This window comes from Bacteroides gallinarum DSM 18171 = JCM 13658, from assembly GCF_000374365.1.
Lineage (GTDB): Bacteria > Bacteroidota > Bacteroidia > Bacteroidales > Bacteroidaceae > Bacteroides > Bacteroides gallinarum.
In genome coordinates this window covers 1-50450 of the sequence record NZ_KB894145.1, presented here as the reverse complement: position 1 = coordinate 50450, position 50450 = coordinate 1, and the positions used below count along the sequence as shown (strand labels likewise).

Genomic DNA, 50450 nt, shown 5'->3' with positions numbered 1-50450 from the left:
AAGATTGTGTGAGAAATTACAGGAATAGGACTATAAAAATGGCATATGAAGTGAGTATGCTCTATCATCTTCATATGCCATCTTGATTTTTAGGGACATTTACTGAATATCCCGAAGTTGACTTCCTTTTTTCGGTATGACCGGAGTTCTATGCCTATCGGTTATTGAATGGAGTTAAAGTTCTTTTAATAATTCTATCTCGTCATATTTTTCATACCGTTTCAACAGAGATATGAATTTTTCGTCATTTTTAAATTTGGAATAGATTTCAGGAACTTGCTTTATGGTAGTCGCTAAATCCAATCCCTTGTCAAGGGCGATATCTATATTTAGATAGAATTGTGAGAGGTCATTCTGCTGTGCCTTGATTTCTGCTAAAGTAGAATAAAATACACCTCGGTCTTTGTTGAATTCGATAGCCTTGTATATGTTATTTAATGCTTCTTCGCAATTGCCTTTCATGCGTTCGTTCACGGCAAGCAAGTTATAGACATTTCCGATGTCATAACTGTCGTTTTTCAGCCTTTCGATAGCCCGGTCAATTTCTTCTGTCGGGGCGTCTCCCCTTAAAATGAGTGCCAGGCAATATTGATAAAAATATTCGGAAGATGCTTCCCTAAATGGGTATATGGTGCTATACATCTCTGTATATCTTTGCATTAGGAATAGAATTTCACTTTTCCTTAGGAAATAATACAGAGGTGGACGCTTTTCCAGTTTGATTGCCTTGTTTATCCGTGCGAGGGCATCATTCGTGTTTTCGACAGACTGTAAATTGATTGCATATAAGTATTGTATAGAACTGTCATTGGGATATTTTTTTTCAGCTTCTTCCAGCAATTCGAAAACAATTGCTTTTCCGGTAGCCTGACTTATTTTTTCAAGTAATTGTTTCTTTGTCTTTTCAGCATTAATTTGCTGTAATTTTTCTTGATTGAAATCATTGGCTGTTATGCGTTCGAAGAGTTCCAGATATTCATTGGCTATCGTATCTGCCGTACCTTTTGCTTCTTCTTTGTGCCCTAACTTAAAACATTCATGATATTCCATTTCTCTATTGGAGTGAATAACAACAGGTGTCGTATTCAGTGTTTTTCCTGAAGAATAGGACAAGTCTGAAAATTGTGACCGAAATCTTTCTCTGATATTCTCTTCCAATAATTTTTCTTCCGGTGTGGTAGGGTAAGGTATTCTGGTAAGAGAAAGAATGATGTCTTTGTCCGGATTCAGAAAACTGTTGTCTTTGTTCAGAATACTGCGTACGATTCGCCGGCATCCTTCTATGTTTTCTTTATTATTGGCGGAGAGTATCACAATCTGGTCTGCAAGTAAAGACAATGTCAGATTTGATATATCCGTAATGCCGGTACGGGTGTCTATCAATAAATAGTCGGGTTTAAGTTCTTTTTCTATTTTTTGCTTCATGTCTAAGAAAAAGGATACACCTAATGCGTTCTCTCCATAGAAAAGTTCAAACCAATTTATAGAAGAAAGTTTTCTCCAGTAATTGGCCGAATTGGGATTACCGGCAGGAATCAGGGATAATAAATGCCCCGTACCTTGTAACGGTTTGTTGTATTCTGCTATATTCTTTGGAATTTTATGGTTTGTATGGAATTCATATAGATAATCTACGATTCCTTTGTCTATCAGCTTTTCATCGTGAAATCCTGCGAACTTGCAATGCAGTCCTGGGGCTTCCAAGTCAAAATCGAGCATAACGACTTTTTCTTTAAAGGCTGCCAGTTTCATCGCTATGTTGGATAACGCCAAGGTTCTGCCTACGCCACCTTTATATGAATAAAAAGCAATTGTTTTCATTATACGCTCTCCTCTATATTTAACAACGTTCCTCTTTCTTTTATTTTATTGTTGATTTCCAATAATTCTGGGCTGAAATATTCTTTTACCTGTTTGTGAAAATCTTTTTTCAACACGATTTGCACCTCCAGGACTTCCAACAATTGCAATATCCTTTCGAAACTGGCACTTAGATAATCATTCTGTTCATATCTTTGTATCTGCTGTTCCTGGATATACATTTCTTTGGCAAGCTCCTTTTGGCTGATACCCGATGCTATCCTGAAACTGATAATTGCTTTGTTCATGTCATCCTTCAGCGAGTCGAAAGTTAGAGAGGTCAGTTGGTCGGAAGTCAGCCTCTTATATTCGTTCATTATGTGCTGTAACTTCTTCGCTCCTTTCTTAAAGGTGCTTAACTGTAACTTCAATTGTATCTCCTCAGGATTTTGCTTTAATACCTGTTCCGTATCCTTTATATCCTCTAACAAATTTTGAAGCTGTTTGTGGACTGCTGTATACTGCTTTTTATTTCTTATTATCATAACTTCACAATTTTAGTTTGATAATTCCTTTTCTTTCATCACTATCCTTTATGGTCTGAAAATACTCCAGGATTGTTTGTCCATGATTGAAAGGCGATTTATCGAAAGCCGGATAAATTTCTCCACCAAAATCTTCTTTTTGAGTTTCGGAATCGCTGTTTAGTAACGACTGTTCTACGACTCTCAGTACATCGTTTCTGTTTGCGGCTGTGGTATCCCAGCATGCATCGTAATCTGCAGGTGCTATTTTATTGCTGACGAAGCTACCGTCTATGTATAATATATCGCATTGAAGACATCTGCAATATGAAATGAGGTTTTTCATGGCAGCAAGTAGCTTTTGACGCTTTTTGCTGAAACCGAGTTTGTTTTCCATTTCCTCAAAGGTCGTTTCATATATACCTTCTTTCAGGAAACCGTTCGTTTCGAATTCAGGAATCATAAATTAATGTGTTACCATACAAATATACAACAATTTTGTTGTGTAACAAGCGAAATGCTTATTTTTTATCTCACATCCGCCCCCCACATCATCTTATTCCGCAACGTGTCGAAAAAGACATGGTTGAAACGTTTCACTACTTTAATGGAATAATCCGCACGCGAAATGTGGAGCCGCGTAGTCTCTTTGCAGGATTCGCTGCGCCCGTCGACAGCTACGAGGAAGTTGTGGCTGCGGCTCTCTACATCGAGGGTGATTTCCCAGTCGTCGCAGATAACGATAGGCCGCACATTCAGACTGTGGGGAGCAACGGGGGTAATCGCAATCGTTTTGCTGTGAGGCACGATGACCGGACCGCCGACACTCAGCGAATAGGCGGTAGAACCCGTAGGAGTAGCTACGACCAGGCCGTCGGCCTGGTAAGTGGTGAGGTGCTCCCCGTTGATTGCCGTATGGATACTAATCATGGACGAGCTGTCGCGTTTCAATACGGCAATTTCGTTGAGTGCGTACGGGTATTCCATTAGTTTTCCGTCGTTGCACCTCAACTGCAATACGCTGCGTTCCTCCACTTTATAGTGGTTGTTGTAAATCTCATCGATTGTTTCCTCCATTTCTTCGGGCGATATGTCTGCCAGAAAGCCGAGACGGCCTGTGTTGATACCCAGAATCGGAATGTTTTTTTTACCGACGCGGCTGGCGGCTTTCAGGAATGTGCCGTCGCCGCCGATGCTGATAACCATGTCTGCACGGAAGTCGTCGCCGTCGAACAATTCGGCGGAAGGGATGTTAAGATGTAAGTCGGAAGTGAGGAAATTATAGAATTCGCGGCAGACGCAGAGCTGCGCTTTGTGCCCGGCCAACAGGCGGAAAAGGTTTTCGGCATGCGATGATTTCTTGGCTTGATAAGTATTTCCGAATATGGCGAATTTCATAATTGTTTTCTGTTTTTGTAAGATGCAAAAATAGTTTTTTCTCAGAATGCTGCCAACATATTGCTATTATTTGTACTTTTGCCCCAAACTATAATCCGAATTATGACTAAATTAAGTGTAAATATCAATAAAGTGGCAACGCTGCGCAACGCACGTGGAGGAGATATTCCCAATGTTGTAAAAGTAGCGTTGGATTGTGAGAACTTTGGAGCCGACGGCATAACGGTGCACCCGCGTCCCGACGAGCGGCATATCCGCAGGAGCGACGTCTATGATTTGCGTCCGTTATTGCATACGGAGTTCAATATAGAAGGATATCCCTCGCCCGAATTCATAGATTTGGTGCTGAAAGTAAAGCCGCATCAGGTGACGCTGGTTCCGGACAGCCCTACGCAACTGACATCCAACTCCGGCTGGGATACGAAATCCAACCTGGATTTCCTGACCGAAGTGCTGGACGCATTCAACAATGCAGGTATCCGTACCTCTGTATTCGTATCTACCGATGCGGAGATGATAGAGTACGCGGCCAAAGCCGGTACAGACCGTGTGGAGCTTTATACCGAACCCTACGCAACGGCATTCCCTAAAGGGAAAGAGGCGGCGGTAGCTCCCTTCGTAGAGGCTGCCAAGATAGTACGCAGCCTGGGACTGGGGCTGAATGCCGGCCATGACCTGAGTTTGGAGAATTTGAACTATTTTTATAAAAACATACCCTGGCTGGATGAAGTTTCTATCGGTCATGCGTTGATTAGCGACGCTTTGTACCTGGGGCTGGAACGTACCATTCAGGAATATAAAAACTGTCTCCGCTGATGAATCTTATGTTGTTATTAGCCCAGGTGGCTCCGGCGTTGGCCGATTCTATTGCCGGTGCGAATCCGGTACTTACTCCTGTTGCCGCTCCCGATGAAATGAACCTGTGGAGCATGGCTATCAAGGGCGGTTGGATTATGATAGTGCTCGGAGTGCTTTCCGTAGTCTGCTTCTATATCCTGTTCGAGCGCAATTACGTTATCCGTAAGGCGGGCAGGGAAGACCCGATGTTCATGGATAAGATTAAGGATTATATAATGGGTGGAGAGATAAAGGCCGCCATTGCCTATTGCCGCAGTGTCGATACCCCCTCGGCGCGTATGATAGAAAAAGGCATCAGCCGCCTGGGACGTCCGGTAAACGATGTACAGGCCGCCATAGAAAATGTCGGCAATATCGAAGTGGCGAAACTGGAAAAAGGCCTGACTATCATGGCTACCATTTCCGGCGGTGCGCCGATGATTGGTTTCCTGGGTACGGTGACCGGTATGGTGCGTGCTTTCTTCGAAATGGCGAATGCAGGCAACAACATCGACATAACCCTGCTCTCCGGCGGTATATACGAAGCCATGATTACTACGGTAGGCGGCCTGATTGTGGGTATCATCGCCATGTTCGCCTATAATTACCTGGTGACGCTGGTAGACGGTGTAGTCAACAAAATGGAAGCCAAGACAATGGCATTCATGGACTTGCTGAACGAGCCTGCCAAATAAATCATAATGTATAAACCATAAACCGTAAAGCGTGTTACAACGTAGAGCAAAAATATCGCCCAATTTCAGTATGGCATCCATGACGGATGTCATATTCCTGCTGTTGATTTTCTTTATGATTACCTCTACGGTAGTATCGCCGAATGCAATCAAGGTATTGCTTCCGCAGGGAAAACAGCAGACGTCCGCCAAGCCGCTGACAAGGGTTATCATCGACAAGGATTTGAACTATTACGCCGCATTCGGCAACGATAGGGAACAACCGCTCGCTTTGGACGAGCTGACGCCTTTCCTGCAGTCGTGTGCGGCGAAGGAGCCCGAAATGTACGTGGCATTGTATGCCGATGAATCCGTACCTTACCGGGAAATCGTAAAAGTACTGAATATCGCTAATGAGAACCACTTCAAAATGGTGCTGGCTACACGCCCGCCCGAAGACAGGTAAGTGGTTCCGGTCGTAAATAGCTAAATCGTAAATCGGAACGGTGAATCGGAAGAAGAAAGGAAAATATATAGGATTGGCAGGTGCGTTGTCGGTGCACATCGTTATCATCGCCCTTTTGATACTGGTGGGATTTACATTGCCCGAGCAGTCCGAGGAGGGTGGTGTACCCGTGATGATAGGCGAAGTACCCGATGCCTCGGGAGCTGCTACTCCCTCTTTGGTGGAAGTGGATGTGCTGCCGGAGGAGGCTGCCCCGGAAATGCCGGAAGAAGTTGAGCAGGATATACTGACACAGGATGAGGAGGAAACCGTTGCCATAAAACCCAAGGCGGAAAAAAAAAAGACGGAAATAAAGAAGCCGGAGAAAACCGAGGCGGAAAAAGCCGAGGAAGCCCGGAAACTGGCTGCCGAGAAAGCCGAGCGCGAGCGGAAAGCCGCCGAGGAAGCTGCCCGTAAACGTGTGGCGGGTGCTTTCGGCAAAGGTGCGCAAATGGGCAGTAAAGGCTCTACGGAAGGAACCGGCGTACAAGGAAGCCCTGCCGGAAATTCTTCGGCGGGAGAAGCTGCCGGAACGGGCGGATATGGAACTTTTAATCTTGGCGGGCGTTCTATCGGTGAAGGCGGGCTGCCGCGTCCCGTATATGATGTGCAGGATGAAGGGAAAGTGGTGGTTACCATTACCGTAAATCCGGCAGGACAAGTGATAGCGACCAGCATTAACCGCCAGACGAATACGGTGAACCCCGCTCTGCGGAAAGCCGCCGAAGATGCGGCGAAGAAAGCGCGGTTCAATACGGTGAGCGGCCTGAATAACCAGACGGGAACGATAACGTATTATTTTAATCTAAAATAAGAGGAGAAACTATTATGGGGACAGTTTATGTATTTTTTGCAGACGGATTTGAAGAAATAGAAGCTTTCACTTCTGTCGATGTAATGAGACGTGCAGGATTGAATGTAGAAATGGTTACGGTAACTCCTGACGAGATTGTAACAGGCGCCCATGATGTGCCGGTACTTTGCGATAAGAATATCGTGAACTGCGATTTCTTCGATGCAGACTTGATATTGCTTCCGGGAGGCATGCCGGGTGCGGCTACCCTGGAGAAATGCGACGACCTGCGCAAACTGGTTTTGCGTTTTGCCGAGGAAAACAAACCGATTGCCGCCATTTGCGCCGCTCCTATGGTGCTTGGCAAGCTGGGATTGCTGGAAGGCAGGAAAGCCACTTGCTACCCCGGTTTCGAACAATACCTGAAGGGAGCCGATTGCACTGGAGCAATGGTTGAGAGAGACGGCAATATTATCACGGGAAAAGGTCCCGGCGCCGCAATGGAATTCGCTTTGGCTGTAGTAGAACTGCTGCAAGGCAAGGATAAAGTCGTCGAATTAAAAGAAGCCATGTGTATTTCTTGATTTATAACCTACGGTTTATGGGCAAGTACATGCAACACCGTACAACTACCGTAAATCCATATTATAAATCACCAATCATAAATCCCGATGTTACAGTACGCTCTGATTGTTGCCGGCGGTAAAGGCTTACGTATGGGGTGCGAACTTCCCAAGCAGTTTCTTCCGATAGGGGGGAAACCGGTATTGATGCGCACGATAGAGGCCTTTTATGCTTACAATCCGGAGATACGAATCATACTGGTGCTTCCGTGCAGCCAGCAGCCTTATTGGGCGGAACTGTGCCGGGAGCATCATTTCTCAATCCCGCATCGTATTGCCGACGGTGGGGAAACACGCTTCCATTCGGTGAAGAACGGGCTGGCCTTCGTCACGGCGCCGGGCTTGGTGGGAGTACACGACGGTGTCCGCCCTTTCGTGTCCCGGGAAGTGATAGCCCGTTGTTATGAGCTGGCGGCGGAGAAGCAGGCGGTAATCCCGGTGGTGGACGTGGTGGAGACAGTGCGCCATTTGACCGGAGAAGGGAGCGAGACAGTCTGCCGCGACGAATACAAGCTGGTACAGACACCGCAGGTATTCGATGCAGGCTTGCTGAAACAGGCTTATGAACAACCTTACACCCCGCATTTCACCGACGATGCCTCGGTGGTGGAGGCATTGGGCAACCCCGTTTTCCTGACAGCCGGCAACCGGGAAAATATTAAGATAACCACCCCCTTCGATTTAAAAATAGCTACTGCCCTTTTGGATTCATGTTCGATTTAACAACGCGTGACATAAAATACTTGTCGGGCGTCGGGCCGCAACGAGCTTCGGTGCTTAATAAGGAATTGGGCATCTTTTCCTTCCACGATTTATTATACTATTTCCCTTATAAATATGTAGACCGTAGCCGCATCTATTACATCCGTGAAATCGACGGTACGATGCCGTATATCCAGTTGAAAGGAGAAATATTAGGTTTTGAAACGGCGGGCGAGGGACGCCAGCGGAGATTGATTGCCCATTTTTCGGACGGTACGGGTATCGTCGACCTGATTTGGTTTCAAGGCATTAAATACCTGACAGGACGGTATAAGGTGCACCAGGAATATATCGTATTCGGCAAGCCCTCCGTTTTCAACGGGCGGATAAATATCGCTCATCCGGATATCGACCCGGCTTCCGAGCTGAAGCTCTCGGCTATGGGGTTGCAGCCCTATTACAATACTACGGAGAAGATGAAGCGGAGTTCGCTCAACTCGCATGCCGTCGAAAAGATGATGAAGAACATCGTCCGACAGCTAACCGAACCCCTGCCCGAAACTCTTTCGCCCGCTTTGCTGGCGGAGCACCACCTGATGCCGCTTACGGAAGCCCTTGCCAATATCCATTTCCCGTCCAGCCCGGATGCGCTGCGGAAGGCGGAATACCGTCTGAAATTCGAAGAGCTGTTCTATGTACAGTTGAACATACTTCGTTATGCCAAAGACAGGCAGCGCAAATACCGCGGTTATGTCTTTGAGAAGGTGGGCGGGATATTCAATAGCTTTTATTCCCGTAACCTCCCTTTCGAACTGACCGGCGCCCAGAAGCGTGTATTGAAGGAGATACGCCGGGATGTAGGCTCGGGCAGGCAGATGAACCGGCTGTTGCAGGGAGATGTGGGCAGCGGAAAGACATTGGTTGCGCTGATGAGCATGCTGATTGCGCTCGATAACGGGTATCAGGCATGTATGATGGCGCCTACCGAGATACTGGCAAACCAGCATTACGAAACGATTCGCGAGCTGTTGTACGGAATGGATGTCAAAGTGGAGCTGCTAACCGGCTCGGTGAAGGGAAAACGGCGGGAAGCCATTCTTACCGGTCTGCTGACGGGGGATGTGCAGATACTTATCGGTACGCATGCCGTTATCGAGGATACGGTAAGCTTTGCTTCACTGGGCTTGGTCGTAATCGACGAGCAGCACCGTTTCGGCGTAGCCCAGCGCGCCCGCCTATGGAGTAAAAGCGTGCAACCGCCCCATATATTGGTAATGACAGCAACCCCCATACCGCGTACCCTGGCAATGACGCTTTACGGCGATTTGGATGCGTCGGTCATCGACGAACTTCCGCCGGGACGAAAACCGGTTGCCACTATTCATCAGTTCGATAACCGCCGCGAAAGCCTGTACCGCTCTGTCCGCAAGCAAATCGAGGAGGGGCGGCAGGTGTATATCGTCTATCCCTTAATCAAGGAAAGCGAAAAAATAGACCTCAAGAACCTGGAAGAAGGCTACCTGCACATCTGCGAGGAATTCCCCGATTGCAAGGTCTGCAAAGTACACGGCAAGATGAAGCCTGCCGAAAAAGATGCGCAGATGCAACTGTTCGTTTCCGGCGAGGCACAGATAATGGTTGCCACTACGGTAATCGAGGTAGGAGTAAATGTGCCTAACGCCTCGGTGATGATAATAGAGAATGCTGAGCGCTTCGGGCTTTCCCAGCTACACCAGTTGCGCGGGCGTGTAGGACGCGGCGCAGACCAGTCCTATTGCATCCTGGTTACCGGTTATAAATTGGCGGAAGATACCCGGAAGCGCCTGGAGATTATGGTACGTACCAACGACGGTTTTGAAATAGCCGAGGCCGATTTGAAACTGCGCGGGCCTGGAGACTTGGAAGGAACGCAGCAGAGCGGCATCGCTTTCGACCTGAAGATAGCGGATATAGCCCGCGACGGGCAGCTCTTGCAGTATGTCCGCGAAGTTGCCCAGGCCGTTGTAGACAAAGACCCCGATGCCTCCCTTCCCGAAAATGAGATACTGTGGCGGCAACTGAAGGCATTGCGGAAAACGAACGTCAATTGGGCGGCTATTAGTTGAAAAACGGTTAAACATACGTTTTATTTACACAAATATGTTGTTAAACATATTTGTGGTGTATTTTATTTATTATTAGGTATTTATCTGTTATTATCCGTCTCTTTTATCCTTCCCTCTTCAAAAAAATAGTTAATGAGGCAGGCATCTTTTCGGAGAGAAATGTTACCTTTGGGAGAATTTTTGGAAATAATCAGGATATTCGCGTAAAACAGGTGTAACCCGTTCTCGGAATGTGCTCTGCGGATATCGAAATGAATGACGAAACGGAATGAATTTTAATTGGATTAGAACGGCTTTATTAGCGGCAACGGCAATGGTCTGCCTGAACTCTTTCTCTCAGGATTTGATTGCCCGTCAAGCTCCTATCGACAGAAAACTCAAGAGTGTGGATTCATTGGCTTTACAGAAACAAATCCGTGCGGAACAGGCATTGTATCCGGGGCTGGATTTGTATCCGAGCTGGAACAATGAGTTCGTACAGGCCTATGGCAATGCTATCGTGCCGGAAAGCTATACTTTCGACCTGAAAGGCTTCTGCATGCCTACCGAACATACCCGCATCACCGATGTATTCGGCTACCGCCCCCGTAGAAGAAGGGCGCATTACGGCCTGGATATCAAGGTATATGTAGGCGATACGATTCGTGCGGCTTTTGACGGTAAAGTACGTATCGTAAAGAACCAGGGTCGCCGCGGATATGGAAAGTACGTCGTTATCCGCCATGATAACGGTTTGGAAACGGTTTACGGACACTTGTCCAAGCAGTTGGTTAAGATAAACCAACTGGTAAGAGCCGGAGAGCCGATTGCATTGGGCGGTAACACCGGACGTTCCACCGGTTCGCACCTGCACTTCGAAACCCGTTTCCTGGGAATTCCCATTAATCCCGCATTGATGTTCGACTTTGAAAAGCAGGATATCGTCGCCGATTCCTATACCTTCCATAAAACGAAGAAATCTTCCGGTACGCGTAGCCTGGCGTCGGGCGAAGGCTTGTTCTACAAAGTCAAGAAAGGCGATACGCTATCCAAAATCGCAGCCCGTCAGGGTACGAGCATAGATAAACTTTGCAAGCTGAACCGTATTACGCGGAGAACGATTCTCCGTCCGGGACAGGTATTGCGTTGCTCATAAAACGGAAATACTCTCTAAACGTAAACAATCTCTATACGGGAGGGCACTTTAATATAATTTAGAGTGCCCTCTTTTCTTTTTTCTTTAATTATTCCTAACTTTGCGGTCTATTTGTAAGGATATGAAAGATACCAAGCAACAATTTGAGCACGTCATTGCTATTTGTCGTGATTTGTTTTCCAAGAAACTCCATGATTACGGCCCGGCATGGCGCATTCTTCGCCCGGCTTCCGTAACCGACCAACTATTTATTAAAGCCAACCGCATCCGGAGCATCGAAACCAAAGGAGTAACCCTGGTGGACGAAGGAGTCCGTTCGGAATTCATGGCTATCGTCAATTACGGCATTATCGGCCTGATACAGTTGGAGCTGGGGTATGCCGAGTCTGCCGATATAACGAATGAGGAAGCAATGGTACTGTACGATAAATATGCAAAAGAGTCGTTGGAATTGATGCTTGCCAAGAACCACGATTACGATGAGGCATGGCGTAGCATGCGCATCAGTTCGTACACCGACCTGATATTGATGAAGATTTACCGTACGAAACAGATTGAAAGCCTCTCCGGCCAGACATTGGTTTCGGAAGGCGTCGATGCCAATTATATGGACATGATTAATTATTCCGTGTTCGGTTTGATTAAGATAGAGTTTGGAGACTGAAAGAAAACATATCATCAAGCTTGTCTGGGTAAATGCCTGCCGTTTTCTGCTGGCTGCGCTGTTCATTTTCTCCGGATTTGTAAAGGCAGTCGACCCGCTCGGCTCTTTTTATAAGATTCAGGACTATCTGACGGCGTTCGGCATGATTTCATGGTTTCCCTCCTACCTGCCGCTATTTTTTGCAGTAATCTTATCGGCAGCAGAGTTCTGCGTGGGTGTATTCCTCTTTTTCGGCGTGCGCCGGAAGATTGCAACCACACTGGCACTCCTCCTCATGGCTGTAATGACTCCGCTGACGCTTTACCTTGCCCTGGCGAATCCCGTGTCCGACTGCGGATGCTTCGGCGATGCCTGGGTATTGACGAACTGGCAGACATTCGGCAAGAACATCGTACTGCTGGTGGCGGCGATAACCGTATTCAAGGATAGGAAACTCATCATCCGCTTTATTACCTTGAAAATGGAGTGGATGGTATCGTTATACACGATTTTGTTTGTTTTTGCACTCTCCGTCTATTGCCTGGAATATTTGCCGGTATTGGACTTTCGTCCTTATAAAATCGGGGTGAATATAAAGGAGGGCATGGAAATGCCCGAAGGTGCGAAACCGAGTGTATTCGAAAGCCGTTTCGTACTGGAGAAAGACGGTAAACTTCAGGAATTTACGCTGGATAATTACCCGGACAGTACGTGGACATTCGTCGAGGCACGCACCGTATTGAAGGAAAAAGGTTACGAACCGCCCATTCACGACTTCTCCATGATAAGCGTGGGTACGGGCGAGGACATCACCGACAGCGTATTGGCAAGTAAGGGATACACTTTCCTGCTGGTGGCGCATCGGATAGAGGAAGCCGACGACAGCAATATCGACCTTATCAATGAAATCTATGATTATAGCGTGGAGCATGGCTACGGCTTTTATGCCCTGACTTCCTCGCCGGATAAGGAAATCGAGGCATGGCGCGAGATAACCGGTGCGGAATATCCGTTCTGCCAAATGGACGATATCACCCTAAAGACGATTATCCGTTCCAACCCCGGCCTGCTACTGATAAAAGACGGTACAATCCTGAATAAATGGAGCGATAACCAGCTTCCCGACGAATATGTGCTGACCGACAGCCTGGATAAGCTGGAACTGGGACAGCAAAAACAAGAGAATAATTTGCATACTATCGGATACGTATTATTGTGGTTTATCGTACCTTTGACGCTGGTTCTCGGTATCGACATTCTGGTAGTCAAACGAAGGGAAAGGAAAAGCAGGCTTTCCAATCCCTGAACAATCGGATAGTAAACAATGAATCAATCGAATAGTAAATCATAAAATAGTGAATGATAAGCTAATCGGATAGTAAATCGTAAAAGAGTAAACAGTAAGTCAATCGAAATAGTAAATCATTAAATAGTGAACGATAAGCTAATCGAATAATAAATCGTAAAATAGTGAACAATAAATCAATCGAATCGCAAATCAATCGAATACTAAATACATTAACCCTTTAATAATTAAAACAAAATGAGAAAAAACATTGTTGCAGGAAACTGGAAAATGAACACAACCCTCCAGGAGGGTATTGCTCTTGCAAAAGAAGTGAATGAAGCATTGGCTGGTGTAAAGACCAATTGCGAGGTAATCATCTGTACCCCGTTTACCCACCTCGCCTCTGTCGTTCCCGTGGTAAGCCCTAACATCGGTGTCGGTGCGGAAAACTGTGCAGACAAGGCATCGGGTGCATACACCGGTGAGGTGTCGGCTGCTATGGTTGCTTCGACCGGCGCTAAGTATGTAATCCTCGGACACTCCGAACGTCGCGCTTATTACGGCGAAACGGTGGAAATCCTGGAAGAAAAAGTGAAATTGGCTTTAGCCAACGGACTCACCCCGATTTTCTGCATCGGCGAAGTGCTGGAAGAACGCGAGGCCAACAAGCAGAACGAAGTCGTTGCCGCTCAGCTCGCATCGGTATTCTCCCTGTCTGCCGACGACTTCTCAAAGATTATCCTGGCTTACGAGCCGGTTTGGGCTATCGGTACAGGCAAGACTGCTACCCCGGCACAGGCACAGGAAATCCACGCATTCATCCGTTCTGCCGTCGAGAAGAAGTACGGCAAGGGAATCGCTGAAAGCTGCTCTATCCTCTACGGCGGTAGCTGCAAACCTTCCAATGCGAAGGAATTGTTTGCCAACCCCGATGTAGACGGCGGTTTGATTGGCGGAGCCGCTTTGAATGCATCCGATTTCAAGGGTATCATCGACGCTTTTAATTGATAACAGAGAGTTGGAAGTTGCCGTAACGCATAGCGTAACCGACTTCCAACTCTTTATGTCCGTATTCGGCTTTAGGAACTCCGGGCTTTTACTGCAAGAGTTTCGAGCCAGTTTTTAACCGTATAAAAACACCCTTTTATGAAGAAACTCGGTTTACTTTTAATCGCATGTTTTGCTTTTGCCGCCGCATCCGTTGCGCAAAATAACATTATAAAGAGCCTGGAACGCAATGTACCGGGGCAGGGCAAGGTATCGATACACCAGGATGCCCGTATCGGGGCGCTAATCGGTTCGGAATACATTCCTGCCGGTCCGGAAGAACAAAAAGTGATTAAAAGTTCGGGCTATCGCGTACAGGTCTATGCCGGCAACAATACCCGCCAAGCCAAGAACGAAGCCTATTCGGTGGCTTCCGATATAAAAGAGCGTTTCCCCGAACTTCCCGTTTACACCTCTTTCAACCCGCCCCGTTGGTTGTGTCGTGCAGGCGATTTCCGCAGTATCGAAGAAGCGGACGCCATGATGCGCCAGTTGCGTGCTACGGGCGTTTTCAAGGAAGTGTCGATTGTGAAAGACCAGATAAACATCCCTTTGTAATTACGAATTACTAATTGCCGAACCAGTCCGACCGGGTTGGACTGAAAGCATAAACCTGAAATCCTCTCATGTTAGGAAAAGAAGAAATCGTATCTCCTTCATTGAATGAATTGAAAGAACATTATCATCGTATATTGACTTTACTGGGCGAAGACCCCGGGCGCGAAGGCCTGCAAAAAACACCGGAACGGGTGGCGAAAGCCATGCTGACACTGACTAAAGGATACTCCATGGACCCGCACGAAGTGCTCCGCTCCGCCAAGTTCAAGGAAGACTACAATCAAATGGTAATCGTGAAAGACATCGATTTCTTCTCCCTCTGCGAGCACCATATGCTACCCTTCTACGGAAAGGCGCATGTAGCCTATATCCCCAACGGCTACATTACCGGCCTGAGCAAAATCGCCCGTGTGGTGGATATCTTCTCCCACCGCTTGCAGGTGCAGGAACGCATGACCTTGCAGATAAAAGAGTGCATCCAGGAAACGTTGAATCCCCTGGGCGTAATGGTAGTTGTAGAGGCAAAGCACATGTGCATGCAGATGCGCGGCGTAGAGAAGCAGAATTCGATAACCACCACCTCCGATTTCACAGGCGGTTTCAACCAAGCCAAGACGCGCGAGGAGTTTATGAACCTGATTCGCCATAACTCGTAAATACCGCCGCCGGCAGCCGGGGACGGACACTCCCCTTATTTGAACATCAGTCTTTTGTCCTCCTCGGCAAATAACACGGCAGTATTTACCAGCGCCAAATGGGAATAGGCCTGCGGGAAGTTGCCCAATTGTTCCTTCGTTTCGAAGTCGATATCCTCGCTGAACAGCCCCAGGTGGTTCGAATAGTGGAGAACCTCATCGAACAGGCAGCGCGCCTCGTCTTTGTCGCCGATAACGTACAGTGCACGAATCAGCCAGAAGGTACAAATCGTAAAGGCCGAAGAAGGGCATCCGAAGTCGTCGCGGGTATTATAGCGGTACATCAGCCCCTTGTGCAGCAAAGCCTTCTTTACAGCTTTCACCGTCTTATGATAGTGAATGTCGTTTGCGTCGATAAATCCGTAAGGCTCCATGAGCAGCAGGGAAGAGTCCAAGTCCAGGTTGTCGTACGCCTGGGAGAAACTCTGTATCTCCTCTTTCCAGCCATTCTTCATCACATCCTTCTTGATATCTTCCGCTTCTTCCTCCCAACGCCTGCCGTACTCGTATTTGTTCAGGAGGCGGGCTATGCGCGCTCCCCTGTCCAGGGCTACCCAGCACATCACTTTGGACGAAACGAAATGCTGTCCTTCCCCTCTTATCTCCCAGATTCCCTTGTCGGGCTTCCTCCAGTCCTCCATGACGGTCATCATGATACTTTTCACCATTTCCCACATATCCTCTATCTCATCCAGAGTACCCGGCATCAACCGGTAGTATTGGTAAATCAAGTCCATGAGGTAACCGAACGAATCGTTCTGTAACTGATGATAAGCATCGTTGCCGATACGTACCGGCTGTGAATTCTTATAACCCGACAGATGACTGAGAATAACCTCCGTCAGCTTCCTTTCTCCGCGGATACCGTACATAATCTGGTAAGTATCGTGCTGGGCAACGAAAGTGGACTGTATGAACTTCATGAATTTGCGGGCGGCATCGGCATGACCTATCTTGAAAAGAGTCTCGATAGACATCGACGCATCCCGCAGCCAGCAGAAGCGGTAATCCCAGTTCCGTACCTCGCCCACCGCTTCGGGCAGGCTGGTGGTGAGGGCTGCCAATACAGCCCCGTTGTAAAAGGACATCATCTTCAGGGTGAGCAGGCTGCGCTCTATGATATCGTTGTAAACCGTGAACTTTTTGGTACGGTCTGTCCAGTTCAGCCAGTACACCAGCGTGCGGCAATACTCCAGCTTCTCGCGTTCGATGTCGATAGGGATTACCTTCTCGTTGTACGACAGAAGGAAGAACTCGTCCTTCTCCAATACGAACTCCCGGTGCTCTACGATATCCTGCAACGGCAGGGAAGAGTAGAGATACTGCCTGTCCTTGTTGTTGGAAGAAGAATACGTTTCGATGTACCGGGAAGTAACGTTGAAGAATGCCTTGCCACGCGCATAGTCGGGAGCCGGATGATAATCGACCCTGATGCGCGGGCGGCCTTTAATCCAGCGGATATACCGGTAGACCTCTGCCGGGCGGTAATACTCTTTATTGTCGTATAGCTCGTAGCAAGGCATGAAGTCCACCACGGCAAACTCGTCCCGCTCCGATACGAAAGTCGTGGAAAGAATGTTGGTATGGGGCACATACGACTGGACGGTATGGTAATCTTCCGACACTTCGAAGCCGAAAGAGCCCCCTTTCTCACGGTCCAGAAGGGCAGCGAAAATGGAAGGCGAGTCGAAGTTAGGGAAACATAACCATTCGATGCTCGCTTTCTCGGAAACCAGCGCTGCCGTGCAGCAATTGCCGATAACACCGTAATTCAGATTATTCATGGCGGTTCGCTCTTATAATATTATTGGTTTATTATCCGTTTAAAGAAATCTACGGCCGACGACAACTGGCCTTTCAGGCTGTTTTTCAGGCTTGCCTTGCCGCTGTTGCCATTGGCAAGCTGTTGCAGGAAAGGCAGCGTGTCCGTCTGTGCGGGCAGGTTGTAGCGCGCACTCTCGGATGCCGTGCCTATTTTCACCGTAACGGCGGTGGGAGGAACCGCCTTGAACATGTCGTCGTCCGTGGTATCGTCTCCCATTGCCAGGATAAAGTCGTACCGGGTGGTAAGCAGTAGCCTGTTCACTTCCGAGCCCTTGGTGTATTCGGGAGACTTTATCTCTATCACCTTGTTGCCCTGCATGATTTGCAGGCGTTGTTTCAGGCAAATGGATATCAGTGCGTTGACTAATTGCTGTGCACGCAATGCCCCTAACCATGCGTCGGCTTCGCGGTAATGCCACACCAGCGCCGTTTCTTTGATTTCGAGGTGGGAGCGGGGAGTCCTGTTTACAAAAAGCCTCAGTATGGACAGCAGTCCCGGGCTCCATTCCTGCGTATGTATATTCTTGTGCCATACGCCATTCTCCTTATAGAATGCGCCGTGCTCGGCAGCGAAAGATACGGGCAGGGCGCCCAGCCATTTTTCCAGGGTGAAGTGGTCGCGACCGCTGTTGATTACCACATGGTTCAGAGGGTCTGCGGCAAGCCTCTGCAACGTGTCCAGCAGTTGCGGAGTGGGCGAGGCGTCCTCCGGCTTTTTCCGGAAGGCGGCGAGCGTTCCGTCGTAATCCAGTAAAATCAGGCGCTTCCTGGCATGGAGATACCGGCGCTTGATTTCCTCCATATGCTGCGGGCTTATCTTCTTAAGGCGCATTGCCTTGTTCTTGAGCGCCGCCTCCTGCCATTCGTTCACGAAATCGGCAGCCCATTTATTGACGGTCTGTACGGATACGATAGCCTGCATGCGGTGCATCCGTTCCTTCTGCTCCTCCACCGGCATCTCCAATGCCCGGCATATGGCGTTCTCTATCTGCTCCGTGTCGTTGGGGTTAACCAGCAAGGCATCCGTCAGCTCTACGGCAGCGCCGGCCATTTCGCTCAGCACCAGCACGCCGGGGTTGTCTTGCTTGACGGCGATGTACTCTTTGGCAACCAGGTTCATGCCGTCGCGCAAAGGTGTCACCAGCGCTATGTCGGCAATGAAATACATGGCGGCCAATTCTTCGAACGGGAAACCGTGGTAAAGGTAACATACCGGCGTCCAGTCCATGGTAGAGTACCGTCCGTTGATAGAACCTATCTCTTCGTCGATTCGTGTTTTCAGTTCGGCATAGCTGCCTACGTGGTCGCGCGAGGGAACTATGACCATGGTAAGCGTCACCTTGCCGTGATATTCGGGATGATGCTCCAGGAAAGAAGCGAACCCGTAGAGGCGGTGCAGTATGCCCTTGCTGTAATCCAGGCGGTCTACCGACAGGATAAGCTTATGCTTGCCGTACAGGGAGCGGGTACGCTCTATGGCGTCCCATACATTCTTCTGTCGCGGGGCATTGTGGTAAAGCTCGTAGTTTACCCCCATCGGCAGCGCATCGACGCGCACGATGCGGTTGCCCATACGTACTTCGTCCAGGCTGAAATCCACATGAAGCACACGCTCCGCCGCACTGATGAAATGGCGCATATAGTCGTGCGTATGGAACGCAACGAAATCGGCTCCCAACAACCCTTTCAGTATCTCGGCACGCTCGGGCAGAATGCGGAACAACTCGTACGACGGAAACGGGATGTGGTGGAAATAGCCGATATGCAGCCCGGGGAACTCGCGGCGGAGCATCTCGGGAAGCAACATCAACTGGTAGTCCTGCACCCAAACCCAGTCGTCCGGCCCTACCAGCCGGCAGATTTCCCGGCAGAACAAAGCGTTTACTTCCTGGTAAGCCTGCCAGAAGCTTTTCTTGTATTGCGTATATGCAAAAAAATAGTGGCATAGAGGCCATAGTGTGCTGTTGCTGTATCCTTCGTAATAGTTGCGGTATTGTCCGTCGGACAGAAAGACCGGGTGGAAGTTCATCTCCTCCAACTGGCGGCGGATATGCTGCTTTTCCTCCTCCTTGTCCGTGCAGATGCCAGGCCAGCCTACCCAATGTTTCTCGTAGTCGCCTTGCAGGGAATCCAGTCCGGTAGCCACTCCTCCCTCGCTGCGCGAAAAGATGAAAGTATCTTCTTTAGCGGTAGCCTTCACGGGCAGTCTGTTCGATATGATATACAATTTCATGGTTATGCGGTTCTTTTGCCGGATAAAGGGCAAAAGTCGTACCAATAATCGTAATACATTTATTATCAAATAAATGCGCCGATAGGGATACCTGTAAGCTTTTTCAATATGGAAGGCTCTTTTCTATAATGGAATAGGCTGTTGCGGCAATACCCGCATCAGTGCAATACCACCCGGTCGCCCAGGCGCTTCGCCATGATGCTCTGTATCTTGCGCATTTCGTTGTAGCGCGCCATGATGTCGGTGCATTTCTGCTCGTCGTTGGCAACGGCGGGGTCTTGCAACGCATACATCATGTGCTTTAACTCCTCGCTGACAATCGCATACTTGAAGTTAATCATCAATGCGGGCACTAATTCGTAGAGGCGCTCCTCGTCGGTCACTATCTTTTGGGTTTTCGAGTGATATTTGCTCAGTTGGTAACGGTTGCTGATAAGCTCCACGCTCAGTTTGCTGATAGTCGTGTCGGGATGTGCAAGGAAGTAACGCTCGGCAATGAACCCCTCATCGTGTATGTGTGCAGCGGCTTCGGTCAGGATTTGCCGGTGCAGCGGGTTATGGAACGAGAGCTCGTCCTCCTTCAGGTCGCCGACTACGTATTCGATAACGCTTACGGGAATTTCCCGTCCCTCCTCGTCGGCAACGTTGCACATTATCTTTTCGCCGTAGCGCACAATCATCTGTAAAATCAACCGTTCGTACTTATAGAACTCCTGCCCTTCCTTTCCTTCCTGCGGGATGAAAGACACATAATTGTCCTCCGGCGGAAAAGGTGTGTCCGTTTCGCCTCCGGTAGTTCCACTGGCGGGTGGCGGAGCCCCTTCTGCCGTTGCCGGAGCAGTGGTGGCGCTACTTCCGGTTTCCGTCCGGGCGTTTTCTGCCGGTTTTGCAGCAGCAGCCCTGCGTTCCCTTTCTATCTGCTCGGCACGTTTCTCTGCCTGCATCTCGCGCCGTTTGGCAACTTCCGATACGAGCAGCTTGTCCTCTACACGCAGTAATTGGGCGCACTCCTTGATATATACGTCGCGTGTAATCGCCTCGGGGATAACCGAGATGCTCTGTACGAGATTGCCGATTAGCTGGGCGCGCTTGATAGGGTCTTTGCCGGCATCTTCCAGCAGCAGGTTCGTCTTGAAACGGATAAAGTCCGTTTCGTGTTCCTCTATGAATTGCCGGAACTCCGTCGAATTGTGCTTGCGGGCAAAAGAGTCCGGGTCGTCTCCGTCGGGCAAGAGGCATACCTTGATATTCATGCCCTCCTCCAACAGCATGTCGATACCCCGGATAGATGCCTTGATACCGGCGGCGTCGCCGTCGTAAAGTACGGTCATGTTGTTTGTGAAGCGGTGAATCAGGCGGATTTGCCCCGGTGTAAGCGCCGTACCCGAAGAAGCCACCACATTCTCTATACCGGACTGGTGCATGGATATGACATCGGTATAACCTTCCACCAGGAAACAGCGGTCTTGCTTTACAATGGCTTGCTTGGCAAAATAGATGCCGTACAGCTCGTTGCTTTTATGGTAAATCTCCGATTCGGGCGAGTTGACATACTTCACCTTCACCCCTTTGGTAGCGCTGGCAAGCACGCGCCCGCCGAATGCCACCACTTTTCCCGACAAGGTATGTACGGGAAAGATGACGCGCCCCCAGAAGCGGTCGCGCAGTTGGTGGTCGTCCGTTTCGTAGCAAAGCCCTGTCTTGAGGAGGAATTCTTTCTTATACCCTTTTTTCAATGCCTCCTGCGCCATAGCGTCATGGCTTTCGGTGCAATATCCCAACTGGAATTTCTCGATGATGTCGTCGCGGAAGCCGCGGTTGCGAAAATAAGCCATACCGATGCTGCGTCCGTCCACATGGTTGCGCAGGATATTCTGGAAATAGTCGCGGGCAAACTGGTTGACGATGAAAAGGCTTTCGCGTTCGCTCTGAGCGAGCTTTTCCTCGTTGGACAGTTCCCGCTCCTTGATTTCGATGCCGTATTTCTTGGCGAGGTATTTCAGCGCCTCGGGATAAGACATCTGCTCGTGTTCCATGATGAAATGTACGGCATTGCCCCCTTTGCCGCAGGCGAAACATTTGCACAGTCCTTTGGCGGGAGACACGTAGAATGACGGCGTCTTATCATCGTGAAACGGGCATAGACCCACATAGTTCACTCCGCGCTTCCGCAGCGTGACGAAATCCGATACGACATCGTATATTTGTGCCGCATCCAGGATTCTGTCTATGGTGGGTTGGTCTATCATATAAAGGCGGTTTGTTGGGTGTGCAAAGATAGCAAAAATCCCGCATACAATTAATATTCTTACTTTTTTGTACCGTGCGGCAAATAAAATCTTATTTTTGTTTCATGTAATAAATAAAAACTTACCTTTGGTGTCTGTAACTGTATAGATTAAAACAAATCGACACGATGAAAATGCTCAAAAAAGCAATATTGTCAATGCTTGCTTGCCAAAGCATTTTGGCCGGACTGTCGGCACAAACCCTCAGCGGCAAGCTGGTGGATGAGAAAAATACTCCGTTGCCATATGCCAATGTGGTACTGTTGGCGCTTCCCGACTCGGCTTTCGTTATGGGAACCACAAGCGGGGAAGACGGCGCATTCAGCCTGAACGCAGTAACAGAGAACCGGATAGTGCGCATCTCCTCCATAGGCTATACCACCATGTACCGGCCGGTGTCTTCCGCCGATATGGGCGTCATACAACTCACATCGGATGCGCAATTACTGAATGAGGTAACCGTAAAAGCCGACCTGCCCAAGATGCGCCTGAAAGGCGACGCGATGATAACTACCGTTGCAGGCAGCGTCCTGGAGAAGTCGGGAACCGGAAACGACCTGCTCGACAAGATACCGGGAGTATCCGCCGAAGACGGTGCGGTAAACGTGTTCGGGCGGGGCGCTGCGGAAATCTACATCAACGGCAGGAAGATGCGCAACAGCTCGGAACTCGACCGACTGTCGTCCGACAACGTAAAGAGCGTGGAAGTGGTACGCAATCCAGGAGCACGCTACGACGCTTCCGTGAAAGCTGTCGTGCGTATTTTTACCAAGAAGCCGCAAGGCGAGGGTTTCGGCTTCGACAACCGCTTCTTGTCGCGCCACCGGCGTACATACGGCTGGACACTCTTCGACCAGTTCAACTTCAACTACCGGAAGGGCGGCTTCGACCTTTCAGGTACTTTGATAGGCAGTAAGTTCCGTGGCGGAAACAATCAGCAAATGACTTTTGATACGCACCTTGACAAGCTATGGCAGCAAAAAATGGACGGCACATACGCCAAGACGGAAAACAGCAATGTGGGAGGAGCGCTCTCCATGAACTACCAATTCAACGACAAACATTCGATGGGAGTGCGTTACGACATAGACCGCTACATGAATACCTTCGGCGATTGGCGCTATCTGACGCAAGTATTTAGCGATGGGCAACTCTATGAGAAGAGTGACAGCCGGATGCTGCTCTACGACCCCTCTACCTGCCACAACCTGAATTATTATTACAACGGGCAGCTTGGCAACTGGAGTATCGACTTCAATGCCGACGGACTGTGGAGTCCCACTGAAGAGGCGCAGCACACAACGGAAATCGTCGACGGGGGTACCGAAAACCACATCAACACCTTCAACGAAAACAAAAGTACGCTTTACGCCGCCAAACTGATACTTTCGCACCCGCTGTGGCAAGGCAACCTGTCGTTCGGCGGTGAATATTCGCACACGAACCGCACCAATCTCTACCTCAATACGGAAGGTATTCTGGCGGATGACAACAGCCGGATAAAGGAAGGAGCCGTATCGGCATTCGCCGACTACGCCCGTTCTTTCGGCAGTGTAAGTGTGCAGGCAGGCGTCCGCTACGAACATGTGGCTTTCGACTACTACGAGCAGGACAAGCGCATAGATGTGCAAAGCCGTAAGTTCGACAACGTGTTCCCCTCGCTGAATATCAACTTCCCCGTCGGAAAGGTGCAGATACAGCTCAGCTATGCCGGAGACATCACCCGTCCGTCCTACGACAACCTGCGGAACAGTACCTATTATGCCAACCGCTATACCTATCAGACCGGAAACCCTTTCCTGACACCCACAATCACCCAGAACGTGATGCTTGCTTCCTCTTACAAATGGCTGAATTTCTCCGTAGGCTACAGCCGCGTCAAGGACGACATCATGCAGATGTCGGAAGCTTACTCGGACGACAATCCTACCATTTCATTGCTGACAGTGGTTAACACCGATTCCTACGACCGCCTGACGGCATCGCTTACTTTGGCGCCGACTATCGGGCTATGGAAGCCGCAATTCTCGGCGGAATTGTACAAGCAGTGGTTTTCTTTAGAGGGATACAACGGCCGGATTTCGCTAAGCAACCCCTATGTCACACTGGTGTGGCGGAACAACTTCTCATTGCCCGCCGGGATATTGTTCGATGCGAACGCCGTCTGCACCACTCGTGGTCACACACAGAATATGTATATGCGGAGGGTGTCGTGCGATGTATCCCTATCTCTGTACAAGGCGTTCCTTAAAGACCGGCTGAGCGTGCAGTTGCAAGCGAGCAATCTTTTGGAGACTAATGATGTGGATGCGGTTATATATAGCGGCATACGCACTATGGGCGACTATATATCCGAATTCCGGCGGGTAAGCCTCACGTTGCGTTATAAGTTCAATGCGGCGAAAAGCAAATATAGGGGAGCCGGCGCGGGAGACGGGCAGAAGAGCCGGCTGTAAAGGGGAGAAAGGAGTTAGGGGGGCAAAGTGCACTTGATGATTTCTTTCGGGCACGGATTACCCGGATTTTCTTTATTCCTTTTCCCCCTAACTCCCATTATCATCTAATCTTCCCTCTGATTTTAGTCAGGTATTTCTTCATCCCTTCCGCATCCTTATTGTTGATGATTTCCAATAACTGTTTGAGCTCCAGACGTATATTTTCTACTTGTCCGGGCGTACGGGGATTGAACAGAATTTCCTGGAGCAGATAATCGTCCTCGCTCAGCAATCCTTTGGCAATGGCCATATGCTTTTTAAAAGTCGTTCCCGGGGCTTCCTGATGCTTCATGACCGCTGCGAACACAAAGGTGGAAACGAAGGGGATAGACAGGGAGTAGGCTACCGTTTCGTCGTGTTCGTCGAAGGTATATTCGAAGATATTGAGCTTCATGGTCTGGTACAGGTCTTTGAAAAAGATTTTTCCCAGGTGGTCGCCTTCGCTGATGATAATGGCGTTCTCCGTATTCAGGTTGCTCAAACTGGCAAAGGTGGGGCCGAACATGGGGTGCGTCGAAACATAGCGGAAACCGCTTTCTTCGTAGAATTTTTTCAGTCCCGTCTTTACCGAGGCAATGTCGCTGATGATGCAATCCTTCGGCAGTACGGGCAACACCTGGCGGAAGGCTTCCAGGGTATATTTCACCGTAACGGCATTGATTACCAGCTCCGGTTCGAACTCCTTGATTTCTTCCAGCGTAGTGAAGCGGTAGGTGTTGTAGACAAAACGCAACTGGTGCGGGTTGACGTCGTACACCGCTGTCTCGTGTTGGAAACTTAAAATATCCGTAAAGAAAGAGCCCATTTTTCCGGCTCCGAGTATTAATATTCGCATGATTTCGGTTGTTATGATTTCACCGCAGAGGACACAGAGTTCTTCAGACAGAAGAACAAAAGAATAAATTCTGTTGTGTCGCACAAACGACATGTTTCCGCATAGTTTCTGTCTCTTTGCCTTTCTGTTCCTATGTCTTTCTGTTCTTATGTCCTTCTGTTCTTTTGTTCTTCTGTCTTTTCTCTTTTTTCTTTTTTCTTTTTTTGTCTGAAAAGCAATAAATCTCTCCGAGAACAATCTAAAAAACTCTGTGCTCCTCTGTGGTGAAAACTAATTTGTCATTTATTAATGATTTCCATTTGTTGGCGTACGCTCTCCTCGTGTATCGCCTCGAACACTTTCTTGATAAACTCGGAATCCATGCCGCAGAGCGAGCCTTGCGAACCGCGTTTTTCGAGAATTTCGTTATAACGTCCCGTTTGCAGAATCGTCATGTCGTGCTCTTTCTTGTACGTGCCGATTTCACGTGCCACACGCATCCTTTTAGCCAGCTCCTGGATGAGGTTGTTATCGCACTCGTCGATTTGCTTGCGCAGTTCGCTGAGGTTTTCGGTGCTCTGCGTGTCCTTGCGGATAACGAGCAGGTTGAGGATATAATCCAGCACATCCGGGGTAACCTGCTGGGCGGCATCGCTCCACGCACAGTCCGGGTTGCAGTGGCTCTCGATAATCAAGCCGTTGAAACCCAAGTCCATTGCCTGCTGGCAGAGTGGGGCAATCAATTCGCGCTTCCCACCGATATGGCTCGGGTCGCAGATAATGGGCAGGTTCGGGATACGGCGGCGCAGCTCGATAGGAATGTGCCATTGGGGCAGGTTGCGGTAAAGCTTTTTGTCGTAACTGCTGAAACCGCGGTGAATGGCGCCGAGACGCTTTAACCCGGCATTGTTTATGCGCTCCAAGGCGCCTATCCATAATTCGAGGTCAGGGTTTACGGGATTCTTTACCAATACCGGGATGTCCACGCCTTTCAGGGCATCGGCTATCTCCTGCACGGCAAAGGGGTTGGCGGTGGTGCGTGCGCCTATCCAGAGTATGTCTATGCCGGCTTTTAGGCATTCGTACACATGCTTGGCGGTAGCTACCTCGGTAGAGACGTACATGCCCGTTTCCTGCTTTACCTCTTTAAGCCAGGGCAAGCCCTCCACGCCGATACCTTCGAAACCGCCCGGCTTGGTACGGGGTTTCCAGATGCCCGCACGGAATATCTTCATTCCTTTGGACGCCAACTGCCTGGCAGTGTCCATAACTTGTTCTTTCGTCTCTGCACTACACGGCCCGGAGATAATCAAGGGGCGTTTGTCCTCGATGCCCGGCAATAAAATCGATTCTAATTCGAGTTCCATATTCTTTATTTGTTTAATTATATTCTTAATTCCATGTATATTTTCCGGTTGTTGGCAACCCTGCCGGGAATGCCTTCCGAAGACCGGTTCGGGAGATTTACTAAAACAGGGTCGGTCTTTTAGTAAATCCTTGCCGGAGTTTTAGTAAATCTCCGGCCGGGTTTTAGTAAAACGTTTCCCTCCTTTTTCCGGAGGGGGAAGCGCTTGTAAGGATATTACTTCATCGCTTCGATGCGTTTCAGGGCTTCCGCCAGTTTGTCGTCCTTGCAGCAGAGCGAGATGCGGATGTACCTCTTACCGTTGCTGCCGAAGATAAAGCCCGGAGTGATGAATACCCGTGCCTCATGCAGTACCCGTTCGGTAAGCTCCTCCACATCGGCACAACTGTCGGGTATCTTGCCCCAAAGGAACATGCCCACCTGCTTTTCGTCGTACGTGCATCCGAGCGCATGCATGATTTCACCTGCCAGGCGGCGGCGTGCACGGTAGTTTCTGTTGTTGCCTTCGTACCACTCTTCGCCTGCTTCCAGGGCGGTGGCAGCCGCCAGTTGCATGGCGCGGAACATGCCGCTGTCTATGTTGCTTTTCACTTTCAGAATCCATTGTACGAAGTCTGCATTGGAGGCGAGCATGCCGATACGCCAGCCCGGCATGTTGTGGCTTTTGCTCATGGAGTTGAACTCGATGCAGCATTCTTTGGCTCCCGGCACGCTGAGGATGCTGGTGGGATGCTCGTTCAGGATGAAGCTGTACGGGTTGTCGTTAACGATGACGATGTCCTTGCGGCGTGCGAAGTCCACCAACTTCCGGTAAAGCTCCGGGGTGGCGTTCGCTCCCGTGGGCATGTTGGGGTAGTTGGTCCACATCAGCTTTACGCGGCTCGTATCCATTTTTTCCAGCTCGTCGAAATCGGGCATCCAGCCGTTTTCTTCTTTCAGGTCGTAGTTCACCACTTCGGCGCCCAATATCTTGCTTAGCGAGGTGTAGGTGGGATAGCCCGGATTGGGAACCAATACCTGTTCGCCGGGGTTGACGAATGCCAGCGTAACATGCAGGATACCTTCCTTAGAGCCGATAAGCGGCTGTATCTCCGTATTCGGGTTCAGTTCCACCCCGTACCACCTTTTGTACCAGCCGGCAAAGCTGCGGCGCAGTTCGGGAATGCCCACATAGGGCTGGTAACCGTGTCCGTCGGGATTGTGCGCTGCCTCGCAAAGCGTCTGTACGGTGCTCTCCGAAGGGGGCATGTCGGGGCTGCCGATGCCCAGGCTGATTACGTCCTTGCCTTCGGCATTCATCTGTGCCACTTCTTTCAGCTTTTTAGAGAAGTAGTATTCGCTTACGCTTGCCAGCCGGTCGGCAGGCTTTATTTTAGATATTCGATTTTCCATCTTCGTATTCTCCTAATATTTTAAGTTCTTTGGTAAGTGGGGTGATAGCCACGATAGATTGTTTGTATTTCAGTACGTTGTCGAAAACCACGTCTACGTAGAACTGGTATTCCCATTCGCGCCCGATGATAGGCAGCGATTGTATCTTCGTCAGGTTGATACGGTAGAAGGACAGGATAGACAATACTTGCGAGAGGCTTCCCTCCATATGCGGCAGTGTGAATACCATGCTTGCCTTGTTCACTTCCCTGTTGCGGTGGCGGTTCAGCTCGTCCACTTGCCAGGGGTCGGCCACTACCAGGAAGCGGGTGAAGTTGTGTTTGTTGGTTTCGATGCTTTCCTGCAACACCTTCATGCCGTAACGCTCGGCGGCTGCTTTGGAACAGATTGCGGCGTGTCCTTTCAGGTTCTCTTTCTTGATAATTTCCGCGCTGAGGGCGGTGTCCTCGCCTTCCACTACTTTGATGCCGGGGTGCTGTCCGAGGAACTCACGGCATTGCATCAGGGCGATAGGGTGGGAATTCACCTCGGTAATATCGTCCCAGTCTTCGTCGGGCAGGCAGACGAAGCTGTGCGAGATGCGCAGTTTATATTCGCCTACAATCTGTGCCCCGCTCTGGCGCAGCAGCTCGTTGTTGTGCAGCAGGCTGCCTGCAATGGTGTTTTCTATCGCCAGCATGCCTATGGTCTGGCTGTCTTTCTTGACAGCGGCGAATACGTCCTCGAAGGTGGCGCAGCATATTAGCTGTATTTCTTCTCCTTCGAAGTACTTGTGTGCGGCAATGTCGTGATACGAACCTAATGTTCCTTGAATGGCTACCTTTTTCATTCTGTCATTATTTGTTTTCTTAGTTTATGCTACAAAAAAAATCCCGCTTCCATACAATGGAGCGGGATTTCATATATTGCTTGATTCTCTATTCTGTTCTTAAGTATCACTGTCACTCGATACATACAAACTCCCGCTCTACTTTCCGGCTAAAGTAAAAGTAAAAAAAGAAGTAATATGCATAAGTAAATGATTTCATTCTTGCTTTTCGTTTTGAATTACGCGACAAAAGTAACACTTTTCTTTTATATGCAAATAAAAAACGAACTTTTTTTTAATATCAGCATCAAATTATAGATGTTCTATTATAATCCCAATATGTTTGTTGTGTTATTGCCCGGCTGGTTACCGTATTGTCCGTTGAAACCTTGTATGTCTTTTGGGTTCAGCTCCAGTCCGCGCTTCATGTCTTCTACGGAACCTTCCTTGTCGCCGTTCAGCAGCTTGGCACGGCCGCGTTCGTGGTATGCTTGGGCGAAATTCGGATTCAGTTCGATAGCTTCGTCGAACAGGGCGATAGCTTCGGCTATCTTTTTCTGGCTGATGTACAGTTGTCCCAGGTAGAGGAATGCCTGTTCGTTGAAGGGGTTCAGCTCCGTTACATGGAGGTAATCGGTTTCCGCCTCGTTCTCGGCACCGGTGGCTTCCTTTATTTTTCCGCGGAGCAGTATGGCGCTTTCGTCGTCCGGGTCTTGGGCAAGAATGGCGGCGATGTCTTCCAGGGCTTCTTTGTACTGCTGCATCTTAGTTAGTGCTTCGGCGCGCAGCAGGCGGGCTTCTGTAAAGTCGTCTTTCAGTACGATAGCTTTTGTCAGGTGGGCTACGCACATGATGCCGTCGTTTTGGCTGTTGTCGGCTTTGCCCAGCAGGTAATGCGCCATGGCGTTGCCTTCTTCAATGGCAATGGCTTTCCGGGCGGCTTCCGCCATAGCGGGATAGTCTTCTTGCATGTAGCAGACATTGGCAAGAGTCAGGAGGGTGGAGGTGTGTTCCGGTTCTATCCCGGTCATCCGTTCCAAGAATTTGCGTGCTTCGTCCAGTTCGTTGGACTGGATATATACTTGTGCCAGGTAACCCATTGTCTCGAAATCCTCTTGCAGGGCAAGGGCTTCGGTGAAGCATTTGACGGCATAGTCGGCGCGTCCCATGCGCTGGGCACGCATGCCGTCGTACTTGAATATCTCGAAGTTCTTCTGCTTGTTTTTCTGTTTTTCCTCTTCCGGGTCTTCCGGCTTACCGGAGAAAAAAGATTTAAAGAATCTCATGGTTGCGATATGGTTTTAGTTATGTTTTTAATAGGCCGATACCGGCCGGTGCGTTAATGCACTGCACAAAAGTAATGATTTATTTTTTGATTTGCAGCATTCCGTCTACGGCAATGATGTTTCCTTCGTCCAATAGCCGGTGCAGGGTTTCGGTTAAAAGCTCTTTGTCCGCTGCAACTTGTTCGAGTAAGGCGGCGGGGGTCAACGGCGAGCCGGATAGCGCCCGGTATATTTTTTCGGTGAGTTCTTCTGCATCCGGTTGGCGGGATGTCCGTTTGTTCCGCAGGTTGATACAGGTGTCGCATAGTCCGCAGTTGTGTTCGTTTTTCTCTCCGAAGTAATCCAGCAGTATGCGGCTGCGGCATGCGGTGTCGTTGGTTACGTAGTCCAGTATGGCATTGATGCGGGTTTCGTAGCGTGCTTTCCGGTCTTCGTAGATTGCCGGGGGGATGTGGATGTACCGGGTTTCTATGCGTTCGCGCGTGTATATTATATAAGGTGTTTTTTTACGGGGGATGTAGCTTACGATACGTAGTTTGGAAAGGTGGATTAGCTGTTCGTAGATTTGCCGGCGGGAGAGGCCTGTGCGTATGGCTATCGAGTCTTCGCTGATATAGGTGTAATCTGTGAATACACCTGTGTAGGAGCGGAGTATGGACTGGATAAGCTTGTCCATGTCCTCGCCCATTTCCCGCAGTTTGTAGAGTTCGTCTCTGCGAACGGTGAAAAGGATGCGCGAGGTGTTGTCCTGCTCGCCGGTGTATTCCAAGTAGCCTGCCAGGGTGAGGATTTTCAGTGCGCTGTCTACCGGAACGGGGAAATACTTGAATTTGCGGCAGAAGTCTTCTATGTTGAACTCGCGTACGCAATCCAGCCCGTCGCCCATTGCCATTTGGTAGTAGTACTGGATATGTTCGTACACGTCTTTTATATAGTCTTTTTCGGGAAAGGTGTCTGCTATGCGTTTGTGCAGCGTTGCTTTGTCCGATGTTGCATACAGGACGACGGCATAGGCTTTCTGCCCGTCGCGTCCGGCTCTTCCGGCTTCTTGGAAATAGGCTTCTATGGAGTCGGGTAAGTCCATGTGGATGACGATGCGTACGTCCGGTTTGTCTATTCCCATGCCGAAGGCGTTGGTGGCTACCATGACGCGGCTTTCGCCGGATTGCCACCGGTTCTGGCGGATGTCTTTGGTGGCATCGTCCAGTCCGGCATGGTAGAAATCGGCTGTGATATCTTCGTGGTTCAGCAGTTCGGTGATTTCTTTGGTGCGGCGGCGGTTGCGTACATATACAATGGCGCTGCCGGGCATGCTGCGCAGGATATGCAGCAGTTCGCCGGTTTTGTTCTCTGTTTTGCGGACGATGTAGGCGAGGTTTTGCCGCTCGAAGCTCATGCGGAATACATTTTCCCGGCGGAAGTGCAGGCGTGCCTGTATGTCTTTCACCACTTCCGGGGTAGCGGTGGCGGTCAGGGCTAAAACGGGTACGCCCGGAAGCAGTTGGCGTATCTCTGCGATTTTCAGGTAGGCGGGGCGGAAATCGTATCCCCATTGCGAGATGCAGTGGCTTTCGTCTACCGTAATCATGCTGATTTTCATCTTTTGCAGTTTGGTGCGGAAGATTTCCGTATCTAACCGTTCGGGGGAGATATAGAGAAATTTGTAGTTGCCGAAGATGCAGTTTTCGAGGGTTACGATAATGTCTTGCCGGCTCATGCCGGAGTAGATAGCAAGCGCTTTGATTCCCCGTTTTCTCAGGTTCTGCACCTGGTCTTTCATCAGGGCTATCAGGGGGGTGATAACGAGGCACATCCCTTCTTTGGCAAGTGCCGGGACTTGGAAGGTGATAGATTTGCCGCCGCCTGTGGGCATCAGCCCCAATGTATCTTTATTTTCACTGATGCTGTTGATGATGTCTTCCTGGATACCCCGGAAGCGGTCGTACCCCCAGTAGTGTTTTAAGAGTTGATAGTTGAGAGTTGAAAGTTGGGAGTTATCGGGCTGTGCGGGCATGGCGTTGAGAGTTGGGGGGTGAAAGTTGGGAGTTATCGGGCTGTGCGGGCATGGCGTTGAGAGTTAGGAGTTGAAAGCCTGATTGTGTAGCTTGGCTTTCAACTCTCAATTCTCAACTTTCAACTGAACTAATTGGGTTTTATATCTTCGATTTGCAACTGTACTTCTCCCCGTTTATGGGTGTTTTCTTCAATGGTGTAGCAGATGTCGAAGGAACGCTTGGTCTTGATGTAGCGAACGTGGGAACTTTGTCCGAATGCGATGCCGTTCATGACATTGTTCGATTTGTTGTCTACCAGTTCCAGCTTGATGTGTTCCTGGTCGCGCCCTACTACTTTGCTGGTTCCGTAGTCGTACACGTTGTGGGTGCAGAATACCGGTTTGGTATTGTCGGGACCGAAGGGGTTGAACTTTTTCAGGTCGCTACAGAATTTCGGGGTTATGTCCCGGAAGTCGATTTCCGCATTGATGTCGATTACGGCGCTGGTTTGTTCCGGCAGGATGTGCTGGGACACGAATTCTTCGAAGCGTTTGGTAAAGGCGGGTACGTTCTCTACTTTCATGGACAGACCGGCTGCATAGGTGTGTCCGCCGAAGTTTTCCAGCAAATCACGGCAGTATTCGATAGCTTTGTATACGTCGAAGCCCGAAACAGAACGTGCCGAGCCGGTTGCCATATCGTCCGTGCGTGTCAGTACTACGGCAGGACGGTAATATACTTCCGTCAGGCGGGAGGCAACGATGCCGATGACTCCTTTGTGCCAGTCTTCGTTGTACAGTACGATAGAACGGCGGTCGGCAAGCCCTTCCAGTTCGGCTACAATCTGGTTGGCTTCCTCGGTCATCGTCTTGTCGAGGTCTTTGCGGGTTTCGTTGTACTGGTTGATTTGCCCGGCTTTTTCCAGAGCGAGCGAGAAGTCTTTCTCGGTCAGCAGGTCTACCGCTTCTTTTCCGTTCTGGATACGTCCCGAGGCGTTGATACGCGGACCTATCTTGAATACGATGTCGCTAACGGTGATTTCTTTTTCTGACAGCCCGCATACGTCGATAATGGCTTTCAGCCCTACGCTCGGATTGCTGTTGAGCTGTTTCAAGCCGTGGTAGGCGAGGATGCGGTTTTCTCCCATAATCGGTACGATGTCCGAAGCTATGCTCACCGCAACCAGGTCTAACAAGGGTATCAGGTGATGAAACTCGATGCCGTTGTTGATAGCGAATGCCTGCATGAACTTAAAGCCTACCCCGCAGCCCGAAAGGTGTTCGTAAGGGTAGGTATTGTCTTCGCGTTTGGCATTCAGGATAGCTACGGCAGGCGGCAGAATCTCGTCGGGTACATGGTGGTCGCAGATGATGAAGTCGATGCCTTTCTCTTTGGCATACGTAATCTCGTCTACGGCTTTGATGCCGCAGTCCAGTACGATAATCAGCCCCACGCCGGTTGCGGCGGCGTAGTCTACACCTTTGGTGGAAACTCCATACCCTTCGTTGTAACGGTCGGGGATGTAGTAATCTATGTTCGAATAGAACTGTTGAATAAACTTGTAGACTAAGGCCACGGCCGTGGTTCCGTCTACGTCATAATCTCCGTAAATCAGAATGCGCTCTTTCTTCCCCATTGCCCTGTTCAGGCGCTCTACGGCCACGTCCATATCTTTCATAAGGAACGGGTCGTACAAATCCGGTAGTTGCGGGCGGAAAAACTTTTTGGCTGCTGCCGCCGTCGTTATTCCCCGCTCCACCAGCAATTCCCCAAGTATCGGGCTAATCCCTAATTCTTGGGCCAGTCGTTGGCTTGCTTCTGCCTGCTCGGATGTAATGGGTAAATAATTCCATTTGTGGGTCATTTTATATATTATTTTTTTCTTTTTCTATCTCAAAATGCCGGAGGATAAAGAGGATTTTACTATCCGCCTGATAAGGGCTATTTCTCCAACAAGCTGTAAAGGTATGAAAAACTCTTGAAACCGTTGTGAATTCTATAGAAAATATTCTTAACGATGTGTATTCTCTCCTAAAATCCTCTTATTTTTGTGCTGTCTAAATAAGAAGGATACTTTTATACCATAAAAACAAACCGGGGTTATGCTTACTTTTATCTCTTGTGCCAAGACTATGGCGTCGCATTGTCCGTTGACCGTGCCCGAAGTTACCGTTCCGCATTTCGAGGCGGAGGCTGTGCAGAATGCGTTAGAAATGTCGCAGGTACCTGCTGTGGAGCTGGAAAGGCTCTTGAAGGTGAATTATAGGATTGCAGCGGAGAACAAGCTTCGTTTTCATGATTTCTGTTCGGAGGACAATCGCTCTATGCCGGCAATCGGTGCATATACCGGGGCGGTTTATAAACGTATCTTGCCCAAGGATTTTACAGATGAGGATTTCCGTTATGCGCAGGAGCACCTCCGTATTACTTCTTTCCTTTACGGGTTGCTTCGTCCGTTGGACGGCATCAAGCCTTATCGCTTGGAGGGGAGTGTACGGCTGCCCGGAAAGGGCGGAGTATCCATGTTCGATTACTGGAAACCGTTATTGACCGATTATTTCATTACGGAAATCAAGTGCCGGGGTGGTGTGCTGGTTAATCTGGCAAGTAGTGAGATGAAGGAATTGTTTGACTGGAAACGGGTGGAGGAAGAGGTACGGGTGGTTACTCCCGATTTTCAGGTTTGGAAAGGCGGCAAGCTGAAAACGGTCGTTATTTATGCCAAGATGTGCCGGGGAGAAATGGTGCGTTACATAATCAAGAACCGTGTTGAACGTCCGGAAGATTTGAGGGGATTTTCGTGGGAAGGGTTTGCATTCGACGAGAAGCGTAGCACGGACGACCGTTTGCTGTTTGCATTGGGATAACCTGCCGATATGGTAATGGCAGTCGTCGCCGTGCTCGGGCAGCGACGACTGTCGTGATAGGTATGCTTTATTGTTTTTTACGCAAGTCCCGTCCTTCGTATTTGCAAATTGCCTCGACCCATTCTTCCGTTAGCGGCTTGGACTCATGCTTGCTGAGGTCGTATGTTACCATGACGGAGGTGCAGGTACATTTCACCTCGTGCGTTTCCGTGTCGATAACGCGCTGGGCAAGGTGGAAACTCTTCGTTCCGATTTTGGTTACGGCGGTTTGTACGGCAATGTGGCCGGAACCGTAAATCTGTGCCAGGAAATCTGCTTCGATATGGACGACGACGATGCCGTCTTTTTGCCAGTCTACGTGTGGGCATACGGAGGCGAAATATTCTGTTTTGCCTAAATCGTAAAAAGAGAAGTAAACGGTATTGTTGACGTGACCGAACTTATCGACGTCGTTGAAGCGCAGTTGTATAGGTAGTGTGTGGTTAAATTTAATATCTTCCATTGTTTTCTCTTAAACTTTGTTTTAATATCGCTATAAAATGCAGGACTTCCCGTCTGCGAAAATCAAGATTATCAATATCTTAATGAATAATTAAAAACAGGCTTTCAAACTCGGGCAAAGATACGTATTTTTCGTGAGTTATGTTTCAGGATATGAAAAAATGAGAGGGGAATAATTGCTGTGTTCGGATGAAGTTTTTTTGTTTTTATGGTTTAGAACGGGCTCTTCTTAATTTTGGTTAAAACTACGTAATGCTTTACGTTAATATTCGGAAGCTATGAAATACCTGTTTTATTGAATATAGTGTATATTGGGGGCGGTTCATCGGTGATAATGCGAATATAGGTCGGCTATAATTATTATGACCGGGTTGGGATGAGGCTCGAATCGTACTGTTTATGGATATAGTCGGAATGATATGAATATAAGCGGATTGTTTGTTTATGTCAATATTATTCTGCATTTTACCGGTAGATATTGAGTGCGGAATTAAAAAATATGGAATATGACAAGAATAGTGTTTTCTTTATTTGTATGCTTGGTGGGGTGTTTTACGGCTTTTGCTCAAAACAGTCTTTCTGAAAACTGCGGCGTAACTATCGAGTTGCCTGGAGGAAAGCTTTCTCTACAACCGCTTAGTCGGAGTGCGGTTCGTGTACGGTTTGCCAAGACAGAGGCTGTTGCGGCGGAGGAACTGATTTATACGGAAAAAGTGGGTTCGCCTATATATAAGGTAAAAGAGGATGATAAGTCGCTAAAGCTTTCGCTTGATAAGATTAATGTCGTTTTTGATAAACAGCGTCGTATGCTGACTTTTACCGATGCCGTCGGGCAAATTATCTTGCAGGAAAAGGAAGGAGGTCGTTTGTTGCAGAATTCTACGATTCAAGGCGAGCCGACCTTTATGGCGGAACAGCGTTTCTTATCGCCTGCCGATGAGTACTTGTTTGGTACGGGACAGTTTCAAGACGGTTATTTGAATGTACGGGGGCTGCCCAGGCGTCTGACACAGGTAAATACCCAAATCGCAATTCCTTTCGTTCTTTCTAATAAGGGATATGGTATATTGTGGAATAACTATGGCTTGACGGAATTCAATCCTGCCGATGAGGCTGTAAAGCTGATACCTGCAAAGGCAGACGGGCAGGCTGTTACGGTAGACGCAACAAGTACGAAGGGGAATAAGCGTGAAACTCGTCTTTTCAAATCGTTTACAGCGACCTTTAGCGTTCCTGCCGCCGGGCAGTACGGGTTGTTGCTGGATGTGGGGCAACGTATGGCACGCAAGTATTATATGGCTATCGACGGAAATAAGATTGTCGATGTCAATAATCTATGGCTTCCGCCTACGACTTCTGTTATCGTAAATTTGTCGAAGGGAGAACATACTGTCGAGGTACAGGGTGTACAGGAGGATGCTCCTGTATTGTATTGGCGGCAGGTAAACGATGAGACGGTTTTCCGTTCGCCGGTGGCGCAATCGCTGGATTATACCGTGTTTTCTGGAAATGCCGATGAGGTAATAGCCGGTTACCGGCAGTTGACAGGCGAAGCGCCTATGTTGCCGCTTTGGGCATTGGGCTATATCCATTGCCGGGAACGCTATAACACACAGGCGGAATTATTGGAAAATGCACATGAGTTCAGGAAACGAAAACTTCCGGTGGATGTGATTGTGCAAGATTGGCAATGGTGGGGTAAGTATGGGTGGAACGCCATGCAATTTGATGAAGACAAATATCCGAATCCAGCTGAAATGGTTCTTGAACTGCATAATATGAATATCCGTTTGATGCTGTCTGTCTGGTCTAAAGTAGATAAGCAGTCGGTACTCGGAAAACAAATGGAGGCAAGGGGATTTTATATTCCCGGTACTGACTGGATTGACTTTTTCAATCCTGCCGCCGCTGCGTTTTATTGGCGTAACTTTAGCAGCAACTTATTGAAGCCTTATAAAATCGATGCATGGTGGCAGGATGCCACGGAGCCGGAGAATGACGATTTGTTGAACCGCCGGGTAAATAACGGAAAAGTACCGGGTGAGTTCTATCGTAATGTATATCCGCTTTTTGTGAATAAGACTGTTTACGAGGGTTTGCGGAAAGATGATGCGGAACGGCGTGCCATGATATTGACCCGAAGCGCTTTTTCGGGTATGCAACGGTATGGTGCGGTAACATGGTCGGGCGATGTGGGCAATGACTGGGAAACGCTCCGCCGGCAAATAGCTGGCGGGTTGGGGCAAATGGCGACCGGCCTGCCCTGGTGGACGTATGATGCGGGTGGCTTTTTCCGTCCGGGTGACCAGTATACGAATAAAGATTATCAGGAACTTATGTTGCGTTGGATACAAGCCGGAACTTTCCTTCCGCTGATGCGTGTTCACGGTTATATGAGCCAGACGGAACCGTGGCGGTATGGAAAAGAGGTGGAACGTGTCGTTACCGAGTTTCTGGAGTTGCGTTATCGTTTGTTGCCATACATATATTCACACGCTGCATCGGTTTCTTATCGGGGAGGCACTTTCATGCGTCCGCTGGTTTTTGATTTTTCGCAAGACAAGGAGGCTCTGGAACAGCGGAATGAATATATGTTTGGAAAATCTTTATTGATTAACCCCGTAACTCAGGGCAATGTGCGGAAGTGGAGGACTTATCTTCCTGAACACGCTGCAGGCTGGGTGGATTTTTGGAACGGTGAGAAATACAAGGGAGGGCAATATGTAGATGTTCCGGTTTCGATAGACAGGATTCCGGTGTTTGTAAAGGGGGGGACTATTCTCCCTATGGGAATGCCCAAACAATATGCCTCCGAAAACCCCGGCGCTCCGTTGGATATACATATTTATCCGGGTGAGGATGCCTCATTCACTTTGTACGAGGATGAGGGCGACAACTATAATTATGAATGCGGCGCGTATAGCAATATCGTGTTTAAATGGGATGATAGCGAACGGATATTGACGATAGGGGAAAGGCAGGGGGAATATCCCGGTATGCAGGCGAACAGGACTTTCCGTATCATAAGCCCGTTTATGGAAAAAACGGTGGCATATCAGGGAAAGGAAATGAATATTCGATTGCCGGTTAAGTAGTTTACCGGTATTTTAAACTTATTTAGCCGATAATGTAACAACAGGAAATAAATGTGTAACATGATTGTTGAACCGGTAGATAGGTGATAGCGTACATTTGCGACACATTATTTACATTTTGATTAATCATGAAAAACAAATCGGTACTATTACTTTTATTTCTGGCTATATGCGGATTTATGGCGACAAAAGCAGTGGCTGGCAACGGTCGGCCGGACGTTTCTAAATTTATTTATCGGGGAGCGGGCAATCCGTATCTGCCTTTGTGGGAACATTTGCCCGACGGGGAACCGCGTGTTTTTGAAGACCCCGATAATCCCGGAAAGTTCCGCGCTTATATCATCGGGTCGCATGATGTCCGTTTCGGCAGTTATTGTGGGGCTGACATAAGAATGTGGTCGGCGCCTGTGGAGGACTTGTCCAGTTGGCGTGACGAAGGTCCTATCTTTACTTATCAGGTAGAGGGAAAATGGGACGTGATGTATGCACCCGACCTTGTTGAGGTGAAAAGGAAAAATGGTAAAAAGGAGTATTATCTGTTTCCTCACAGCCGTGGCAGAAATAGGGAAGCGATGGTTGCCAAAGGGGAGCGTCCCGACGGTCCTTTTACCCCTGTCAATTTGACGGCTGACGGGACAAAGACTTTGCCCGGGAGTATTATGGGATTCGACCCTTCCGTTTATATAGAGTATGTTACAGACCCGGACGACCCTGATTATGAAATAGGTTTCAGGGCATACGGGTATTGGGGATTCCAACGCTCATTGGCAGCCCAGTTAGACCAGAATACCATGTATTCCGTACGTCCCGGAACGGAAGTCATTCCGTATTTTATGCCTGCAGGCCGTAGAGACGGTTCGACGCGCGATTCGATTTCGTACCCGCATATTTTCCCAGGAGAGGAGCTCGGGGCATTCAACTTTTTCGAGGCTTCTTCCATTCGTAAGGTCGGAAATAAATATGTGACGATTTACAGCGGATATTCAGGTAGCGAATATGGGTTGGATATGACAAATTCTACCTTGCGTTATGCTTATGGCGATTCGCCGTTGGGACCATGGAAAAGCGGAGGTGTTTTGGTAGATTCGCGTGCACCGGTGTTGAATCAGGACGGAACCCGGTTACAGACATCGAATGCCGGTCATAATACTCACGGAAGTATAGAACAGATTAATGGGCAGTGGTATGTATTCTATCACCGTTCGCCACGGGGATTCGGAAATGCGCGCCAGGCTATGGTGGCTCCGGTTCATGTGGAATGGGATGAAAAGCCGGTAGCGGAAGGTGGAAAAGTCTCTATTAGGGGGTACGACCCGTATGCGGAAGATAATATTTGGACTGCAAAAGACTCCCGAGGAAATGAGTATAAGGGGGCTGAAGTAACTTCGGAAGGTTTCCATATTTTCGGTCTTGACCCTTATCGGTATTATTCGGCAGGATTTGCGTGTTATCTTTCTGATGTACGTCTTCAGCAGGATGCATGGGATATTTGGAATAACCATGCCCCTATTACAAATGTAAGGAGTGGCAATATAATAGGATATAAATATTTCGGTTTCGGCGGATTGGATAAAGATAAGTTGGGGTTGAAGGCTTTTGAAGGAACCCGGAAAGGGAACAACACCGCTTTTAACCTTTTCCTTACACCGAAGACCCGGAAAGCATTCAAGGTAAACGTATGGTTGGACGGTCCGTGGGATAATGAGGTTTGGAAAGGGACGAAAATCGGTGAGATAGTCGTTCCGGATAATTCGGCGCAGGAAATAACGCAGTTTGCAGTCAATGTATCGGAATTTGTAGACCACTTGGATAAGAAACATGCAATATTTCTTGTTGCAGAGGGCGAGGGAGGAGAAGACCTTTTCGACTTGGCCGGTTTAGGGTTCAGTTCGGATAAGAAAAAGATAGTTCGTCCGCTTGTTCCGGAAATAAATATCACGGTTGACGGAAAACCGGTGGAAATGCCGGCAACTCCCGTCCGGTCTACTGAAAGCAACGGTGTTACCGGTTATGATTTGTACGAAACCGTTTATGAACTTCCGGCCGGGGTGACTGAAACTCCCAAGGTATCGGCATCGGTAACGGATAAAAACGTAAAAATAGCGATTACCCAGGCTGTTTCGAGTTCGGGGACTGCTATTGTAAAATTCGACAACAAGGGTGTGGTAAAAACATATAAGATTAAATTTAATCCTTCCGGGCGGTAAATATGCAGGATAGGCTGATTTGCCGGTTACCTTTCATTCATCTTTTCTAAAAAAGATGAATGAAAGCGGGATAAAAAGGATTATCCTGAATAACGGGCTTCAGAGGAAGTGTTAGCCTGTATTGTTTTCGATACCGTTTTTCTGATTTTACCACCTCTGAGGAAGGTGTCGTTACCACCGATTTCCAGAGAATGGTTTTAAGCGGAAAAAGAGGGATGTTTTCGGCTGGTTGAACCCGGTGTGATTATTAAATAAGTGTTTGATTAGGCAATGGTAAAATAAAAAATGTTACTTTTGCGTGTTAATCACTGTATTTATACATCAAGAAATGATAGAAGACATTAAAAAAGCCTGCCAGGTAATGCGGGAGGGCGGAGTGATTTTATACCCTACCGATACCATTTGGGGAATCGGTTGCGACGCTACCAACGAAGATGCGGTGCGACGTGTATATGAAATAAAGCAGCGCCAGGACAGTAAGGTGATGCTTGTGCTGGTAGATTCTTCCGTAAAGGTGGATTTTTATGTCCGGGATGTTCCGGAGGTGGCATGGGATTTGATAGACCTGGCAGACAAACCGCTTACTATCATTTATTCGGGAGCACGCAATCTGGCGGCGAATTTGCTGGCGGAGGACGGGAGCGTAGGTATCAGGGTGACGAATGAAGAATTTTCCAGACGCCTTTGCCAACAGTTCCGCAAGGCAATCGTTTCGACCTCTGCCAATATCAGCGGGCAACCTTCACCGCAAAATTTCGGTGAAATCAGCGAAGAGGTAAAATCGGCGGTGGACTATATTGTAGGTTACCGGCAGGAAGAAATGAGTAATCCGAAACCGTCCAGCATCATTAAACTGGACAAGGGCGGTGTGATTAAAATAATCCGTGAATAAGAAAGATGACTGGAGAAGAAAGAGGGTGGTTGCAGCGCTTTATCATTTGGCGTGAGAAGAATGTCAAGGAGAAACAGTTTATCCTGCTCCTTAGCTTTCTGGTCGGAATTTTTACGGCATTTGCAGCATTGATATTGAAAATGCTGATACACTGGATACAGAATTTCCTTACGGAGAATTTCGATACCACGGAAGCCAATTTCCAGTATTTGGTATATCCGGTAGTAGGCATTTTCCTGGCAGGGCTGTTTGTACGTTATGTGGTGAAAGACGATATCAGCCACGGCGTTACGAAGATACTTTATGCCATATCCCGCAGGCAGGGACGTATCAAGCGGCATAATACGTGGTCGTCCATTATTGCCAGTTCCATAACAATCGGGTTCGGCGGTTCGGTAGGAGCGGAGGCGCCGATTGTGCTTACCGGTTCGGCTATTGGTTCCAATCTGGGAAGTCTGTTTAAAATGGAGCACCGTACACTGATGTTGCTGGTGGGATGCGGTGCTGCCGGTGCTGTGGCAGGTATCTTTAAAGCGCCGATTGCAGGGCTTGTGTTTACGCTGGAAGTGCTGATGATAGACCTGACTATGTCTTCATTGCTTCCGTTGCTCATTTCGGCAGTGACGGCGGCAACCGTCTCCTATATCATGACGGGTACGGAGGCTATGTTCAAGTTTCATCTCGACCAGGCTTTTGAACTGGAACGTATCCCTTATGTGATTATGCTGGGGATTTTCTGCGGGCTGGTTTCGCTTTATTTTACCCGTGCCATGAACTCGGTAGAAGGCATGTTCGGCAGGCTCAAAGTTCCTTATAAGAAGTTGCTGGTGGGCGGTTCCATGCTGAGCATCCTGATATTCCTTTTCCCGCCGCTTTACGGCGAAGGCTACGATACGATAGAGCTGTTGCTCAACGGAACGAGCAATGCGGAATGGGATACGGTGATGAACAACTCCTTCTTTTACGGGCACGGCCAGTTGCTGCTGCTGTACCTGATACTGATAATCCTGTTCAAGGTTTTCGCGTCGAGTGCGACGAATGGCGGTGGCGGTTGCGGCGGTATCTTTGCGCCTTCTTTGTATCTGGGGTGTATCGCCGGATTCGTATTTTCTCACTTTAGCAACGATTTCGAGACTACCGCTTTCCTGCCCGAAAAGAATTTTGCTTTAATGGGCATGGCGGGAGTGATGAGTGGTGTTATGCACGCACCGCTTACGGGAGTGTTCCTGATTGCCGAGTTGACGGGAGGGTACGACTTGTTCCTTCCGCTGATGATTGTCTCGGTCAGTTCTTACCTCACGATTATCGTTTTCGAGCCGCACAGCATCTATTCCATGCGTCTGGCTAAAAAGGGTGAACTGTTGACGCATCACAAGGATAAGGCGGTGCTTACGTTGATGAAGGTAGAGAATGTGGTGGAGAAAGATTTCGTTGCAGTACATCCCGAAATGGACCTTGCCGGGCTGGTAAAGGCAATCTCCGCTTCGCACCGTAATATATTTCCGGTAACGGATAATGAAGGCAAGCTGATAGGCATCGTGCTGTTGGATGATATACGCAATATCATGTTCCGGCAGGAGCTGTATCACCGTTTTACGGTGGGTAAGCTGATGACCTCCGCGCCGGCGCGCCTTTACGATACGGACAGTATGGAACAGGTGATGCGTACCTTCGACGATACGAAAGCATGGAACCTGCCGGTGGTGGATGAAGAAGGCAAATACCTCGGCTTTGTTTCCAAATCGAAGATATTCAATTCATACCGCCAGGTATTGGTACATTTCTCGGACGATTAAAACCGGGTGATTAAAAGATGATTATGAAGAAAGAAGATTTACGGATTGTATATATGGGTACTCCCGAATTTGCGGTGGAACCCTTGCGCTGCCTCGTAGAAGGCGGATATAATGTAGTGGGAGTGATTACTATGCCCGACAAGCCGGCAGGGCGGGGGCATAAAGTGCAGTTTTCTCCGGTGAAACAGTATGCACTGGAACACGGCTTGCCGCTTCTCCAGCCCGAGAAACTGAAGGATGAAACATTTGTCGGGGCGTTGCGTGCTTGGAATGCGGATTTACAGATTGTGGTGGCTTTCAGAATGCTGCCGGAGGTGGTTTGGAATATGCCGCGCCTGGGTACTTTCAACCTGCATGCTTCGTTGTTGCCGCAATACCGGGGGGCTGCCCCTATCAACTGGGCGGTGATTAACGGTGATACGGAGACGGGTATCACGACATTCTTCCTGAAACATGAGATAGATACGGGCGAAGTTATCCAGCAGGTTCGTATCCCGATTGCCGATACGGATAATGTAGGCATCGTACATGATAAGCTGATGATGCTTGGCGGCCGTCTGGTAACGGAGACGGTGGATGCAATTCTTTCCGGCACGGTAAAGCCTATTCCACAGGAAGAAATGGCTGTAGTGGGAGAGTTGCGCCCGGCTCCCAAAATATTCAAGGATACTTGCCGTATCGATTGGAACCGGCCTGTTAAACGGATTTATGATTTTATCCGTGGCCTGTCTCCTTATCCGGCTGCATGGACGGAACTGGTACAGCCCGACGGCACGGCGGTGGTGCTGAAAATCTTCGAGACGGAGAGAGTGGAGGAGCCGCACCGGTTTTCTCCCGGGACTTTGCAGACCGACGGCAAGACATACATCCGTATAGCCGGCGCCGACGGCTGGATTAATGTGCGTGCGTTGCAGCTTCCCGGCAAGAAACGGCTGAAAACCGACGAATTGCTGCGTGGTTTCAGGTTAACCGAAGAATATAAGGTACATTGATTACCGGTCTGAAATCTTTTCCCTATATTTGTTTGTTGTAATTCATGTAACTTATTAGAATATAACTGTTATGAAACCTATAATATCGCCTTCCATACTGTCTGCCAACTTTGCATATCTGGCAAACGATATCGAAATGGTTAACGGCAGCGAGGCCGACTGGGTGCATATCGACATCATGGACGGCGTGTTCGTTCCCAACATCTCTTTCGGTTTTCCTGTGTTGAAATATGTGGCGAAGTTTTCTGAGAAGCCGTTGGACGTACATCTGATGATTGTACAGCCGGAAAAATTCATTCCCGAGGTGAAAGCCCTGGGCGCACGTATCATGAATGTACATTATGAAGCCTGCCCGCACCTGCACCGGGTAGTGCAGCAAATCCGCGAAGCGGGAATGCTGCCGGCGGTCACTATCAACCCGGCTACCCCTGTGGCTATGTTGAGGGATATCATAAACGACGTCTATATGGTGTTGCTTATGGGAGTGAATCCGGGGTTCGGCGGCCAGAAATTTATAGAGCATACTGTCCGGAAAGTATGCGAGCTGCGCGAACTGATAACGGTAACCGGTTCGGAAGCCCTGATAGAGGTTGACGGCGGTGTGAACTTAGAAACAGGAGCCCGTTTGGTAGAGGCCGGCGCCAATGCTTTAGTGGCAGGCAATGCCGTTTTCTCGGCTCCCGACCCGGTAGCAGCAATCCGTGCTTTGAAGAACCTGTAATATTTATTGATAATAGACGGCTTACAGCGGCATCCTTTCCTGCGACTTCTGATGCCGTTGGTTGGTGGAATAGTATATGGGGATAAGTATCCTTATACGCTGCCTGCCGGTATATGGATAGCCGGAATCCTGCTGTTGATTGGGGCGTATGCCCTTTGCCGGCGGTGTTATGCTCTTTGCGGCTTATATGGCGCCGCCGTATATCTTTCTCTTTTTGTGCTGGGAGGGGCGCTGGTAAGTTTACAGTTAAAGCAGGTGGAATACACATTCCCGGAAACCGGACAGCCTTCCGTCTATCAGGTATTTCTTGCGGAGAATCCGGAAATCCGGAAAAACAGTATCCTGTTTCGCGTTTCCCTGAAAGGAGAAGTACGTGGGGATACACTCTTGCACAATTCCTCCGAAAAGACCTTTTTATTCTATTTCCCAAAAGATTCGGCGGCACATTCCCTGGCAAGAGGGGATGAACTGCTGATATATACCCGTTTGTTTCCGCCGGCAAACAATGGCAATCCGGATGAGTTCGATTATGCCCGTTACCTTCTCCGGAAAGGAGTAAGCGGAACCGCTTATGTACGTGCCGGGCATTGGCGGGTAATCGGCCGCGACAACTCCTCCACCTTTCGCCAACAGGCATTGGACTGCCGGAATAAGGTGGTCGATGTGTACCGGAGGGCGGGCTTCCGGGGAGATGAGCTTGCCGTACTCTCTGCACTTACGGTAGGCGACAAGGAAGAACTGAGCGAGGACATAGCCGAAACTTATTCGGTAGCCGGCGCCAGTCATGTATTGGCGCTTTCAGGGCTGCATATCGGCTTCATCTCCGCCTTGTTGCTGTTTATCCTTTCCCCCTTGTGGAAGCGGTGGCGGTTTCTGAAACCGTTTCTGCTTTTATCGGTAATACTTTCTCTGTGGGGATTTGCGTTCCTTACCGGATTGTCCTCTTCTGTGGTACGTGCCGTCGTCATGTGTTCGTTCTGGCTGCTTTCCACCCTTTTCCCGGTTTCCCGGAAGCCGAGCCTGAATACGCTGGGGGCAACAGCTTTCCTTATGTTGGTATTCAATCCGGTGTGGCTGTTCGATGTAGGGTTTCAGTTGTCTTTTTCGGCAGTTGCAGCTATATTGCTGTTGCAACCCGGACTGTATAGGCTGTTACCGGTCAAGAAACCTGTTTGGCGGAAAGCTTGGGGATTGATAACGGTTTCCGTTGCCGCCCAGATAGGGACGGCGCCTCTGGTCATGCTTTATTTCTCCCGTTTCTCCACCCATTTTCTTTTGACTAATCTGTGGGTAATTCCGTGGGTGTCGCTAGTTGTGTATGCGGCTATCGTGTTACTGTTTCTAACCCCTTTTCCCGTTTTGCAGCATTTCTTTGCAGTCGTCACAGAAAATCTGGTACGTATGCAGAATACGATGCTCCGCTGGATAGAGCAACTTCCTTTCGCCTCTGTCGACCGTATCTGGGTGGATGCGTGGGATGTTTTTCTGTTTTACCTCTGTCTTTTGCTGTTCGGGCGCGCGTTGGCAAGGCGTACGGCTACGAATGCCTATATAGCTTTGTCCGGTTTGTTACTTTGCGTTTCTTATCATTCGTATTCGGTCGTGGCGGATGCTTCCCGGCGCGGCATAGCCTTTTATAATGTACACGGTTGCCCTTCCGTGCATTGCCTGTCCGATAATTCCTGCTCATGGCTGGTATGTGCCGACAGCCTGCCTGATACCACCTACCTGCAACGCACCCTTTCTCCTCATTGGAACCGTTTGCGCTTGAAACGCCCTGTCGTAGTTACGGGAGATTATTCTGCTCCGGGTATCGCCGTCCGGAATAAAATCGTTTTTTATGCGGGCAAGCGTATTTGCTTGCTATGCGATGACCGTTGGCGGAATAAAACGTCCGGTACGCCGATAGTCATAGACTATCTGTATGTGTCCGGAGAGTATAAGGGTAATATAAGAGAACTCGCTTCCCTGTTCGAAGTAGGTACGGTGGTAATCGATTCGTCCCTTTCCGCCTACTACCGGGAGAAAATCATTGGCGAATGTATCCGTCGGGGAATTTCTTATCTGCTTCTTTCTGAAAAAGGTTCTGTACGTATATTATTATAAATCATAAACTTTTTCGTACTTTTGCCTTTTCAATCGGTAAGGGAGGACGGAGTTACCCTGCCCGTACCGGAATGTAAACCGTAAAATAGTAAATAACCATATGTTGACTAAGGTAATAGAGCAATCTAAGATAGACCACTTCGCCAAGTGGATGGAACGTGCGGATAAAATCGTCATTGTTGCCCATGTGGCTCCCGACGGGGATGCAATCGGTTCTTCTTTGGGATTATGGCACTTCCTCAATACGCAGGACAAGGATGTGAATGTTATCGTTCCCAATGCTTTCCCCGATTTTCTGCGGTGGATGCCCGGCGGTAAAGACATACTTTTGTACGACCGCTATAAGGAATTTGCCGATAAGCTGATTGCGGAGGCGGATGTTATATGTTGCCTCGATTTCAATGCTATCGGCCGCATCGACGCCATGGCGGATGCCGTGTTGGCCTCTCCGGCACGGAAAATCCTGATAGACCACCATTTGAACCCGGAAGATTTTTGCAGGATTATCATTTCCCACCCCGAAATATCTTCCACTTCGGAGCTCGTATTCCGGCTGATTTGCCGTATGGGTTATTTCAGCGATATTACCAAGGAAGGGGCGGAGTGCATCTATACCGGTATGATGACCGATACGGGCGGTTTTACGTACAACTCCAATAACCGCGAAATCTACTTTATCATCAGTGAGCTGCTTTCCAAGGGTATCGACAAGGATGACATCTACCGGAAAGTGTACAATACCTATTCCGAGAGCCGCTTGCGCCTTATGGGGCACGTGCTGTCGCAGATGAAAGTCTATCCGGAGCACCGTGCCGCCTTGATTACGCTCACCAAGAAAGAGCAGAGCCGCTTCAACTATATCCGCGGAGATAGCGAGGGTTTTGTAAATATACCGTTGAGCATCAGGAATGTCGTGTTCTCCTGTTTTCTGCGCGAAGATACGGAAAAACCGATGATAAAGGTATCCCTGCGTTCGGTAGGAAATTTCCCGTGTAACCGGGTAGCGGCGGAATTCTTTAACGGCGGCGGACACTTGAATGCCTCCGGCGGAGAGTTTTACGGCACGCTGGAAGAAGCCAAGGAAGTACTGGAACTCGCATTGGAAAAATTTAAACCGCTGCTTAATGCCAAAGGATAAAAAAACTCCGGTAGTAAAGGTTAAAAGATACGAACTTTCTACCCGCAGCTTTCGATTTTCAAGGAAATCAGATATTTTTGTACGAAATTACTAAATAACAGAAATGAAGAAACTTACTTTATTCTTTTTGTCTTTATTGGCACTTACCCTGGGTTTTCAAGCCTGTGACGACAGCAAGACTTATGCGGAGATGCTGGAAGATGAAAAAGACGGCATAAACGACTTTATCAGAAAAGAGGGTATAAAGGTTATTTCCCAGTCGGAATTTTATGCACAAGACTCTACGACGAACGTCGATGAGAATGAATTCGTGCAGCTTGCCAGCGGAGTATACATGCAGATTGTGGATAAAGGGTCGGAAAACGAGGCTGATACGGTAAAAAGCAATGATGAGATATTAGTACGTTTTATGGAATACAGCATCCTCGACAAAGACACTACCTTGTCCAATATCGATGCTGCCGAGACGGTAGACGCGTTTCGCTATACGGTTACCTCATCCTCCATCGCAGGTACTTTTCTGCAAGGTTATATGATGACCCTCTATTCTTCGCCGACAGTGCCTGCCGGCTGGTTGGTTCCGTTGACGTATGTTCGCGACAGGGCTCATGTAAGGCTGATTGTCTCTTCCAAAATGGGACATCAGACGGCAATGCAATATGTCTATCCTTATTATTACGATATCCGGAAATATCAAATCTGGAAATAACTAACCAAATTTAAATTATTAACCTATGACTCTAATCAAATCTATCTCTGGAATCCGCGGAACTATCGGCGGCGGTGTAGGCGAGGGATTGAATCCGCTCGACATTGTGAAGTTTACTTCGGCATACGCTACCCTTATCCGCAAAACGTGCACCGTAAAGAGCAACAAAATCGTAGTAGGCCGTGATGCCCGCATTTCGGGTGAAATGGTGAAGAATGTAGTAGTAGGAACCCTTATGGGTATGGGCTGGGATGTAGTAGACATCGATTTGGCCTCTACCCCCACCACGGAGCTGGCTGTAACTATGGAAGGCGCCAGCGGCGGTATCATCCTGACAGCTTCCCACAATCCCAAGCAATGGAATGCACTGAAACTTCTCAATGAAGAAGGAGAATTCCTGAATAAGGAAGAAGGCAACGAAGTACTGCGCATCGCCGAAGCCGAAGAATTCGATTTTGCCGAAGTCGATAAGCTCGGCTCTTACCGTAAAGACTTGACTTATAACCAGAAACATATCGACAGTGTGCTGGCACTCGATTTGGTAGACGTGGAAGCTATCAGGAAAGCCGGTTTCCGCGTGGCTATCGATTGCGTGAACTCCGTAGGAGGCATCATCCTGCCGCAACTGCTGGAGCAGCTCGGAGTACAGCATGTAGAGAAACTCTATTGCGAGCCTACCGGTGACTTCCAGCACAACCCCGAACCCCTGGAAAAGAACCTGGGCGACATCATGGAGTTGATGAAAGGCGGTAAGGCGGACGTCGCTTTTGTGGTAGACCCGGACGTAGACCGCCTGGCCATGATTTGCGAAGACGGCAAGATGTACGGCGAGGAATATACGCTGGTTACCGTAGCCGACTATGTGCTGAAACATACGCCGGGCAATACGGTTTCCAACCTGAGTTCTACCCGTGCACTACGTGACGTAACCCGTAAGTATGGCCGGGAGTATTATGCTTCCGCCGTAGGCGAGGTAAACGTAACCACCAAGATGAAAGAAGTAGGCGCCGTTATCGGCGGTGAAGGCAATGGCGGAGTGATTTATCCTGCCAGCCACTACGGACGCGATGCGTTGGTAGGTATCGCCTTGTTCCTCAGCCACCTGGCACACGAAGGCAAGAAGGTGAGCGAGTTGCGTGCCACCTATCCGGCCTATTTCATGGCAAAGAACCGTGTAGACCTGACACCGGATACGGATGTCGATGCTATCCTTGCCAAAGTAAAGGAAATCTATAAAAACGAAGAAATCAATGACATCGACGGTGTAAAGATAGACTTCCCCGACAAATGGGTACATCTGCGTAAGAGCAACACCGAGCCGATTATCCGTGTGTATAGCGAAGCCGCCACACCGGAGGCTGCCGAAGAAATCGGCCTGCAGATTATGAAAGTAATCGAGGACTTGGCAAAATAAGATAAGACGAACGATAAGAGGAGGGTGCGGTGATATTCACTGCACCCTCTTTGTTAGGGACATTCAGTAAATAATATAAAATCAGCCAACTAATTCATACACAAAATATTGCGAATTAGCTGGCTTTTTTGTATCTTTAGGTATTCCCCCGCAAATAAGGTTTGAAGGCCAAAACGGGGGAAATT

40 protein-coding genes are annotated in these 50450 nt (G+C 48.8%); 25 read left to right on the top strand and 15 right to left on the bottom strand.

The features are described 5' to 3' along the window. Window positions 1-174 precede the first annotated feature (174 nt). From C233_RS0115580 to C233_RS0115565, 4 genes are all read right to left on the bottom strand, one after another. Window positions 175-1821: a KGGVGR-motif variant AAA ATPase gene (locus tag C233_RS0115580; protein ID WP_018668493.1), complete on the bottom strand. Its 1647-nt coding sequence runs from the start codon at window positions 1819-1821 to the stop codon at window positions 175-177. Beyond that, complete coding sequence (locus tag C233_RS0115575; protein WP_018668492.1) at window positions 1821-2345, bottom strand: helix-turn-helix domain-containing protein; 525 nt, start codon at window positions 2343-2345, stop codon at window positions 1821-1823. The genes C233_RS0115580 and C233_RS0115575 overlap by 1 nt, the downstream gene beginning before the upstream one ends. A 4-nt stretch (window positions 2346-2349) precedes the next feature. Beyond that, window positions 2350-2787, bottom strand: a complete 438-nt coding sequence (locus tag C233_RS0115570; RefSeq protein WP_018668491.1) for a DUF6932 family protein — start codon at window positions 2785-2787, stop codon at window positions 2350-2352. A 65-nt stretch (window positions 2788-2852) separates the two neighbouring features. After that, window positions 2853-3722 carry an NAD kinase gene (locus C233_RS0115565; RefSeq protein WP_018668490.1) on the bottom strand — a complete coding sequence of 290 codons (870 nt, stop codon included), beginning with the start codon at window positions 3720-3722 and terminating at the stop codon, window positions 2853-2855. A 102-nt stretch (window positions 3723-3824) separates the two neighbouring features. Here C233_RS0115565 and C233_RS0115560 point away from each other — a divergent pair, with 102 nt between their 5' ends. The 13 genes from C233_RS0115560 to folE all read left to right on the top strand — a co-directional run bounded on the left by C233_RS0115560 (window position 3825) and on the right by folE (window position 15288). Beyond that, window positions 3825-4538, top strand: a complete 714-nt coding sequence (locus tag C233_RS0115560; RefSeq protein WP_018668489.1) for a pyridoxine 5'-phosphate synthase — start codon at window positions 3825-3827, stop codon at window positions 4536-4538. After that, window positions 4538-5254, top strand: coding sequence for a MotA/TolQ/ExbB proton channel family protein (locus C233_RS0115555; protein ID WP_018668488.1), 717 nt, complete (start codon window positions 4538-4540; stop codon window positions 5252-5254). Before C233_RS0115560 ends, C233_RS0115555 begins: the two co-directional genes overlap by 1 nt. Window positions 5255-5324: 70 nt before the next feature. Next, the gene (locus tag C233_RS0115550; RefSeq protein ID WP_018668487.1) at window positions 5325-5699 is read left to right on the top strand and encodes an ExbD/TolR family protein; all 375 of its coding nucleotides are present in this window, start codon (window positions 5325-5327) and stop codon (window positions 5697-5699) included. Window positions 5700-5739: 40 nt separating this feature from the next. Beyond that, window positions 5740-6552 carry a cell envelope integrity TolA family protein gene (locus C233_RS0115545; RefSeq protein ID WP_018668486.1) on the top strand — a complete coding sequence of 271 codons (813 nt, stop codon included), beginning with the start codon at window positions 5740-5742 and terminating at the stop codon, window positions 6550-6552. Between the two features lie 14 nt (window positions 6553-6566). Further along, complete coding sequence (locus C233_RS0115540) at window positions 6567-7115, top strand: DJ-1 family glyoxalase III (RefSeq protein WP_018668485.1); 549 nt, start codon at window positions 6567-6569, stop codon at window positions 7113-7115. 87 nt (window positions 7116-7202) lie between these two features. Then, entirely contained in the window at window positions 7203-7877 is a 675-nt protein-coding gene (locus tag C233_RS0115535; protein ID WP_018668484.1) for a 2-C-methyl-D-erythritol 4-phosphate cytidylyltransferase, read from the top strand. Then, window positions 7865-9961: an ATP-dependent DNA helicase RecG gene (gene recG, locus C233_RS0115530; protein ID WP_018668483.1), complete on the top strand. Its 2097-nt coding sequence runs from the start codon at window positions 7865-7867 to the stop codon at window positions 9959-9961. The genes C233_RS0115535 and recG overlap by 13 nt, the downstream gene beginning before the upstream one ends. A 268-nt stretch (window positions 9962-10229) precedes the next feature. Then, window positions 10230-11096, top strand: a complete 867-nt coding sequence (locus tag C233_RS0115525) for a M23 family metallopeptidase (protein ID WP_025068956.1) — start codon at window positions 10230-10232, stop codon at window positions 11094-11096. A gap of 121 nt (window positions 11097-11217) precedes the next feature. Then, window positions 11218-11760 carry a DUF1599 domain-containing protein gene (locus C233_RS0115520; protein WP_018668481.1) on the top strand — a complete coding sequence of 181 codons (543 nt, stop codon included), beginning with the start codon at window positions 11218-11220 and terminating at the stop codon, window positions 11758-11760. Beyond that, complete coding sequence (locus tag C233_RS0115515; protein ID WP_018668480.1) at window positions 11750-13045, top strand: BT_3928 family protein; 1296 nt, start codon at window positions 11750-11752, stop codon at window positions 13043-13045. The genes C233_RS0115520 and C233_RS0115515 overlap by 11 nt, the downstream gene beginning before the upstream one ends. Window positions 13046-13282: 237 nt before the next feature. After that, entirely contained in the window at window positions 13283-14035 is a 753-nt protein-coding gene (gene tpiA, locus C233_RS0115510; protein ID WP_018668479.1) for a triose-phosphate isomerase, read from the top strand. A gap of 138 nt (window positions 14036-14173) precedes the next feature. Beyond that, window positions 14174-14632: an SPOR domain-containing protein gene (locus tag C233_RS0115505; RefSeq protein WP_018668478.1), complete on the top strand. Its 459-nt coding sequence runs from the start codon at window positions 14174-14176 to the stop codon at window positions 14630-14632. Window positions 14633-14700: 68 nt separating this feature from the next. Beyond that, on the top strand, window positions 14701-15288 hold the full coding sequence (gene folE, locus C233_RS0115500; protein ID WP_018668477.1) for a GTP cyclohydrolase I FolE: 588 nt from the start codon (window positions 14701-14703) through the stop codon (window positions 15286-15288). 35 nt (window positions 15289-15323) lie between these two features. Here the strand turns inward: folE and C233_RS0115495 are convergent, their stop codons facing one another. The 3 genes from C233_RS0115495 to dnaG all read right to left on the bottom strand — a co-directional run bounded on the left by C233_RS0115495 (window position 15324) and on the right by dnaG (window position 21633). Then, a complete protein-coding gene (locus C233_RS0115495) occupies window positions 15324-17111 on the bottom strand; it encodes a glycoside hydrolase family 15 protein (RefSeq protein ID WP_018668476.1) in 1788 nt (595 codons plus the stop codon). Between the two features lie 20 nt (window positions 17112-17131). Then, window positions 17132-19384 (bottom strand): bifunctional alpha,alpha-trehalose-phosphate synthase (UDP-forming)/trehalose-phosphatase, encoded by a 2253-nt coding sequence (locus tag C233_RS0115490; RefSeq protein WP_018668475.1) that lies wholly within the window; start codon window positions 19382-19384, stop codon window positions 17132-17134. A gap of 158 nt (window positions 19385-19542) precedes the next feature. Continuing rightward, entirely contained in the window at window positions 19543-21633 is a 2091-nt protein-coding gene (dnaG, locus tag C233_RS0115485) for a DNA primase (protein WP_018668474.1), read from the bottom strand. A gap of 167 nt (window positions 21634-21800) precedes the next feature. Between dnaG and C233_RS0115480 the strand changes: the two genes are divergently transcribed. Beyond that, window positions 21801-24128, top strand: coding sequence for a TonB-dependent receptor (locus tag C233_RS0115480; RefSeq protein ID WP_026314884.1), 2328 nt, complete (start codon window positions 21801-21803; stop codon window positions 24126-24128). 100 nt (window positions 24129-24228) lie between these two features. Here the strand turns inward: C233_RS0115480 and C233_RS0115475 are convergent, their stop codons facing one another. From C233_RS0115475 to recJ, 7 genes are all read right to left on the bottom strand, one after another. Next, window positions 24229-25002 (bottom strand): prephenate dehydrogenase, encoded by a 774-nt coding sequence (locus C233_RS0115475; RefSeq protein ID WP_026314883.1) that lies wholly within the window; start codon window positions 25000-25002, stop codon window positions 24229-24231. Between the two features lie 278 nt (window positions 25003-25280). After that, window positions 25281-26348, bottom strand: coding sequence for a bifunctional 3-deoxy-7-phosphoheptulonate synthase/chorismate mutase type II (locus tag C233_RS0115470; protein ID WP_018668471.1), 1068 nt, complete (start codon window positions 26346-26348; stop codon window positions 25281-25283). 215 nt (window positions 26349-26563) lie between these two features. Further along, window positions 26564-27739: a pyridoxal phosphate-dependent aminotransferase gene (locus tag C233_RS0115465; RefSeq protein ID WP_018668470.1), complete on the bottom strand. Its 1176-nt coding sequence runs from the start codon at window positions 27737-27739 to the stop codon at window positions 26564-26566. Beyond that, window positions 27720-28568, bottom strand: coding sequence for a prephenate dehydratase (locus C233_RS0115460; protein WP_018668469.1), 849 nt, complete (start codon window positions 28566-28568; stop codon window positions 27720-27722). Before C233_RS0115460 ends, C233_RS0115465 begins: the two co-directional genes overlap by 20 nt. Window positions 28569-28873: 305 nt before the next feature. Further along, window positions 28874-29833, bottom strand: coding sequence for a tetratricopeptide repeat protein (locus C233_RS0115455; RefSeq protein WP_018668468.1), 960 nt, complete (start codon window positions 29831-29833; stop codon window positions 28874-28876). Between the two features lie 79 nt (window positions 29834-29912). Continuing rightward, window positions 29913-31847: a RecQ family ATP-dependent DNA helicase gene (locus C233_RS0115450; protein ID WP_018668467.1), complete on the bottom strand. Its 1935-nt coding sequence runs from the start codon at window positions 31845-31847 to the stop codon at window positions 29913-29915. Between the two features lie 128 nt (window positions 31848-31975). After that, window positions 31976-33691 carry a single-stranded-DNA-specific exonuclease RecJ gene (gene recJ, locus C233_RS0115445; protein WP_018668466.1) on the bottom strand — a complete coding sequence of 572 codons (1716 nt, stop codon included), beginning with the start codon at window positions 33689-33691 and terminating at the stop codon, window positions 31976-31978. Window positions 33692-33929: 238 nt separating this feature from the next. Here recJ and yaaA point away from each other — a divergent pair, with 238 nt between their 5' ends. After that, window positions 33930-34694 (top strand): peroxide stress protein YaaA, encoded by a 765-nt coding sequence (gene yaaA / locus C233_RS0115440; protein ID WP_018668465.1) that lies wholly within the window; start codon window positions 33930-33932, stop codon window positions 34692-34694. Between the two features lie 67 nt (window positions 34695-34761). Here yaaA and C233_RS0115435 read toward each other — a convergent pair whose 3' ends face one another. Then, window positions 34762-35196, bottom strand: a complete 435-nt coding sequence (locus tag C233_RS0115435; protein ID WP_018668464.1) for an acyl-CoA thioesterase — start codon at window positions 35194-35196, stop codon at window positions 34762-34764. 505 nt (window positions 35197-35701) lie between these two features. Here C233_RS0115435 and C233_RS0115430 point away from each other — a divergent pair. From C233_RS0115430 to glmM, 10 genes are all read left to right on the top strand, one after another. Next, window positions 35702-38290, top strand: a complete 2589-nt coding sequence (locus tag C233_RS0115430) for a glycoside hydrolase family 31 protein (protein WP_026314882.1) — start codon at window positions 35702-35704, stop codon at window positions 38288-38290. A 128-nt stretch (window positions 38291-38418) separates the two neighbouring features. Next, window positions 38419-40497 carry a glycoside hydrolase family protein gene (locus C233_RS0115425; RefSeq protein WP_025068957.1) on the top strand — a complete coding sequence of 693 codons (2079 nt, stop codon included), beginning with the start codon at window positions 38419-38421 and terminating at the stop codon, window positions 40495-40497. Between the two features lie 328 nt (window positions 40498-40825). Next, window positions 40826-41389: an L-threonylcarbamoyladenylate synthase gene (locus C233_RS0115420; RefSeq protein WP_018668461.1), complete on the top strand. Its 564-nt coding sequence runs from the start codon at window positions 40826-40828 to the stop codon at window positions 41387-41389. Between the two features lie 5 nt (window positions 41390-41394). Then, window positions 41395-43185, top strand: a complete 1791-nt coding sequence (locus C233_RS0115415; RefSeq protein WP_018668460.1) for a chloride channel protein — start codon at window positions 41395-41397, stop codon at window positions 43183-43185. Between the two features lie 17 nt (window positions 43186-43202). After that, window positions 43203-44177: a methionyl-tRNA formyltransferase gene (fmt, locus tag C233_RS0115410; RefSeq protein ID WP_018668459.1), complete on the top strand. Its 975-nt coding sequence runs from the start codon at window positions 43203-43205 to the stop codon at window positions 44175-44177. 70 nt (window positions 44178-44247) lie between these two features. Further along, window positions 44248-44898 (top strand): ribulose-phosphate 3-epimerase, encoded by a 651-nt coding sequence (rpe, locus tag C233_RS0115405; protein WP_018668458.1) that lies wholly within the window; start codon window positions 44248-44250, stop codon window positions 44896-44898. Between the two features lie 51 nt (window positions 44899-44949). Beyond that, window positions 44950-47004 carry a ComEC/Rec2 family competence protein gene (locus C233_RS0115400; protein ID WP_018668457.1) on the top strand — a complete coding sequence of 685 codons (2055 nt, stop codon included), beginning with the start codon at window positions 44950-44952 and terminating at the stop codon, window positions 47002-47004. A 100-nt stretch (window positions 47005-47104) separates the two neighbouring features. Beyond that, window positions 47105-48142: a DHH family phosphoesterase gene (locus C233_RS0115395; RefSeq protein WP_018668456.1), complete on the top strand. Its 1038-nt coding sequence runs from the start codon at window positions 47105-47107 to the stop codon at window positions 48140-48142. Between the two features lie 103 nt (window positions 48143-48245). Continuing rightward, a complete protein-coding gene (bamK, locus tag C233_RS0115390; RefSeq protein WP_018668455.1) occupies window positions 48246-48851 on the top strand; it encodes a BamK family beta-barrel-assembly machinery protein in 606 nt (201 codons plus the stop codon). A gap of 25 nt (window positions 48852-48876) precedes the next feature. Then, window positions 48877-50265 carry a phosphoglucosamine mutase gene (gene glmM / locus C233_RS0115385; protein ID WP_018668454.1) on the top strand — a complete coding sequence of 463 codons (1389 nt, stop codon included), beginning with the start codon at window positions 48877-48879 and terminating at the stop codon, window positions 50263-50265. Window positions 50266-50450: the final 185 nt, after the last annotated feature.

What these genes read in the sequence shown, in the direction of transcription:
- C233_RS0115580 (WP_018668493.1), bottom strand. Translation starts at nt 1,821, where the DNA reads ATGAAAACAATTGCTTTTTATTCATATAAAGGTGGCGTAGGCAGAACC.
- C233_RS0115575 (WP_018668492.1), bottom strand. Translation starts at nt 2,345, where the DNA reads ATGATAATAAGAAATAAAAAGCAGTATACAGCAGTCCACAAACAGCTT.
- C233_RS0115570 (WP_018668491.1), bottom strand. Translation starts at nt 2,787, where the DNA reads ATGATTCCTGAATTCGAAACGAACGGTTTCCTGAAAGAAGGTATATAT.
- C233_RS0115565 (WP_018668490.1), bottom strand. Translation starts at nt 3,722, where the DNA reads ATGAAATTCGCCATATTCGGAAATACTTATCAAGCCAAGAAATCATCG.
- C233_RS0115560 (WP_018668489.1), top strand. Translation starts at nt 3,825, where the DNA reads ATGACTAAATTAAGTGTAAATATCAATAAAGTGGCAACGCTGCGCAAC.
- C233_RS0115555 (WP_018668488.1), top strand. Translation starts at nt 4,538, where the DNA reads ATGAATCTTATGTTGTTATTAGCCCAGGTGGCTCCGGCGTTGGCCGAT.
- C233_RS0115550 (WP_018668487.1), top strand. Translation starts at nt 5,325, where the DNA reads ATGGCATCCATGACGGATGTCATATTCCTGCTGTTGATTTTCTTTATG.
- C233_RS0115540 (WP_018668485.1), top strand. Translation starts at nt 6,567, where the DNA reads ATGGGGACAGTTTATGTATTTTTTGCAGACGGATTTGAAGAAATAGAA.
- C233_RS0115535 (WP_018668484.1), top strand. Translation starts at nt 7,203, where the DNA reads ATGTTACAGTACGCTCTGATTGTTGCCGGCGGTAAAGGCTTACGTATG.
- recG (WP_018668483.1), top strand. Translation starts at nt 7,865, where the DNA reads ATGTTCGATTTAACAACGCGTGACATAAAATACTTGTCGGGCGTCGGG.
- C233_RS0115525 (WP_025068956.1), top strand. Translation starts at nt 10,230, where the DNA reads ATGAATTTTAATTGGATTAGAACGGCTTTATTAGCGGCAACGGCAATG.
- C233_RS0115520 (WP_018668481.1), top strand. Translation starts at nt 11,218, where the DNA reads ATGAAAGATACCAAGCAACAATTTGAGCACGTCATTGCTATTTGTCGT.
- tpiA (WP_018668479.1), top strand. Translation starts at nt 13,283, where the DNA reads ATGAGAAAAAACATTGTTGCAGGAAACTGGAAAATGAACACAACCCTC.
- C233_RS0115505 (WP_018668478.1), top strand. Translation starts at nt 14,174, where the DNA reads ATGAAGAAACTCGGTTTACTTTTAATCGCATGTTTTGCTTTTGCCGCC.
- folE (WP_018668477.1), top strand. Translation starts at nt 14,701, where the DNA reads ATGTTAGGAAAAGAAGAAATCGTATCTCCTTCATTGAATGAATTGAAA.
- C233_RS0115495 (WP_018668476.1), bottom strand. Translation starts at nt 17,111, where the DNA reads ATGAATAATCTGAATTACGGTGTTATCGGCAATTGCTGCACGGCAGCG.
- C233_RS0115490 (WP_018668475.1), bottom strand. Translation starts at nt 19,384, where the DNA reads ATGAAATTGTATATCATATCGAACAGACTGCCCGTGAAGGCTACCGCT.
- dnaG (WP_018668474.1), bottom strand. Translation starts at nt 21,633, where the DNA reads ATGATAGACCAACCCACCATAGACAGAATCCTGGATGCGGCACAAATA.
- C233_RS0115480 (WP_026314884.1), top strand. Translation starts at nt 21,801, where the DNA reads ATGAAAATGCTCAAAAAAGCAATATTGTCAATGCTTGCTTGCCAAAGC.
- C233_RS0115475 (WP_026314883.1), bottom strand. Translation starts at nt 25,002, where the DNA reads ATGCGAATATTAATACTCGGAGCCGGAAAAATGGGCTCTTTCTTTACG.
- C233_RS0115470 (WP_018668471.1), bottom strand. Translation starts at nt 26,348, where the DNA reads ATGGAACTCGAATTAGAATCGATTTTATTGCCGGGCATCGAGGACAAA.
- C233_RS0115465 (WP_018668470.1), bottom strand. Translation starts at nt 27,739, where the DNA reads ATGGAAAATCGAATATCTAAAATAAAGCCTGCCGACCGGCTGGCAAGC.
- C233_RS0115460 (WP_018668469.1), bottom strand. Translation starts at nt 28,568, where the DNA reads ATGAAAAAGGTAGCCATTCAAGGAACATTAGGTTCGTATCACGACATT.
- C233_RS0115455 (WP_018668468.1), bottom strand. Translation starts at nt 29,833, where the DNA reads ATGAGATTCTTTAAATCTTTTTTCTCCGGTAAGCCGGAAGACCCGGAA.
- C233_RS0115450 (WP_018668467.1), bottom strand. Translation starts at nt 31,847, where the DNA reads ATGCCCGCACAGCCCGATAACTCCCAACTTTCAACTCTCAACTATCAA.
- recJ (WP_018668466.1), bottom strand. Translation starts at nt 33,691, where the DNA reads ATGACCCACAAATGGAATTATTTACCCATTACATCCGAGCAGGCAGAA.
- yaaA (WP_018668465.1), top strand. Translation starts at nt 33,930, where the DNA reads ATGCTTACTTTTATCTCTTGTGCCAAGACTATGGCGTCGCATTGTCCG.
- C233_RS0115435 (WP_018668464.1), bottom strand. Translation starts at nt 35,196, where the DNA reads ATGGAAGATATTAAATTTAACCACACACTACCTATACAACTGCGCTTC.
- C233_RS0115430 (WP_026314882.1), top strand. Translation starts at nt 35,702, where the DNA reads ATGACAAGAATAGTGTTTTCTTTATTTGTATGCTTGGTGGGGTGTTTT.
- C233_RS0115425 (WP_025068957.1), top strand. Translation starts at nt 38,419, where the DNA reads ATGAAAAACAAATCGGTACTATTACTTTTATTTCTGGCTATATGCGGA.
- C233_RS0115420 (WP_018668461.1), top strand. Translation starts at nt 40,826, where the DNA reads ATGATAGAAGACATTAAAAAAGCCTGCCAGGTAATGCGGGAGGGCGGA.
- C233_RS0115415 (WP_018668460.1), top strand. Translation starts at nt 41,395, where the DNA reads ATGACTGGAGAAGAAAGAGGGTGGTTGCAGCGCTTTATCATTTGGCGT.
- fmt (WP_018668459.1), top strand. Translation starts at nt 43,203, where the DNA reads ATGATTATGAAGAAAGAAGATTTACGGATTGTATATATGGGTACTCCC.
- rpe (WP_018668458.1), top strand. Translation starts at nt 44,248, where the DNA reads ATGAAACCTATAATATCGCCTTCCATACTGTCTGCCAACTTTGCATAT.
- C233_RS0115400 (WP_018668457.1), top strand. Translation starts at nt 44,950, where the DNA reads ATGCCGTTGGTTGGTGGAATAGTATATGGGGATAAGTATCCTTATACG.
- C233_RS0115395 (WP_018668456.1), top strand. Translation starts at nt 47,105, where the DNA reads ATGTTGACTAAGGTAATAGAGCAATCTAAGATAGACCACTTCGCCAAG.
- bamK (WP_018668455.1), top strand. Translation starts at nt 48,246, where the DNA reads ATGAAGAAACTTACTTTATTCTTTTTGTCTTTATTGGCACTTACCCTG.
- glmM (WP_018668454.1), top strand. Translation starts at nt 48,877, where the DNA reads ATGACTCTAATCAAATCTATCTCTGGAATCCGCGGAACTATCGGCGGC.